The 57,671-nt window shown below is 67.1% G+C and carries 51 protein-coding genes and 1 tRNA gene (2 of these 52 running past the window's edge); 17 read left to right on the top strand and 35 right to left on the bottom strand.

The features are described from left to right. Window positions 1–723, top strand: the 3' portion of a protein-coding gene (locus tag AB0L82_RS23795; protein WP_364640046.1) for an oxygenase MpaB family protein. Its footprint begins 135 nt before the window's first position; the window shows 723 of its 858 coding nt (coding positions 136–858); its start codon lies beyond the left edge, outside the window; the stop codon is at window positions 721–723. A gap of 13 nt (window positions 724–736) precedes the next feature. On the opposite strand, the gene AB0L82_RS23800 is transcribed toward AB0L82_RS23795, so the two are convergent. Next, the gene (locus tag AB0L82_RS23800) at window positions 737–1,369 is read right to left on the bottom strand and encodes a TetR/AcrR family transcriptional regulator (RefSeq protein WP_364640050.1); all 633 of its coding nucleotides are present in this window, start codon (window positions 1,367–1,369) and stop codon (window positions 737–739) included. Window positions 1,370–1,515: 146 nt separating this feature from the next. On the opposite strand from AB0L82_RS23800, the gene AB0L82_RS23805 reads away from it, so the two are divergent. Beyond that, on the top strand, window positions 1,516–2,400 hold the full coding sequence (locus tag AB0L82_RS23805) for an oxygenase MpaB family protein (protein ID WP_364640053.1): 885 nt from the start codon (window positions 1,516–1,518) through the stop codon (window positions 2,398–2,400). A 22-nt stretch (window positions 2,401–2,422) separates the two neighbouring features. Here the strand turns inward: AB0L82_RS23805 and AB0L82_RS23810 are convergent, their stop codons facing one another. The 7 genes from AB0L82_RS23810 to AB0L82_RS23840 all read right to left on the bottom strand — a co-directional run bounded on the left by AB0L82_RS23810 (window position 2,423) and on the right by AB0L82_RS23840 (window position 11,226). Continuing rightward, window positions 2,423–3,373, bottom strand: a complete 951-nt coding sequence (locus AB0L82_RS23810; protein WP_364640057.1) for a proline dehydrogenase family protein — start codon at window positions 3,371–3,373, stop codon at window positions 2,423–2,425. Next, window positions 3,373–5,007, bottom strand: a complete 1,635-nt coding sequence (gene pruA, locus AB0L82_RS23815) for an L-glutamate gamma-semialdehyde dehydrogenase (RefSeq protein ID WP_364640060.1) — start codon at window positions 5,005–5,007, stop codon at window positions 3,373–3,375. The genes AB0L82_RS23810 and pruA overlap by 1 nt, the downstream gene beginning before the upstream one ends. Window positions 5,008–5,067: 60 nt before the next feature. After that, a complete protein-coding gene (locus AB0L82_RS23820; RefSeq protein WP_364640063.1) occupies window positions 5,068–6,732 on the bottom strand; it encodes a GMC oxidoreductase in 1,665 nt (554 codons plus the stop codon). A gap of 150 nt (window positions 6,733–6,882) precedes the next feature. Further along, window positions 6,883–6,956 (bottom strand) — tRNA-Asp (locus AB0L82_RS23825). Window positions 6,957–7,026: 70 nt separating this feature from the next. Next, window positions 7,027–8,115, bottom strand: a complete 1,089-nt coding sequence (dapC, locus tag AB0L82_RS23830; RefSeq protein WP_364640512.1) for a succinyldiaminopimelate transaminase — start codon at window positions 8,113–8,115, stop codon at window positions 7,027–7,029. 21 nt (window positions 8,116–8,136) lie between these two features. Beyond that, window positions 8,137–8,460: a ferredoxin gene (gene fdxA, locus AB0L82_RS23835; RefSeq protein ID WP_067572375.1), complete on the bottom strand. Its 324-nt coding sequence runs from the start codon at window positions 8,458–8,460 to the stop codon at window positions 8,137–8,139. Between the two features lie 159 nt (window positions 8,461–8,619). Then, window positions 8,620–11,226, bottom strand: a complete 2,607-nt coding sequence (locus AB0L82_RS23840; protein WP_364640067.1) for a bifunctional FO biosynthesis protein CofGH — start codon at window positions 11,224–11,226, stop codon at window positions 8,620–8,622. 243 nt (window positions 11,227–11,469) lie between these two features. Between AB0L82_RS23840 and AB0L82_RS23845 the strand changes: the two genes are divergently transcribed. Genes AB0L82_RS23845 through AB0L82_RS23855 form a run of 3 tightly spaced genes read left to right on the top strand, consistent with a single transcriptional unit; the run spans window position 11,470 to window position 15,224 of the window. Then, a complete protein-coding gene (locus AB0L82_RS23845; RefSeq protein ID WP_364640071.1) occupies window positions 11,470–12,963 on the top strand; it encodes a hypothetical protein in 1,494 nt (497 codons plus the stop codon). Between the two features lie 51 nt (window positions 12,964–13,014). Beyond that, window positions 13,015–13,542, top strand: a complete 528-nt coding sequence (locus tag AB0L82_RS23850) for a PH domain-containing protein (protein ID WP_364640074.1) — start codon at window positions 13,015–13,017, stop codon at window positions 13,540–13,542. After that, on the top strand, window positions 13,539–15,224 hold the full coding sequence (locus AB0L82_RS23855; protein ID WP_364640077.1) for a PH domain-containing protein: 1,686 nt from the start codon (window positions 13,539–13,541) through the stop codon (window positions 15,222–15,224). The genes AB0L82_RS23850 and AB0L82_RS23855 overlap by 4 nt, the downstream gene beginning before the upstream one ends. A 30-nt stretch (window positions 15,225–15,254) precedes the next feature. On the opposite strand, the gene AB0L82_RS23860 is transcribed toward AB0L82_RS23855, so the two are convergent. Next, complete coding sequence (locus AB0L82_RS23860) at window positions 15,255–15,722, bottom strand: carboxymuconolactone decarboxylase family protein (RefSeq protein ID WP_364640080.1); 468 nt, start codon at window positions 15,720–15,722, stop codon at window positions 15,255–15,257. A gap of 197 nt (window positions 15,723–15,919) precedes the next feature. Here AB0L82_RS23860 and AB0L82_RS23865 point away from each other — a divergent pair, with 197 nt between their 5' ends. Continuing rightward, entirely contained in the window at window positions 15,920–17,875 is a 1,956-nt protein-coding gene (locus AB0L82_RS23865) for a GMC family oxidoreductase (protein ID WP_364640083.1), read from the top strand. 19 nt (window positions 17,876–17,894) lie between these two features. Here the strand turns inward: AB0L82_RS23865 and AB0L82_RS23870 are convergent, their stop codons facing one another. From AB0L82_RS23870 to typA, 10 genes are all read right to left on the bottom strand, one after another. Next, window positions 17,895–18,269, bottom strand: a complete 375-nt coding sequence (locus tag AB0L82_RS23870) for a DUF742 domain-containing protein (protein ID WP_364640086.1) — start codon at window positions 18,267–18,269, stop codon at window positions 17,895–17,897. After that, window positions 18,266–18,700, bottom strand: a complete 435-nt coding sequence (locus tag AB0L82_RS23875; RefSeq protein WP_364640089.1) for a roadblock/LC7 domain-containing protein — start codon at window positions 18,698–18,700, stop codon at window positions 18,266–18,268. The genes AB0L82_RS23870 and AB0L82_RS23875 overlap by 4 nt, the downstream gene beginning before the upstream one ends. Further along, on the bottom strand, window positions 18,697–20,046 hold the full coding sequence (locus AB0L82_RS23880; RefSeq protein WP_364640092.1) for an ATP-binding protein: 1,350 nt from the start codon (window positions 20,044–20,046) through the stop codon (window positions 18,697–18,699). The genes AB0L82_RS23875 and AB0L82_RS23880 overlap by 4 nt, the downstream gene beginning before the upstream one ends. Next, on the bottom strand, window positions 20,047–21,213 hold the full coding sequence (locus AB0L82_RS23885) for a nitrate- and nitrite sensing domain-containing protein (protein WP_364640095.1): 1,167 nt from the start codon (window positions 21,211–21,213) through the stop codon (window positions 20,047–20,049). Window positions 21,214–21,383: 170 nt separating this feature from the next. After that, a complete protein-coding gene (locus tag AB0L82_RS23890) occupies window positions 21,384–22,064 on the bottom strand; it encodes a hypothetical protein (RefSeq protein ID WP_364640098.1) in 681 nt (226 codons plus the stop codon). Window positions 22,065–22,266: 202 nt separating this feature from the next. Continuing rightward, window positions 22,267–22,779 (bottom strand): hypothetical protein, encoded by a 513-nt coding sequence (locus tag AB0L82_RS23895; protein WP_364640101.1) that lies wholly within the window; start codon window positions 22,777–22,779, stop codon window positions 22,267–22,269. Further along, a complete protein-coding gene (locus AB0L82_RS23900; protein WP_194852736.1) occupies window positions 22,776–22,934 on the bottom strand; it encodes a hypothetical protein in 159 nt (52 codons plus the stop codon). The genes AB0L82_RS23895 and AB0L82_RS23900 overlap by 4 nt, the downstream gene beginning before the upstream one ends. A 3-nt stretch (window positions 22,935–22,937) precedes the next feature. Continuing rightward, the gene (gene mshB, locus AB0L82_RS23905) at window positions 22,938–23,867 is read right to left on the bottom strand and encodes an N-acetyl-1-D-myo-inositol-2-amino-2-deoxy-alpha-D-glucopyranoside deacetylase (RefSeq protein WP_364640105.1); all 930 of its coding nucleotides are present in this window, start codon (window positions 23,865–23,867) and stop codon (window positions 22,938–22,940) included. After that, window positions 23,864–25,588, bottom strand: coding sequence for an ABC transporter family substrate-binding protein (locus AB0L82_RS23910; protein WP_364640515.1), 1,725 nt, complete (start codon window positions 25,586–25,588; stop codon window positions 23,864–23,866). The genes mshB and AB0L82_RS23910 overlap by 4 nt, the downstream gene beginning before the upstream one ends. A 262-nt stretch (window positions 25,589–25,850) precedes the next feature. Next, entirely contained in the window at window positions 25,851–27,797 is a 1,947-nt protein-coding gene (gene typA / locus AB0L82_RS23915; RefSeq protein WP_364640108.1) for a translational GTPase TypA, read from the bottom strand. A gap of 100 nt (window positions 27,798–27,897) precedes the next feature. Here typA and AB0L82_RS23920 point away from each other — a divergent pair, with 100 nt between their 5' ends. After that, a complete protein-coding gene (locus AB0L82_RS23920; protein ID WP_084522846.1) occupies window positions 27,898–28,077 on the top strand; it encodes a hypothetical protein in 180 nt (59 codons plus the stop codon). A 20-nt stretch (window positions 28,078–28,097) separates the two neighbouring features. Next, the gene (locus AB0L82_RS23925; RefSeq protein WP_364640112.1) at window positions 28,098–28,391 is read left to right on the top strand and encodes a 4a-hydroxytetrahydrobiopterin dehydratase; all 294 of its coding nucleotides are present in this window, start codon (window positions 28,098–28,100) and stop codon (window positions 28,389–28,391) included. On the opposite strand, the gene AB0L82_RS23930 is transcribed toward AB0L82_RS23925, so the two are convergent. Next, window positions 28,333–29,553 (bottom strand): mannosyltransferase, encoded by a 1,221-nt coding sequence (locus tag AB0L82_RS23930; RefSeq protein ID WP_364640115.1) that lies wholly within the window; start codon window positions 29,551–29,553, stop codon window positions 28,333–28,335. The two genes, AB0L82_RS23925 and AB0L82_RS23930, sit on opposite strands and share 59 nt — an antisense overlap. 317 nt (window positions 29,554–29,870) lie before the next feature. Between AB0L82_RS23930 and AB0L82_RS23935 the strand changes: the two genes are divergently transcribed. Both AB0L82_RS23935 and AB0L82_RS23940 read left to right on the top strand, forming a co-directional pair. Further along, a complete protein-coding gene (locus AB0L82_RS23935) occupies window positions 29,871–30,659 on the top strand; it encodes a hypothetical protein (protein WP_364640118.1) in 789 nt (262 codons plus the stop codon). A gap of 112 nt (window positions 30,660–30,771) precedes the next feature. Next, entirely contained in the window at window positions 30,772–31,137 is a 366-nt protein-coding gene (locus AB0L82_RS23940; RefSeq protein ID WP_364640121.1) for a hypothetical protein, read from the top strand. A gap of 7 nt (window positions 31,138–31,144) precedes the next feature. On the opposite strand, the gene AB0L82_RS23945 is transcribed toward AB0L82_RS23940, so the two are convergent. The 4 genes from AB0L82_RS23945 to AB0L82_RS23960 form a co-directional block, all read right to left on the bottom strand. After that, the gene (locus AB0L82_RS23945) at window positions 31,145–31,897 is read right to left on the bottom strand and encodes a DUF1906 domain-containing protein (protein WP_364640124.1); all 753 of its coding nucleotides are present in this window, start codon (window positions 31,895–31,897) and stop codon (window positions 31,145–31,147) included. A gap of 261 nt (window positions 31,898–32,158) precedes the next feature. After that, a complete protein-coding gene (locus tag AB0L82_RS23950; RefSeq protein ID WP_364640127.1) occupies window positions 32,159–33,370 on the bottom strand; it encodes a hypothetical protein in 1,212 nt (403 codons plus the stop codon). 165 nt (window positions 33,371–33,535) lie between these two features. Then, window positions 33,536–34,147 carry a CHAP domain-containing protein gene (locus AB0L82_RS23955; RefSeq protein ID WP_364640131.1) on the bottom strand — a complete coding sequence of 204 codons (612 nt, stop codon included), beginning with the start codon at window positions 34,145–34,147 and terminating at the stop codon, window positions 33,536–33,538. Between the two features lie 116 nt (window positions 34,148–34,263). Further along, entirely contained in the window at window positions 34,264–37,782 is a 3,519-nt protein-coding gene (locus tag AB0L82_RS23960) for a BTAD domain-containing putative transcriptional regulator (RefSeq protein ID WP_364640134.1), read from the bottom strand. Between the two features lie 148 nt (window positions 37,783–37,930). Between AB0L82_RS23960 and AB0L82_RS23965 the strand changes: the two genes are divergently transcribed. Beyond that, window positions 37,931–38,410 (top strand): hypothetical protein, encoded by a 480-nt coding sequence (locus AB0L82_RS23965; protein ID WP_364640137.1) that lies wholly within the window; start codon window positions 37,931–37,933, stop codon window positions 38,408–38,410. A 28-nt stretch (window positions 38,411–38,438) separates the two neighbouring features. Here AB0L82_RS23965 and AB0L82_RS23970 read toward each other — a convergent pair whose 3' ends face one another. From AB0L82_RS23970 to AB0L82_RS23985, 4 genes are all read right to left on the bottom strand, one after another. Continuing rightward, the gene (locus AB0L82_RS23970; protein ID WP_364640140.1) at window positions 38,439–38,960 is read right to left on the bottom strand and encodes a hypothetical protein; all 522 of its coding nucleotides are present in this window, start codon (window positions 38,958–38,960) and stop codon (window positions 38,439–38,441) included. Window positions 38,961–39,114: 154 nt separating this feature from the next. Then, on the bottom strand, window positions 39,115–39,789 hold the full coding sequence (locus AB0L82_RS23975; protein WP_364640142.1) for a GNAT family protein: 675 nt from the start codon (window positions 39,787–39,789) through the stop codon (window positions 39,115–39,117). Window positions 39,790–40,143: 354 nt separating this feature from the next. After that, the gene (locus tag AB0L82_RS23980) at window positions 40,144–41,613 is read right to left on the bottom strand and encodes an NAD(P)/FAD-dependent oxidoreductase (RefSeq protein ID WP_364640145.1); all 1,470 of its coding nucleotides are present in this window, start codon (window positions 41,611–41,613) and stop codon (window positions 40,144–40,146) included. 109 nt (window positions 41,614–41,722) lie between these two features. Continuing rightward, window positions 41,723–43,255 carry an FAD-dependent monooxygenase gene (locus tag AB0L82_RS23985; RefSeq protein WP_364640148.1) on the bottom strand — a complete coding sequence of 511 codons (1,533 nt, stop codon included), beginning with the start codon at window positions 43,253–43,255 and terminating at the stop codon, window positions 41,723–41,725. Between the two features lie 306 nt (window positions 43,256–43,561). Here AB0L82_RS23985 and AB0L82_RS23990 point away from each other — a divergent pair, with 306 nt between their 5' ends. Beyond that, complete coding sequence (locus AB0L82_RS23990) at window positions 43,562–44,146, top strand: TetR family transcriptional regulator (RefSeq protein ID WP_364640151.1); 585 nt, start codon at window positions 43,562–43,564, stop codon at window positions 44,144–44,146. Between the two features lie 45 nt (window positions 44,147–44,191). Here AB0L82_RS23990 and ychF read toward each other — a convergent pair whose 3' ends face one another. The 3 genes from ychF to AB0L82_RS24005 all read right to left on the bottom strand — a co-directional run bounded on the left by ychF (window position 44,192) and on the right by AB0L82_RS24005 (window position 47,300). Then, window positions 44,192–45,271, bottom strand: a complete 1,080-nt coding sequence (ychF, locus tag AB0L82_RS23995; protein WP_364640154.1) for a redox-regulated ATPase YchF — start codon at window positions 45,269–45,271, stop codon at window positions 44,192–44,194. A 65-nt stretch (window positions 45,272–45,336) separates the two neighbouring features. Next, complete coding sequence (locus AB0L82_RS24000; protein WP_364640158.1) at window positions 45,337–46,602, bottom strand: GDSL-type esterase/lipase family protein; 1,266 nt, start codon at window positions 46,600–46,602, stop codon at window positions 45,337–45,339. A 68-nt stretch (window positions 46,603–46,670) separates the two neighbouring features. Continuing rightward, window positions 46,671–47,300 (bottom strand): TIGR03086 family metal-binding protein, encoded by a 630-nt coding sequence (locus tag AB0L82_RS24005; protein WP_364640161.1) that lies wholly within the window; start codon window positions 47,298–47,300, stop codon window positions 46,671–46,673. A gap of 101 nt (window positions 47,301–47,401) precedes the next feature. Here AB0L82_RS24005 and AB0L82_RS24010 point away from each other — a divergent pair, with 101 nt between their 5' ends. After that, window positions 47,402–48,358, top strand: a complete 957-nt coding sequence (locus tag AB0L82_RS24010) for a WYL domain-containing protein (protein ID WP_364640164.1) — start codon at window positions 47,402–47,404, stop codon at window positions 48,356–48,358. A 6-nt stretch (window positions 48,359–48,364) separates the two neighbouring features. Here AB0L82_RS24010 and AB0L82_RS24015 read toward each other — a convergent pair whose 3' ends face one another. Genes AB0L82_RS24015 through AB0L82_RS24025 form a run of 3 tightly spaced genes read right to left on the bottom strand, consistent with a single transcriptional unit; the run spans window position 48,365 to window position 51,422 of the window. After that, window positions 48,365–49,201: a carbohydrate ABC transporter permease gene (locus AB0L82_RS24015; protein ID WP_364640167.1), complete on the bottom strand. Its 837-nt coding sequence runs from the start codon at window positions 49,199–49,201 to the stop codon at window positions 48,365–48,367. Beyond that, a complete protein-coding gene (locus tag AB0L82_RS24020) occupies window positions 49,198–50,091 on the bottom strand; it encodes a sugar ABC transporter permease (protein WP_364640170.1) in 894 nt (297 codons plus the stop codon). The genes AB0L82_RS24015 and AB0L82_RS24020 overlap by 4 nt, the downstream gene beginning before the upstream one ends. Next, window positions 50,088–51,422: a sugar ABC transporter substrate-binding protein gene (locus tag AB0L82_RS24025; protein ID WP_364640173.1), complete on the bottom strand. Its 1,335-nt coding sequence runs from the start codon at window positions 51,420–51,422 to the stop codon at window positions 50,088–50,090. Before AB0L82_RS24025 ends, AB0L82_RS24020 begins: the two co-directional genes overlap by 4 nt. Before the next feature lie 448 nt (window positions 51,423–51,870). Between AB0L82_RS24025 and AB0L82_RS24030 the strand changes: the two genes are divergently transcribed. From AB0L82_RS24030 to AB0L82_RS24045, 4 genes are all read left to right on the top strand, one after another. After that, window positions 51,871–54,195, top strand: a complete 2,325-nt coding sequence (locus AB0L82_RS24030) for a carbon starvation CstA family protein (protein ID WP_364640176.1) — start codon at window positions 51,871–51,873, stop codon at window positions 54,193–54,195. 85 nt (window positions 54,196–54,280) lie between these two features. Beyond that, window positions 54,281–54,451 (top strand): YbdD/YjiX family protein, encoded by a 171-nt coding sequence (locus tag AB0L82_RS24035; protein WP_364640518.1) that lies wholly within the window; start codon window positions 54,281–54,283, stop codon window positions 54,449–54,451. 78 nt (window positions 54,452–54,529) lie between these two features. Further along, window positions 54,530–56,056: an Ada metal-binding domain-containing protein gene (locus AB0L82_RS24040; RefSeq protein ID WP_364640179.1), complete on the top strand. Its 1,527-nt coding sequence runs from the start codon at window positions 54,530–54,532 to the stop codon at window positions 56,054–56,056. Next, window positions 56,053–56,571, top strand: a complete 519-nt coding sequence (locus AB0L82_RS24045) for a methylated-DNA--[protein]-cysteine S-methyltransferase (RefSeq protein WP_364640182.1) — start codon at window positions 56,053–56,055, stop codon at window positions 56,569–56,571. Before AB0L82_RS24040 ends, AB0L82_RS24045 begins: the two co-directional genes overlap by 4 nt. A 323-nt stretch (window positions 56,572–56,894) precedes the next feature. On the opposite strand, the gene AB0L82_RS24050 is transcribed toward AB0L82_RS24045, so the two are convergent. Then, window positions 56,895–57,671 carry the 3' end of an SMC family ATPase gene (locus tag AB0L82_RS24050; protein ID WP_364640185.1) on the bottom strand. The gene runs 2,619 nt beyond the window's last position, so the window shows 777 of its 3,396 coding nt (coding positions 2,620–3,396); its start codon lies off the right edge, out of view; the stop codon is at window positions 56,895–56,897.

Genomic DNA, 57,671 nt, shown 5'->3' on the forward strand with positions numbered 1-57,671 from the left:
CCGGTGGGGTACGGGGTGGTGGAATCCCCGGTGGAGAGCGGCAATGTGATGGTGCATCCCATCAAGCGGCTGCGGACCACCATCACCTATCTCGCGGTCGCGCTGCTGGGGACCGACGCGGATCGGGAGGCCTATCGCGCGGCGGTCGACACCTCGCATCGGCAGGTGCGATCCCGGCCCGGAAATCCGGTGAAGTACAACGCCTTCGATCCGAAATTGCAGCTGTGGGTGGCGGCCTGCCTCTATTGGGGCGCACGCGATCTCTACGAGCGAATGCACGGGCCGATGAGCGCGGCCGACGCCGACGCGTTCTACCGGTATTCGGCGCGGCTGGGCACCACGCTGCAAATGCGCGAGGAGCTGTGGCCCGCGAATCGCGATGCGTTCGAACAGTATTGGAATGAGAACCTCGCGGCGACCACCATCGATCCGAGAATTCGCGCCTATTTCGAGGATCTCATCGATTTGAAGATGATGCCGCTGCCGGTGCGATCGGCCTTCGGCGGAATTCATCGATTCTTCGTGACAGGCTTACTGCCGCAGCATCTTCGGGACGAAATGGGGATGACCTGGTCGCCGCGGCAGGATCGATTGCTGGCCCGGATCATGCGCACGGTCGGCACGGCGGAGGAATTACTGCCCACGCCGGTGCGGATCTTCCCGATCAACGTCTATCTGCTGGATATGCGACTGCGCCGCAGGCTCGGTCTGCCACTGGTGTGAAAACCGCTGCGGCTCACTGAATCCGGAAGCCCGGCAGGACGTGATCGATGGCGAACTGCCGAAGCGCGGCCTCATCGTCGAGCGGGATCACCGTCTGCGGGGTCAGCGCCAGCGACAGCGCGTTGCGGGCGACCATCTCCGCCAGCGGTAGCGGATCGTATTCCGGCAGTTTGTCTTCGGATTGCAGCCGGGTGATGAACTCGGCCAGATAGTCCCGTCCCAATTCGATGACGGGCGCACCCTGCACCGTGAGGAACGGCAGCACCACTTCGGGTTCGGTCTTGAGCAGCCGGCCCAGCAGCTGATTGCCGCGCAATCCCTCGATGAACGCGATGAACAGCGCGACGATCTGATCCTGCGCGCTGGCGTCGCGTTCGATCTCCGCGTGCACGGCCGCATCGGCATCGGCGATGAACTGCCGGGCCAGGCGCAGCCCGACCGCCTCGATCAGATCGGATTTGCCGGCGAAACGCCGATAGAGTGTGGCCAGCGAGAGCCCGCCGCGCCGGGCGACCTCGACCATGCTGGTGCGTTTGATCCCGAAGTCGAGGAAGGCGACCAGTGCGGCGTCGAGCACCTTGGCCTGATTACTGTCCTCGGGAGCGGATCCGCGCACGAGCGGCAGGAGTTTGGCCAGCTTGGCCATGGTCCGGCCCCTTTCGAGTCGCGAAGATACGATGAGGCACCAATCATCGCACATTGACAGTGACCCACCTCGATGAGAAGGTGATGGCAAGAGTTTCTCACACTCTCCTCAGCGACGAGGAACGATGACGAGGAGTCGAGTCAACGATGACCGCCCCGCTGCGCCAGCCCTTCCACGACCCGGCCGATGGCTACGGATTCGCACCCGGCACCGAACCACTCACTCCCGAAACCGTTCGCGAGCACATCGACGGGCTGGCCGCCTTCCTCGGCGGGGCCGCCAATGTGATCATGCAGCTCTCGCTCAAACCCGTCGGCTACGGCGTGATGGAGAGCGATGTGCGCAGCGGCAGCGTCATGGTGCGGCCCATCAAACGACTGCGCACCACCCTTACCTATATCGCCGTCGCCCTGCTCGGCGAGGACGATGATCGCGTCGCCTATCGCGAGGCGGTGAACAAGTCCCATCGCACCGTGCACACCAAGCCCACCAGCCCGGTGAAGTACAACGCCTTCGATCCCAAACTCCAGCTGTGGGTGGCGGCCTGCCTGTACTGGGGCATGGACGATCTCTACCACCGCATGCGCGGGCCGATGAGTCCCGAAGTGGCCGAATCCTTCTACCGGTACAGCGCGCGCCTGGGCACCACCCTGCAGATGCGCGCGGAGATGTGGCCGCCGACCCGCGACGCCTTCTACGCGTACTGGGAGGAGAACCTGGCCACCAAGCACATCGACGAGCCGACCCGCGCCTACTTCAACGCGCTCACCGACCTGAAGATGCTCCCCTACCCCCTGCAATTCCTGCTCGGCGGCCTGCATCGTTTCATCGTCACCGCGCTACTCCCGCAACACCTTCGGGATGAGATGGGCATGACCTGGTCGGCCCGCGACGAACGCTTCTTCGGTGGTTTCCTGCGCCTGATCTCCGCGGTCTGGACCCGCATGCCCACGGTGCTCCGCCTCTTCCCCTACAACTTCTACCTCGCCGATATGCGCCTGCGCCGCCGCTTCGGCCGCCCCCTGGTCTGACGGCGGCACAGGCACCTCGAACTCAGCGTCGTTCGGTCAGGGCGCGGAGGAAGAAGCCGAGGTTGGCGGGGCGTTCGGCGAGGCGGCGCATGAGGTAGCCGTACCACTGGGTGCCGTACGGGATGTACACCCGCAGGGCGTGGCCCTCGTCGACCAGGCGGCGCTGTTCGGCATCGCGTATGCCGTAGAGCATCTGGAATTCGAAATCCCCTGGGCTGCGCCGATGTTCGGCCGACAGCCGCAGCGCCGCCTCGACCATGGCCGGATCGTGCGTGGCGATCATGGGATGCCAGGCGTCCCGCATGAGCACGTCGAGGCAGCGCAGATAGGAGGCGTCGACCGCACCGCGCTTCTGGTAGGCCACGGTCTCGGGTTCCTGATATGCGCCCTTGCACAGGCGAACTCGCGTTCCCGAGGCCGCCGCGTCCCGGCAATTGTCCTCGGCGGTGCGCAGATAGGTCTGCATGGCCACCGCGAGCCAGGGGAATTCGGCGCGCGCCTGCTCGACCGCGGCGAGCGTATCGAAGGTGGTGGTGTGATCCTCGGCGTCCACGGTCACCCACACCCGCGATTCGACGGCCTTGGCGCATAGTTTGTGCAGGTTCTCGGCGGCGATGGCCGGACCGTCCGCGCCCAGCGATTGCCCGAGCGCGGAGAGCTTCACCGACACCTCCACCGGCGGGACCTCGGTATCGGGCGCGCGATCCAGTTCGGCGAGATCGTCGATGAGCGAGAAGTATTCGGCCACGGCGGCATTGGCCATGGCCGGATCGGTGGTGTACTCGCCGAGGAAATCGACGCTGACCATGCGCCCGCTGTCCAGCAGCGCGCGCACCACGGGGGCGAGTTCGGCGCGGGTCTCCCCCGCCACGAAGCGCCGCACCACCGCGGCGGTGATCGGGGTGCGGGTCACCGCCTTCTTCAGTCGCGGTGAATCGGCCGCGGCCAGGATCGCCGGTCGGAGCGGGTTCATTACGCCTCCTCCATATGCGGGTAGCGGTAATCCGTTGGGGCGACGAAGGTTTCCTTCAATGTCCGCGGCGCGACCCAGCGCAGCAGGTTGAGATAGGACCCGGCCTTATCGTCGGTGCCCGAGGCGCGCGCTCCGCCGAAGGGCTGCTGCCCGACCACCGCGCCCGTCGGCTTGTCATTGATGTAGAAGTTCCCCGCCGCGAATCGCAGTGCGGTGGTGGCCTGTTCGACAGCCTGGCGGTCGCGGGCGAAGATCGCGCCGGTGAGTCCGTAGGGCGAGGTGGCGTCGACGGTGGTGAGCATATCGGCGAAGGCGTCCGGGCGGCTGTCGTCGTAGACGTGCACGGACAGGATCGGCCCGAAGTACTCGGTGGCGAACGATTCGTCACCCGGATCATCACTGAGCAGCACGGTCGGGCGAATGAAGAAGCCCTCGGAGTCGTCACACCCGCCGCCGGTGATGCCCAGCCCCTTGTCCCGGGCGCGGGCGATGGCGGCGGCGTTCTTGTCATAGGAGCGCCGATCGATCACGGCCCCACCGAAATTCGACAGATCCGCGACATCGCCGTAGGTGAGCTCGTCGACCTGCGCCAGGAACTCGTCCCCCATCTCCCGCCACACCGATTTCGCGATATAGGCGCGCGAGGCCGCCGAGCACTTCTGCCCCTGATACTCGTACGCGCCGCGAATCATGGCGATGCGCAGCGCATCCGGATCGGCGGAGGAATGCGCGACGATGAAATCCTTGCCGCCGGTCTCGCCCACGATGCGCGGATACCCGTGATACCGGCCGATATTCGCGCCGACCTGCTGCCACAGGTATTGGAAGGTTCCGGTCGAGCCGGTGAAGTGGATTCCGGCGAGCCGCGGATCGGCGAGCGCCACTTCGGACAATCGCACGCCGTTGCCGGTGACCATATTGATCACTCCCGGCGGCAGGCCCGCCGCCTCCAGCAGTTTCATCGTGTAGTACGCCGAAAGCGTCTGCGTCGGTGCGGGTTTCCACACCACGGTATTGCCCATCAGCGCCGGTGCGGTGGGCAGGTTCCCGGCGATGGCGGTGAAGTTGAAGGGCGTGACGGCGTATACGAACCCCTCCAGGGGCCGGTAGTCCAGCCGATTCCACACCCCCGCCGAGGATTGCGGCTGTTCGGCCAGAATCTGCCGGGCGAACGCCACATTGAAGCGCCAGAAGTCGACGAGTTCGCAGGGCGCGTCGATTTCGGCCTGCTGCACCGTTTTCGACTGGCCCAGCATGGTGGCGGCGGCGATGGTTTCCCGCCAGGGCCCGGCGAGCAGATCGGCCGCCCGCAGCAGCACGGCCGCGCGTTCCTCGAACGGCAGTGCCCGCCAGGCGGGTGCGGCGGCGTGCGCGGCTTCGACGGCCGCGCTCGCCTCCGCGTGGGTGGTATCGGTGAATGTGCCGAGCACCTGCCGATGCCGGTGCGGCATCACGATGTCGGCACGTTCACCGGTGCCGGGTTGGTGTTTGCCGCCGATCACCAGCGGCACATCGAGGGATCCTGCGGAGATTTCGGCGAGCCTGCCCGTCAGCAGTGCGCGTTCACGAGAGCCGGGTGCGTAGGTGTGCACCGGTTCGTTCGCGGGAGCAGGGACAACCGTGACAGCGTCCATATCCCAGGCTAACGCGAACAAGACCACCGCCGTGGGCGAGACGCTCCGAAAATTCTCCGGTTAGCTCAGGTCGTTGGCGATGATGTTCTCGATATTGCGTTCCGCGAGAGCAGTAATCGTCACGAACGGGTTCACCGTCGTCATACCCGGGATGAGTGATCCGTCGATGACGTAGAGCCCCTTGTACGAGGTCAGGCGACCGTAGTTGTCGGTGCTCTGGTTGAGCACACAACCGCCCAGCGGATGGTAGGTGAGGTCGTCGCCCCAGGTCTTGGTCGCCCCGAACAGGTCGGTGCGATAGATCGTGACTTCCTTCTTGTTGATCTTGTCGAAAATGCGCTTGGCCGCATCGATACTCGGCTGATTCCAGGCGGTCTGCCAGTTCAGATCCACCCCACCGGTTCCGGAGTTGTAGGTGAACTTGCCGCGATTGGGGTTCTTGGTGATCGCGAGATACAGACTCGCGAAGGTCTCCAGCCCCGCCGGGAACGGCGACACCTCGGCGAACGCCGGGCCACCGCTATCGGCCCAGTTGTCGATGCCGAGGGTCGGAATACAGGATTGCAGGCTGCCGGTGGCGTCCCACGCCTGGTTCTGCCGGGCCACCATGACATTGCCGTTGGTGCCCCAGCCGGTGCCGACCGAATCGGGCAGGTTGGGCAGTTTGCCGGTGGCCTTCATGCTGACCAGCAGTTTGCTGGTGCCGACGCTGCCCGCCGCGAAGAAGACCTTCTGCGCCACAACGGCTTTGGTGGCCACCGTATTGCCGCTGGTGTCGATCTGCTTCATCTCGACCTTGTAGCCGCCATCGGTCGGCGATACCGCGGTGACGATGTGCATGGGCGTGATGCCGACCTTGCCGGTGCCGACGGCCGCGGCGAGATAGGTCTTGTCGAGAGACTTCTTGCCGTAGTTGTTGCCGTAGATGACCTCGCCGTCGAGCGCGGAGCGGGTGGCGGTCTTGGCCTGCTCCTGCTTCATGTAGTTGAAGTCGTAGACGTTGGGCACGAAGGTCCACGAAAACCCGGACCGCTCAGCCTGTTTGCGGCCGACGCGGGCGAACTGATAGCAGTCCGCGCTGTCGAACCAGGACTGGTCGATATTGTTCACCCCGAGGCCGGTATTGGCGCGCGGGTAGTAGGTGCTGTACATCTCGCCCGCGTCCACCGAGGGCAGGATGCTGGCGAAGTTCTCCTGTTTGGGCGTCACCGCCATACCGCCGTTGACCAGCGAGCCGCCGCCGACGCCGCGGCCCTGGTACACGCGAATCCCGCTGAAGTGCTCGGAATCCAGTACGCCGGTGTACCTGTTGATGGACTTGTTGTAGGGCGCGCCCATGAAGTGGTTGACCGGTTGATCGGTCTCGGTCCGCAGCCAGAAGGACCGCCCGTCCGGCTTGAGCATGTTGCAGAAGATCTTGCCGTCGGAGCCCGGCTGCGACCACGACATACCCATCTCCACGATGGCCACGTCGACCCCGGCCTGCGCCAGTCGCAGCGCCGCGACCGCGCCGCCGTATCCGGAGCCGATGACGAGCACCGGCACCTTGTCGCCGTCGGCGAGTTGCTTGGTCGGCAACGCTCGAGCGGGGACCTGTCGGGCCAGCACCGCCGCCCCGAAAATGACACCTGTTGCAGCTAGGAAACCGCGACGGGTGACGTTACTCCCGTAGATACTCTTACCGGGGGTTTCATAAATGGATCCACGCACTGAAAGACTCCTCATCGAGACTCGATGAGAACCTGTTATAGAGATTGTGAAGTGGCCGTGTGTCAGTTTTCGGCAAATCAGGAAAAAGTCCGGCAACCAGAAGGCAAGACGCACAACGAAAAAAGGAAGGGCGTGAGCAACTGCTCACGCCCTTCCTTGGAAGTGCGACCCTGACGGGACTCGAACCCGCGACCTCCGCCGTGACAGGGCGGCGCGCTAACCAACTGCGCCACAGGGCCTTAACTGTCGCTCGGCCCGCAGGCCTTGCAACGCGGTAGACGTTAGCACGACCCGGGGTCCGGGACTAAATCAGCTGGTCAGGCGATCAGCCGCAGCGGCGATACGTTCATCCGTGGCGGTCAGCGCGATACGCACATGCTGTGCGCCGCGCGGGCCGTAGAACTCGCCCGGAGCCGCCAGGATGCCGCGCTCGGCCAGCCAGTCCAGCGTGGTGCGGCACGACTCGCCACGGGTCGACCACAGGTACAGGCCGGCCTCGGAATCGTCGATGCGGAACCCGGCCGCCGCCAACGCCTTTCGCAGCACCTCGCGACGGGCACGGTAGCGCTCGCGTTGCTCGGCCTCATGCGTGTCATCACCGAGGGCGGCGGTCATGGCCGCCTGGATCGGGAACGGCAGCATCATGCCGGAATGCTTGCGCACTTCCAGCAACTCCGCGACCAGGGCCGGATCACCGGTGACGAAACCGGCGCGGTAACTCGCCAGATTCGACGTCTTGGACAGCGAGTGAATGGCCAGCAGGCCGGTGTGATCCCCGTCGCACACCTCGGGATCGAGTACCGAGACGGCCCGGCCCTCCCAGGGCAGGCCCAGGTAGCACTCGTCCGAGGCGATGATCGCGCCGCGCTCGCGGGCGAATTCGACCACCTTGCGCAGATGTTCGACGCCGAGCACCCTACCGGTCGGATTCGACGGCGAGTTCAGGAAGATGAGCGCGGGCTTCTCCGGACCCAGCTGGGTCAGGCTGTCCGCGCGCAGGATTCGGGTACCCGCCAGCAACCCGCCGACCTCATAGGTCGGATAGGCCACCTCGGGTATCACCACGAGATCGTCCGCGCCCAGCCCGAGCGTGCGCGGCAAGCCGGCGATCAGCTCCTTGGTGCCGATCACCGGCAGCACCGCGTCCGGCTCGATGCCGGTGATCCCGAATCGCCGTTTCAGCGCTGCCACAACGCTTTCGCGCAATTCGGGGGTGCCGTGCGTGGTCGGATAGCCCGGTACCGCCGCCACCGACGCGAGCGCCGCCTGGATCAGCGGGTCCACCGGATCGACCGGGGTGCCCACGGAAAGATCCACGAGCCCGCCCGGATGCGAAGCGGCTTTCGCCTTCACGGAAGTGATGGTGTCCCAAGGGAAATCGGGTAGTAGTGCACTCACCCGGCCACGCGCGGTCAAGACCTACTCCGCGGCCATCGGCGGTAGCGCGGCGATGAACGGCGGGTCGTAATCGACCTTGCCGACCTTGGTGGCGCCGCCGGGCGAACCGAGATCGTCGAAGAATTCGACGTTCGCGTTCACGTAGCCGCTCCACTGGTCCGGGGTGTCGTCCTCGTAGAAGATGGCCTCCACCGGACATACCGGTTCACATGCACCACAGTCCACGCACTCGTCCGGTTGGATGTACAGCATGCGGCCACCCTCGTAGATGCAATCCACGGGGCATTCCTCGATGCACGCCTTGTCCTTCACGTCAACGCACGGTTCAGCGATGATGTACGGCACTGCCGCTCTCCTAGTCTGTCCTCACATGCGGGATAGTCCGCCCCGCGAAACAGTATCCCGGCGCGTTCACAATACTCCTGGTCAGGCAAGCCTAATTTTGCCTGGGCCGCGTTCATGGATTGGGTCGGGGCCGCGAACGCCGATGGGAGCGGCTCCCACTCAGCCTAGTGCCAGCGGAGCCACCAGCGAACTGTGCTGTGGCACACCATAGGTGGTGGTGCGCTGCCGGACCGGACGGCCGATCCCGGTGGCGATCTCGGTCAGTTCCGCGACCGTTTTCGCCGATCCGTGTTCCGAACCCGCCATGCGGGAGATGGTCTCCTCCATGAGGGTGCCGCCGAGGTCGTTGGCGCCGCCGTTCAGCATCAACTGGGTACCCTTGATGCCGAGTTTGACCCAGCTGGTCTGGATATTCTCGATGCGGCCGTGCAGCATGATGCGGGCCAGGGCGTGGGCGGCGCGGTTGTCGCGCACCGTCGGGCCCGGGCGGGAGGCGCCCGCCAGGTAGAGCGGGGCGCTCTGGTGCACGAACGGCAGCAGCACGAATTCGGTGAAACCGCCTGTCTCGTCCTGGATTCCGCTCAGTACGCGCAGATGGCCGACCCAGTGCTTGGGGTTGTCGACGTGGCCGTACATCATGGTCGAGCTGGAGCGGATGCCGAGTTTGTGCGCGGTGGTGATGACATCGATCCAGGCCGAGGTGGGCAGTTTGCCCTTGGTCAGGACCCAGCGCACCTCATCGTCCAGGATCTCCGCGGCGGTGCCCGGAATCGAGTCCAGGCCAGCCTCTTTCAGCGCCGCGAGCCAGTCGTGAATGCTCTGACCGCCACGGGAAGCCCCATTGACGATCTCCATCGGGCTGAAGGCGTGCACATGCATGCCCGGGACGCGTTCCTTGATGGCGCGCACCAGATCGGCGTAACCGGTGACCGGCAGCTCCGGATCGATACCGCCCTGCATACAGATCTCGGTCGCGCCCTCGACATGCGCCTCCCAGGCGCGGTCGGCGACCTCGGACGCACTCAGCGTGAAGGCGTCGGCGTCACCCTTGCGCTGCGCGAAGGCGCAGAAGCGGCAGCCGGTGTAGCAGATATTGGTGAAGTTGATATTCCGGTTGACGATGTAGGTGACGTCATCGCCGACCGTATCGCGGCGCAACTGATCCGCCAGCGCCGTAATCGCTTCCAGCGCAGGGCCGTCCGCGGTGGCCAGAGCCAGATACTGATCGTCGGAGAGCCCCGCCGGATCGCGCTCGGCGGCGTGCAGGGCGGCCAGCACCTCGGAATCAAAGCGCTCGGGTGCGGCGACCGCGAGCTCCTTCACCTGTTCGCGAATGGTCTCCCAGTCGCCGAACGCGCCCAGGCCGTCACTGGCGAGTGCGGAATCGCTGCGGGACTCGGTGTTCCGGCCCTCGGAGTCAATGGCGGTATTGAGGTCGATGCGGCCGACCGACTCCCAATCGTGGTCCGGTTCCTGCCAGGGCAGGCCGGTGGGGTTCACGGTGCGGGCCAGACCGGTCAGCGGATCGGAGAGCGCGTCGATATGCCGGGACACCCGCGGATCGATCCAGGGGTGGCCCGCCAGCACATATTTCGGATGCGCGGTGAGCCGTTCGGTGAGCACGAATCCGGCATCGGCGGTGACCTGCGCCAGCGTGTCCAGGTTCGGCCAGGGCCGCTCCGGATTCACATGGTCGGGGGTGAGCGGGGAGACGCCGCCCCAATCGTCGATGCCCGCGTCGAGGAGCGCGCGGCATTCCTCGAGCGATACCAGATTGGGCGGGGCCTGAATCCGCATCTTCGGGCCGAGCAGCAGGCGCGCCACCGCGATGGTGGCGCGGAACTCCTCCAGATCGGCGTCGGGGGTATTGCGCATGGCGGTGTCGTGCTTGGCCAGGAAGTTCTGCACGATCACCTCCTGGACATGTCCGAAAGCCTTGTGCGACTTGCGGATCGCCAGAATGGATTCGGCGCGCTCGGTGAGGTTCTCGCCGATGCCGACCAGAATGCCGGTGGTGAACGGTATGGACAGTCGTCCCGCGTCGGTCAGCGTGCGCAGCCGCACCGCCGGATCCTTGTCCGGGCTGCCGTAGTGCGCCTGACCCGGTTCGGTGAACAGCCGGGTGGAGGTCGTTTCCAGCATCATGCCCATGGACGGGGCCACCGGCTTGAGCCGGGACATCTCGGCCCAGCTCATCACACCCGGGTTCAGGTGCGGCAGCAGGCCGGTCTCCTCCAGTACCCGGATCGACATGGCGCGCACGTAATCCAGGGTGGAGTCGTAGCCGCGCTCGTCCAGCCACTGGCGAGCCTCGGGCCAGCGCTCCTCGGGGCGGTCGCCGAGCGTGAAAAGGGCTTCCTTACAACCGAGTTCAGCACCCTTGCGGGCGATGTCCAGAATCTCGTCGGGTTCGAGGTACATACCCTTGCCCGCGGCGCGCAATTTGCCCGGCACGGTGACGAAGGTGCAGTAGTGGCATTTGTCGCGGCACAGGTGCGTGATCGGGATGAACACCTTGCGCGAATAGGTGATGGGCAATGTGTCCCCGGCATAACCGGTTTCGCGCAGTCCGGCATCGCGCACGCGCGCGGCGGATTTGGCGAGATCCTCCAGGTCACCGCCCCGCGCCTGGAGCAGCACCACCGCCTCGTCGAGGTTGAGCGTCGCGCCGTCGCGCGCCCGCCGCAACGCCCGGCGCATGCCCGAGGGGCTGGGCGGAACCGGGGGAAGACTCGGGTTCGGTAGATCCGTCACGTCTTCGATCATGCGCCATCCATCCGACTGGTCCGACTCGGGTGCCATAAGAACGGGCAACCGGGCGCAGCGGCAGGCTATTCCATCGCCGACGCGCGAATATTCTCGCGCATGAGAGCGGCGATCGCGCGATGTGACGTGCCCGATGGGACAAAACCTTGCGGGTGCCGGATGGCGTGCCTAAGGTGATCCGCCACGATTACTCGTATCGCCTGATTCGAATATTCGCATTCACCTTGCTGAGATGGGGAACCCGTGTTCGAGAGATTCAGCCGCGCCACCCTCCTGGGAGCGGCGGGCGCGACGCTCATGCTGACCGTCGCGACCAGCCCGGCCTCCGCCGCCTACAACCTGCCGCCCGCGAATCCGTATCTCGGACCGGTCGGCACCGCGACCATGCACGGCGATGCCGAATCCTCCGACGCCACCCCGCTCCCCGGACCCGGCACCGGGAACGTCCGCGCCGACTTCCACGAGGAGGCCGCCGCCTGCCCGACCATCCTGCAAGGAGCCGACGGCTTCCCGCAGGCCCTGTGCACCAAGATCACCGACCGCGCCCCCGAAGTGCTGCTGCTCGACCCCACCAACGGAAACACCCTCGCCACACTGAATCTCACCAAGGGCAGCCTGCTCGGCGGCGTCTACGCCTACCTCGACGAACAGGACCGCATGGTCACCGTCGACGGCAGCGGTGAACTGCTGCGCATCGGACACGAACGCGACGGCAACGGCTGGAAACTGTCCATCACCTCGAGAACACCCATCGCGCAGGCGGTTACCGCGCACTGCGGCGGCGGGGACTGCGATCATGTCGCCGCGGTCATGCCCGACTTCGACGGCCGGGTCTGGTTCGCCACCGATAACGGGGCCGCCGGATTCGCCGACCCCGCCACCGGAACCGCCAAGGCCGTGGAACTCGCCCCCGGGGAAATGGTCGCCAACAGCATCTCCAGCGCACCGCAGGGCGTCACCGTCGCCACCGATCACGCGCTGTACCTGCTGCGCGCGGACTCCTCGGGCAATCCCTATGTGGTGTGGCGGCGCGCCTACGATCGCGGACCCGCGCGCAAACCCGGACAGTTGAGCTGGGGCACCGGCGCGACCCCCACCTTCTTCGGCGCGGGCAGCGGCACCGAATACATCGCCATCACCGACAACGCCGCGACCAAGGAGAATCTGCTCGTCTTCGATACGGCCACCGGTAATACGGTGTGCTCGGTGCCCGCCATCGACGGCACCGAGAACTCCCCCATCGGCGCGGGCAACAGCCTGTTCGTGGCCGGCACCTACGGCTACCCCTATCCACAACTGCCCGCCAACGCCGGACCCAGCCAGCCCGCCGGCGCACCGTTCACCGGCGGTATGACCCGCATCGACGTCACCGGGTCCGGGTGCACCGTGGTGTGGACCAATACCGTTCCCTCCGCGGCGGTTCCGCGCCTGTCGGTCGCCGACGGCAAGATCTACACCATCGCCCGGCACTCCCTGCTCGGTTCGGGCAGCGGCGGTTCGGGCAGCTCGTCCGGCAGCCTGGGCTCGGGCAGCGCGGGCCTGCCCAGCGGCAGCGGCGGCGTCACCGACAACTACAAATACACCGTCATCGACGCCGCCACCGGCCATGTCGAGACCGCACAGACCATCGGCGCCACCACCATTCACGACACCCTGCAAATGGTCGGCACCATCGCCCCCGGCCGCGTGCAATACCAGGGCACCCTGAGCGGACTCTTCCGCATCACCCCGAACTAACCCCGCCGAGATGGCCGGAGATCGGGCGTAATTCGTGCAAGCATGGCAGGCATGTCCGAGCGTCCCGCCTCCGGCGACCTCCAGCCCGCCCCCGGCGGGATCATGGTGGATCCCGCCTGGCATCCGAGTCCGCGCGCGAAATTGCTGTGGGCGATCGGCGCCGCACTGTCGTGGGCGTTCCCCTTCCTGGCCCTGATCATCTGGATGATCGTGGATCCGCACCGGCGCACCTGGCAGCTGTGGATACTCGTAATCGCCGTGCTGGCAGCGATATTCAGCATCGGCGTGGTACCGATGTGGCGGTACGCGGTGCACCGGTGGGAGATCACCGCCGAGGCCGTCTACACCCGGACGGGCTGGTTCACCCAGGAGAGCCGGGTCGCGCCGATCAGCCGCATCCAGACCGTCGACACCTATCGCGGACCGCTGGAACGACTGCTCGGCTTGGCCACGGTGACGGTGACCACCGCATCCTCGGCCGGGGCCGTGCACATCAGCGCACTCGCCCTCGACGATGCCCGGCGCACCGTCACACAGTTGACCGAAATCGCCGCCCGGCATCGCGGAGACGCCACGTGACCGACCCGTTCAACCCCGATCCCGCAGCGCCACAATCGATTCCCGCACCGCCCGCTCCCCCGCCGCCGAGCGCCTCCTGGCAGCGGCTGGATCGGCGCATGCTGCTGGTGCATCCGATCACCGAGCTGATCCGCTTCATCCCGGTGCTGCTGGCCACCCTCATCGCGGGGGCGCGCAGTGACAGCCCGATGTGGAGCCTCGGGGTGGTTGGCATCATCGTTGTCCTGGCCATCACGCGCTGGTTCACCACCACCTATCGGATCACGCCGGACAATGTCGAACTGCGCACCGGATTGATTCAACGCAAGCGACTGTCGGTGCCGCGCACTCGAGTTCGCTCGGTGGACGTGGAAGCCGATCTGCTGCACCGGGCGCTCGGGCTGGCGGTACTGTCCATCGGCACCGGACAGCAGGCCGAGCGCGGAGACCGGTTCAAACTCGATTCGCTCGACGCCGGGCTGGTGCCCGCACTGCGCACCACCCTGCTCGAACACACCCGCGAGCAGGGGCACAATGGCGCGGAATCCGCCGAGCCACAGCGGGATACGGCCGCGACCGGCGGCGTGACGCTGAACAAGCCGGTCGTCGACCTGCCCGCACCGCCCGCGCACGCACCGGTGGAAATCACGCACTGGCAGGCGAATTGGGTGCGCTACGCACCGCTGTCGCTGACCGGGTTCGCCATCATCGCGCCGATCGTCGGCCTGCTCTTCCAATACGGCTTCGCCCGCGTCATCTTCGACTCCAGCGCCGTACAGGGCGTGGAAGACGGTGGCGCACAGGCCATCGCGCTGGCGGTGACCGCGCTGTTCCTGTTCCTGGTGGCCTTCGTCAGCCTGGCGGCCTGCGCCCGCTACCTGACCACCTACTACGGACTGAAGGTCATCGACGACGGCAGCACACTGCATATCCGGCACGGATTGTTCACCACCCGCCAGACCACCCTGGATCTGGCCCGGCTACGCGGTGCGACCGTGAACGAACCGCTGCTGCTGCGCATGGCGGGCGCGGCCGAACTCGAAACCATCATGACGGGCACCAAGTCCCGGCAGAAAATCGTTCCCCAGGCTCCCCGCGCGGCCGTGGATCACACCCTGGCGCATCTGCTCGACAGCACGGCCGTTCTCGACGCGATCGCGCCCGGCGCGGGTCCGGTCCCCGGGGCGAACGGTGCGGTCCGTGGCGAAGCCGAACTCCCGATTCCACCCATCGTCACCGCGGAGCTGCGCTCGCACGGCCCGGCCGCCACCCGCCGCCGCTACACCCGGGCCCTGAGCCTGCCCGGTGTGGCCGCGGTCGTCCTGATCGCGATATCCCTTGCGGGCGGGTCGATTCCGGCATGGATCTGGGTGCTACCGGTGCTGGCGGCCGCCGTGGCCACCGCACTGGCGTGGGATCGCGCGCGGGGTCTGGGCCATACGGTGATTCCCGCGACCGGCGACAACCCCACCTGGCTCATCACGCGCAGCGGCTCGCTCGATCGCGATCGGGATTGTCTGGAGGGCCCCGGCATCATCGGCTGGACGGTGCGGCAATCGTGGTTCCAGCGCCGGGTCGGCCTGGCCACCATCACCGCCGCCACCGCGGCGGGCAAGAAGCGCTATCACGTCATGGACATTCCGCTGGACCAGGTGTGGCCGCTGATCGAGGCCGTCACCCCGGGTCAACTCGGAACCCGCTGAGCCGCATCGCGACTCAGCGGACCGAGCGAGTCACCACTGGCCGGGCTGGTACTCGCCGCCGGTCATGCCCGCGATGACGTTCAAGCGGTTCCAGGCGTTGATGGTGGCGATCAGCGAGATCAGCGCGCCGATCTGGTCATCGTCGTAGTTCTTGCGGACCTGCGCCCAGGTGTCCTCGCTGATGCCCTGGTGGGCGTCGGCCAGGCGGGTGCCCTCCTCGGTCAGCGCCAGCGCGGCGCGCTCGGCCTCGTCGAAGACGGTGGATTCGCGCCACGCGGCGACCATGGCCAGGCGGACGGGGGTCTCACCCGCGTGCGCCGCGTCCTTGGTGTGCATATCCAGGCACATACCGCAGCTGTTGATCTGCGAGGCGCGGATCTTGACCAGTTCCTGGGTGGCCTTGGGCAGGGTGGACTCGTCGACGACGCGGGCCGCGGTCACCAGGCGCTTGTTGAACTTGGCGGCGACTTCATTCTGGTACAGGGCGAAGCGGGTCATTGCGCTGCTCTTTCCACTGGGTTCTTGTTGACTACACAGAAATGACGACGCGGCCCGCACGGGTGTGACATCGATTCCAGATGTAATTTTTCATTCACCTCGAGAAACTTAGATTTCCGCAGATCGAGACGCTGAAAAGTGAGCCGATATTCGCCCGATATGGTAGAAAACACCCAGGTTTTACGAGGGGAGTTGTCATGGAACCAACGGCCGCACAGCGGGCCGCGCTGGGCCAGATCTGCAATACGTTCCTGCCCGGCGACGGGCTCACCCTGCCCGCCGCGACGGAGCTGGGAACGGTCGACACCATCTTCCGGATTCTGGGCCGCAATCCGCGCGAGGCGGAGAAGAAGCAACTGGCGACGCTGCTCGGGCTGTGGGATTCCCGGCTCACCGGCCTGCTCACCGGCAATGGGCCGCGCAAGTTCTCCACACTGTCGCAGGAGCAGCGCGAGCAGGCGCTGCTGAAGCTCGGCGATTCCGGACTGGCACCGGTGCGGGCCATCTTCCAGGCGCTCAAGCAGGCATCGCTGCTGGCCTACAACGTCACCCCGGGACCGACCGGCACGAATCCGCTGTGGAAGGAGATCGGCTATCCGGCTCCGGCGGGACCGTTGCAGAACGCCCCGAAACCGGCGTTGCAACCGCAGCGATACACCGAATCCACCACGCTCACCTGCGATGTCGTGATCATCGGCTCCGGTGCGGGCGGCGGCGCGGCGGCCGCGGTACTCGCCGAGGCCGGACTCGATGTGGTGGTGCTGGAACGCGGAAACTATTACGACGACCGGGATTTCGGCGCGGGCGAACTGGAGGCGCTGACCAGTCTGTACGCGCCCGGCCCCGCCGGATCGGCCGAGGGCCAGATCACCCTGGTCGCCGGAACCTGTCTGGGCGGCGGCACCGTCGTCAACTGGAGCACCTCGCTGCCCACCCCCGATACCGTGCGGCAGGAGTGGGCCGAACTCGGCGCACCGCAATTCGCCGAGGCCGAATACGGTGACGCGCTCGCTGCGGTGTCCAGCCGGATCGGCGTCACGACGGCCAAATCGCAACTGTCACCGCGAGACAGCGTCCTCGAACGCGGCGCACAGGCGCTCGGCTGGGATATCGATGCCCTGCCCCGCAATGTCTCCGACGCCTGCGATGCCGGAATCGAATGCGGCCGTTGCGGTTACGGCTGCCGCGTGGGCGCGAAACAGTCGGTCACCAAGACCTGGCTCGCCGACGCGGCCGGGCACGGCGCACGCCTGGTGGTCGATGCCGATGTACGGCGCATCGAGGTGAAAAACGTTCGTGCCGAAGCGGTTTCGGCGGTCACCTCGAATGGTGCGGAGATCACGGTGTCGGCCCGCGCCGTGGTCGTGGCGGCCGGAGCCATCCAGACGCCCGCCCTGCTGCAGCGGTCCGGATTGAAGAACAAGAACATCGGCCGTCATCTGCGCCTGCATCCGGCCGCGGCGGTCTTCGGCGTCTTCGATGACGAGATCCGGGGCTGGGAAGGCGGTTTGCAGACTCGTATCAGCCGCCACCACGCCGATCTGGACGGTAAGGGTTACGGCGTCATCTACGAGACCGGACCCCTGCACCCGGGTCTGGCCACCGGATTCATGAACTGGCGCGGGGCCGCCGAGCACCGCGCCACCATGCTGGACTTCGCCCGCTCGAACGCCGTCGGCGTCATCACCCGCGACCGCGATTCGGGCACCGTGGAAATCGACAAGACCGGCGAGGCGATCGTCAAATACAAGCTCTCGGATTACGACGCCGGACACCTGCACACCGGAATCACCGGTGCCGCACAGATTCTGGAGGCCGCCGGGGCACGCCGCATCTTCTCCGGGCATCAGGCCGGGGTGTCCTACGAACCCGGCGTGCGCGGCTCGCACGCCGAATTCGAGGCGGCCTGCGAGCGCGCGGGCTACGGCCCCGGACAGTGCGCGCTGGGCGCGTTGCACATCATGGGTTCGGCGCGCATGGGCGGCTCCCCCGAACTCTCGGCCACCAATCCGGACGGGGCCACCTGGGATGTGGCCAATATCGTCGTCGCGGACGGTTCCAGCTTCCCCACCGCACCGGGCGTCAACCCGATGGTCTCCATCGAGGCCATCGCCTATATGAACGCCAAACGCCTTGCCGCACAGCTGACTTAGCTCACAGCGTCGAGTCAGCTCACAGCGACCGGATGCCCTCCAGTACCGCGGTCAGCAGCCCCATATCGGCGGTGCTGCCCGTGGGGGGCGGCGGCGTGCGATACACCAGCCTGCCCTCATCGATCAGATCCCCGATCAGTACCTTGACCACCGCGAGCGGCAGCTGCAGATGCGCCGCCACCTCGGCCACCGAAATCGGGGTGCGGCACATCCGCACGATGGCCGCGTACTCCGGTTCGGTGCGCCGCACGGACGCACCGCGCTGCACATCGACCAACTGCGTCGTCATGGACAGCTCCGGCCGCTGGATGCCGCCGCGGCCGCCGGTCACCGCGAAGAGGCGGACCAGCGGCCCGGAATCCTCCTCGTACCAGTGTTCGCGCGGCTCGTTCATGGCCGTTGCGCGCCGCCCGCGGGATCAGCGTGTGGTGGACGGCGAACCGGATCGACCGACAGATGGGTGCCGACGCGCTGCACGGTCTGATTCATCTCATAGGCCACCAGACCCATATCGGCGGTCTCGGAGGCCAGCAGGGCCAGGCAGGCGTTCTCCCCGGCCGCGGTGATGAACAGCACCGCCTCATCGAGTTCGACCACCGTCTGGCAGACCCCGCCCGCCCTGAAGTGGTGCCCGGCCGACCGCGCCAGACTGTGCAGCGCCGAGGCCATCGCGCCGAAACGCTCCGCCTCCGAATGCTTTTGTCCCTTCGAATAACCGAGCGGCAGGCCGTCGGTGGAGAGCAGCACCGCCACCCGCGCATCGGTCAGCCCGCTGACCATTTCGTCGAGCAGCCAGCCCAGATCGATTCGCTGGAAGGTGGTCATTGTGGTCCTCTCTCGGATTCCGGAGGGTGCTTGCGGCCCTGGCGGGTGCCTTTGGAGATCGCGCTCATGAGATTGCGGGCCTCATCGGCCGTGCGCTGCCGCGGCAGTGCGGACACCACCGGTTCGGCGGCCGTATCCGCACCGGTCCGGCGACTGCGGCGAGGCAGATCCGGGCGAGCGGAATCGGACCGCGGGAGATCGGTATAGGTTCCCGGGCGGTCCGCGTTCGCGTCCGGGTGTTCGGTGTAGACACTGGAGAGCGCGTTCGGCCCCGGTTCCCGGGCGGGCAGACTGGGCCGTGGGAATTCCGGATTCCGTTCGGCGCGAACGGCATTCGACCAGACCGGGGCCAATGATTCGAAGGAATCCGGACCACCGGCGGGCGGCACGGTGGGCGGCGAAGGCACGGCGAACCGGGAGGTCTGCGCGGCGGGCAGACCGCGATGCGGAAACGGCCGCTCATGCCGCGGTGGCCCGGAAGTCTCCAGCACCGCCGACGGAATCAGCACCACGGCGCGCACGCCGCCGTACTCGGATTCCAGCAGTTTCACCGACACAGCATGCCGGGCAGCCAATTTAGCGACCACGAACAGGCCGAGCCGGGTATTGCCGGACAGTGTCGCCACACTGAAGTCCGGCGGATTCGCCAGTAGCGCATTGCGTTCGGCCAACTGGGCCTCGGTCATGCCGAGACCGTGATCGATGACCTCGACCGCGACGCCCCGGCCCACCACCACCGCGGACACCGTGACATCGGACTCCGGCGGCGAACAGGCCGTGGCATTGTCGGTCAGCTCGGCCAGCAGGTGGATGATATCGGCCACCGCGCGACTGGCCACCCACACCTCGGGCAGGCGGCCGGTCCGAATCCTGGTGTAGTCCAGGCTTTCCGCCACCGCACCTCGCACCAGATCGATGAGCGCCACCGGATTACGCCAGCGCCGCCCCGGCTGCTCACCACCCAGAATGATCAGATTCTCGGCATTGCGCCGGGCGCGGGTGGCGAGATGATCGAGCTGGAACAGCAATTCGAGCTGATCGGAGTTCTTCTCCTCGCGCTCGGCGCGATCGAGCAGGCCGAGCTGCCGGTGCACCACCACCTGACTGCGATGCGCGATATTCAGGAAGACCGAGTTGATACCGGCCCGGGTGCGCGCCTCGGCGATCGCCGCCGATACCGCCGCCACGTGGGCGCGGTTGAAGGCATCGGCCACCTGACCCAGCTCATCGGTGCCGAAGTCCAGGCGCGACACCTCGGCCGAGACATCGACATCCTCGCCCGCGCCCAGCCGCTGAATCAGGCCCGGCATCCGCTGATCGGCCAATTCCAGTGTGTCACTGCGCAATCACTTCATCCGGCCGATGAAGCGATTGGCCAGCACGAACGCCGCGCCGAAGGCCAGCAGCGCGATCAGCCCCACCATCGCACCGCCGATGAGCGAATCGCGGGTGGTCGCGGCGCCCTGCCTGCTCGCGATCACGTGCTGATCGCGACTCTGATTCTCCCAGAGCCGCTGCAGGGCCATATTGACCTGCGCCGAAGCCCGCTGCCAATCGTCCAGGCTCACCGGCAACGCGGCGGTCGCCCGGGCGGTGTCGCGCGGCTTCCCGGTCGCGGTCTTCCCGGTCTCGGCCGCATTCCCGGTCGCCGTCGCATCGGTGTCGCCGACCGGACCGCGCAGCAGCAGCGCATCCTGCATGGCGGTGACCTGCTGCCACGCCGAGCCATCGGTGATCGCGTTCAGTTCGGCGAGCCGCTTGCCCTTGAGCACCGTGCCCGCGTACGCCACCTGGGCGCGGAATTCGCCCGCGCGGCGGCTGAATTCGAGCAGTTGCGCACCGGAGAAGATCCCGGTGGTCACCGCCACCGCGCCGATGGTGTCGGCCTGCGACAGCGCTTCGGCGGCACGCAGCGGCTCCACACCGTGCCCGAGTTCGACACCGAGTTTGGCGTTCGGCGCGACCCGGGCCGCCAGCATCGACGCCGAGATAATGGTGCGGATCACCTCGGTGAAGAATCCGAAAACCTGCTCGGGGGTGGCCTGTAGCGAATCCACACCGTTGCGCAGCGTGGGCACCATGCTGAAAAGCTTGTTGTAGCCGTCGATATCGGCCGCCGCGCCATCGGGATTGAGTTTGCGTGCGGCGTCGCCCTTGGTCTTGACCACGGCCAGCGCCTGATCCGAACGCGTACGCGCGGGCGTCAATTGGGCGATCGCGTCGGCGTCACCGGCCAGCCGCAGCATCGACAGCCGCCGCTCCTCCTCGAAGGAGGAGACCATCAGGATCGCGGGGGTCGTGGTGTCGCCGCTGAGTTGGGCCCAGTCCTCGTCATCCTGCGCGGATTTGACCAGGTAACTGGCCGCGCCCGCGCCGATGGCCAGCAGCGTGATGCTGGAGATGAGCACGATCGCGAGCAGCCGGACCCGGATGCTCACCCAGCCCTGAACCCCGCGCTCTATCGAATCGGTCTGCCTGCCAATCGATTTGCGCAGGTTCTGCCAGCTGCCCACCGAAAATCTTCCCGCTCCCGAACGCCGCCGCGCCCCCGATCATGCCGAGCTGCCCAAAATGAGCTGTTCGTCACGCTTTCTCTCGATCGAGAGAGTAACGGAAAGTTCCCGAATCGACTACAGATGCAATTCATTTCGAATGCTAAGGATTTTGCGATTATGCGTTCTCATCAACCCAGCACACCGAAATTGGCTCGAATCACATTGTCCGCGTCCCGATCCCGCTTGAGCACCCGCAACCGCTCCAGCGTGCGCGCGTCGAAGGCCGCCGCCACGGATTCGCCGGGCGCCAGGAAGGTGTACGGCTTCGCACCACTGATATGCGCACCCAATGCCTCGACCAGCGCATTCTGCTTGGCGGAGACCGCATCTCGCAGCTGCGGCACACCCAGGCCCAGCAGGTACACCACGTACTGCTCGGGCAGCGGACCGCGCGCACCCGCACCCGGCAACCCCAGCGCACCACCCAGCTGCCGGACCTGAATATTCAACAGCGGCGCAACCGATTCGCCCAGCAGCACTTTCACGGTCGCGTCATCGAGATCGGTGAGCAATTCCGCGCGCGATACCGACGGGCTCGGCGCGGTCGGCTCGGCGGTGATATCGCCGAGATTCGCCACCGACAGCACCGCGCGGGTATCGGCCACCGCACCGCCGAGCGCATCGATCGCCGCGACCAGTGCGCGCCCCCGCTCCGGATCACCGAGGTAGGCGATATCGATGGCCACCATCTCCGGCGCCTGCGGGAACTGGAACCGCTGGAACCATACGGACAACTCGTCCGGCGCGTGAGAGGTCAACTGCCGGAACAGATCCCACACCTCCTGCAACCGCGCACCGGGCCAGGCCACCCGGCCGCTGTGTCACCGCGGTATTCCACGGCGCGGCCGCCTGCTCGAAATCGGCGTCACCGGGGGTGAGCACCCGGCCGCGAATCGTGCCGCGGAGTTCTTCGAAGCCTCGAAAGCCATTGCGCGCTCCTCATTTTCTCGATGGTCACCAAGAAGACGAGACGGCCGGGCACAGTGTGACCCGAGCCCCGAATCGACCGGACTAGCGCACGGCCTCGATCTCATGGGCGTAGCGGGAGGTCGCCTTCCAGTACAGGTACAGCCCCGGCGGCACCAGTCCGCACAGCAGCAGCGCCATGGTCGGCCAATCACTGATGAGCAGGGCGTCGCCACCCGGCCCGCTGCTCGCGCACACCAGGAAACCCAGCGTCCACACCGTCAGCGGAATGATCATCACCGGAATCCGCCGGCTCACCACCGACATGCCCATCACCAGCAGCACATTCACCACCCCGGCGAGCAGTGCGGTGATCGGCAGCGGAATCGCACCGGCGGTGGTGCTGGTCGAGGCCAGCGGCGCGGCGGCGGCCAAAACCGGCTCACTCATCGGAGCGTTGGCGTGGCCGATGTAGATGGGCAGGTACAGCACCTCGAGCACCAGCGTGATCAGCGCGTCAACGGTGAGGAACAGCCCGATGGCGGCACCCACCCAGGGCCGCCCCGGCACACTGCCCAGGCCGACGCGCTCACCGTGCTTGGCGACGGCGGACGTCACGGCACCGGCGGGAAGCCGAGCAGGGTCAGCAGGTGACTCTGCATATCGACGAATCCGTACAGCACCGACAGATACAGCTCGTGCTGCGCCTGGAAATTGGGGCGCTGACTTTCGACGAACGCCGCGATCGCATTCTGCAGATCCCAGTTGTACATGGCTCAGTGTCTCATCTCGATCGACGGTGAAACCTGTGCGCCGGGCAATCCGGCGAACAGATCGTGCTCACGCCCGTCCGCCCCGACCGGACCGCGCTGCCCGCGCACCAGAATGTAATGCTCCTCCGGCAGCACCGGCTGGGCGATATTGTTCGACAGCGCGAATTCGCGGCCGGACGGCGCGACCGTCACCTGGGTCGCGTGCGCGCGCAGTGCCGCCCGCTTGGCGGCCAGCGCATCCGCCACATCCACCGTGGTGGTGACGGATTCGTGTGGCACACAGGCCAATTCGCCGGTGTGCGGCAGTCGCCAGCCGGGCGGAATCGCACCCGGCAGCTGATCGACCGTGCGCCGCTTGAGCGCCTCGGTATGCATGGCCAGGGTGGCGCTGTCGGTGACGGTCCAGTACGCCTTCGGCGTCTCCCAGCCCCATTCGGCGGCGGAATCGACTGCGGCCATGGTGATCTCATGCGCCCGAATATGATCCGGATGGCCGTACCCGCCGCGCGGGTCATAGCCGACAACCACCTGCGGACGCAGTTCGAGAATGATCTGCACCAGCGCGTCGACCGCCTCCTGACCGGATTTCACGAAGGCGCGCGGATTGCGCGCCGCCGGAGTACCGGCCATACCGGAATCGCGCCAGCGGCCCGCACCACCCAGGAAACGCGGCGGACCCGCATCCAATTCGGCCAGGGCCCTAGACAATTCGAGAATCCGGTAGCCGCCCAGCTGATCGGCCTGATCCGCCACCAGCCGCGCCCACCGCTCCCCGATGACCTCACCCTCCTCACCGAGGGTGCAGGTCACCACCGTCACCGGAATACCGCGCCGCCGATAGTGCGCGATGGTGCCGCCGGTGGTGATGGACTCGTCATCGGGATGCGCGTGCACCAGCAGCAGCCCGCCCTGTCCGGGCCCGAATTCGGTCACGGCAGCCGCCGCCAATTCGCGGCATCGGCGAAGATACCGGTCTGGATCGCGCCGCTCAGCGAGACGCCGTCCACCCGGGGTCCGGCCGCCGCCACCTGCGTGTCCTGCACGATCGGCAGCACCGTCGCCAGATTCCACAGCGCGGGCTCGGAATCACCGATCACCTTGCCGACATCGATCCCGCGCAGCGCCACATCGATACCCGGCTGCAACACCGGATCGCACACCCCGGACAGATTCGACGGGGCCTTCTTCGCGGCATCGGAGACGGTGCTGTCGGTGCCCGTGCCCGAGGCGTCCGGAATCGGCGGCGGCGGGCAGCCGAACCGCGAGGCCAGCGCGGTCGCCGGATCCGCGCCCGCATGCTCCCAGCCCACAATCGCGTCCACCCCGGAATCGGTGGTGTCCTTGCCGTACAGCTGGGCGGCGGCGATGCTGCGCACCATCACATCGATTCCGGCACTGCGCAATTGGTCGGCGGCGGTATTGGCGACGGCCAGCGTGGCGTCATCGCCCTCGACCGCGCCGATCCGGACAGTCAGCGTCTTACCGTTCTTGGCGATCGGACGCGGTTGCGGCGCAGGCGAAGTCGGCGACTGCGTCACCGCGGGCTCGGCCGCCCGGCCGTATCCGGCCTCATTGAGCAGACCGAACACTTCTTCCGAGCTGAGCCGCGGCGGTTGCGTCGCAACGTAACCCGGATCCGAGGGCGCGAGCACCTGTGCGCGCACCGGCTCCACCCAGCTGCCGGTCTGTGCGCCGACGGTGGCCAGCAATACCGGATCCAGCAGTCCCAGAACGGCTTTGCGCACCCGCACATCGGCCAGATCACCGCTGCGGCCATTGAGCACCAGCTGCATCTCCCGGGACTGCGCCTGAATCGCGGTGCGCACCGACGGAATCGCCGCCAACTGCGCCTGCAACGCGACACCGCCGTGCACCAGCGCCATCTGCGCGTCACCGACCCGCAGCGATTCGGCCACCTGCGCCGGAGTTCCACCGCGCCGCAGGAGAATCTGATCCGGCACCGCGGGCTTACCCCAGTACCGGTCATTGCGCTCGAGCAGAATCTCCTCGCGGCCGCGATCGGCCTGCTTGATCCGGAACTGCCCGCCGGAAATCCGAATGGTGTCCACCAGGCCCTGTTCGAACCCGGAATCCTTCACCAGATGCTGCGGCAGCAGATCGGTGAACAATTGCCGCCAGGCCGGATACTCCTCGCGCAGTGTGACGGTGACCGTCTTACCGCCCGCGGACGAACTGACATCCGAAATGAGCCGGTACCCGGCGGGATCCACCACACCGGGCTGCGTGATCATCTGCTGCCACAGGTATTTGAAATCCTCGGCCGCGATCGGAGCGCCATCGGACCAGGACGCCTCGTTCTTGATCTGATAGGTGATGGTGAACGGCTCCTGCGCCGTCACATCCGCCGACACCATCAGCGCCGGATCCAGCACCCAATCCGAACCGCCGGGCACCACGGTATTGGGCACCGACCGGAACGGACTCGGCAGCACCATCGACGACACCGCGGACGTCGCGGGCGAAAGCTGCGACCGCAGATGCGGATTGAACCCGATGCCGATATCGTCCACCGCCACCACCACGGAATTCTTACCGGGCTTGGCGGGCTGCGTCTTCGGACTGTCGGTGGACTCGATCGGCGGTGGCGGATTCGCGGTGCATCCGGTCGCGACCGTCAGCAGGGTCGCGACCATCAAAAGCACCGCACGCAACGATGCGCGCACACCGGCCCCCGTTCTCACGTTCGGCACTCTACCTAATCCGTTTCTGCCCACCAGGGACACCGCGTAGGCACAATTCGCGCGGCCCCGTGAGGCCGAAACTCCCCCCGCCCCAAGGTCGCGACCCGCCCGGGTTCTGGACTGAGTGGAGCGGGGGAGCGAAGCGGAGGAGCGGAGGGAGGGAAGGTTCCGGGCTTGGAGGGCCGCGACCCGCCGGAGCGGAGCGGAGGCCGAATTACTGAGCCGCGCGGTCGCGGGCCTTCTTGCGAGACAATTCGCGGCCACGCTCGGTGGCGCCCAGGATCAGCTTGCGCACGCGCACGACCTCGGGGGTGACCTCGACGCATTCGTCGTCGGTGCAGAACTCCATGGCCGCTTCCAGATCCAGGTGCAGCGGCTTGGCCAGGGTCTCGAAGACGTCGGCCGTGGCGGACCGCATATTGGTCAGCTTCTTCTCACGGGTGACGTTGATATCGAGATCCTCCGCGCGCGGGTTGATGCCCACGACGTGACCCTCGTAGGTGTCCGCGCCCGGCTCCACGAAGAACTGACCGCGATCGGACAGCTGGATCATGGCGAACGGGGTGACCGAACCGGCACGGTCCGACACCAGCGAACCGGTGTGGCGGGCGCGGATCTCGCCGGCCCACGGCGCGTAACCGTCGAAGATGGCGTTGGCGATACCGGTGCCGCGGGTCTCGGTGAGGAAGTCGGTGCGGAAACCGATCAGACCGCGCGAGGGGACGATGAACTCCATGCGCACCCACCCGGCGGAGTGGTTGCTCATCTGGACCATCTTGCCCTTGCGGGCGGCCAGCAGCTGGGTGACCGCACCCAGGTACTCGTCCGGGCAGTCCACGGTCAGCTCTTCGAAGGGCTCGTGGATCTTGCCGTCGACGGTCTGGGTGACCACCTGCGGCTTGCCGACGGTCAGCTCGAAGCCCTCGCGGCGCATCTGCTCGACCAGGATGGCGAGCGCGAGCTCACCACGACCCTGCACCTCCCAGGCGTCCGGACGGCCGATGTCCAGGACCTTCAGCGACACATTGCCGATGAGCTCCTTGTCCAGGCGGTCCTTGACCATGCGGGCGGTCAGCTTGTGCCCGGACACGCGACCCACCAGCGGCGAGGTGTTGGTGCCGATGGTCACCGAGATGGCCGGCTGATCGACGGTGATACGCGGCAGCGCGACCGGGTTGTCCACATCGGCGAGGGTGTCGCCGATCATGATCTCCGGGATGCCCGCGACGGCGACGATGTCACCGGCGATGGCCTCCTCGCCCGGCTTGCGCTCCACACCGACGGTCTGCAGCAGTTCGGTGATGCGGACGGTCTTATTGCCCTCGGGGGTCATCCACGCCACGTTCTGACCCTTGCGCAGGGTGCCGTTGTGGATGCGGACCAGGCCGATACGGCCGAGGAACGGCGAGGCGTCGAGGTTGGTGACGTGCGCCTGCAGCGGGGCGGTCTTATCGCCCTTGGGGGCGGGCACGTACTTCATCAGGACCTCGAACAGCTCGTCGAGGTTCTCCGCGTCCGGCGCGCTGCCGTTCTCGGGACGGTTGGTGGACGCCTTGCCCTCACGGCCCGAGGCGTACAGCACGGGCAGGTCCAGGGCCAGCTCGGCGGCCTCGGAGGCTTCGTCGTCCAGATCGGAGGCGAGGTCCAGCAGCAGATCGTGGCTCTCCTCGACGACCTCTTCGATGCGGGCGTCCGGGCGGTCGGTCTTGTTGACCACCAGGATGACCGGCAGCGAGGCGGCGAGCGCCTTGCGCAGCACGAAGCGGGTCTGCGGCAGCGGGCCCTCGGACGCGTCGACCAGCAGCACGACACCGTCGACCATGGACAGGCCGCGCTCGACCTCACCACCGAAGTCGGCGTGGCCGGGGGTGTCGATCACGTTGATCACGGTCAGCGAGCCGTCGGCGTTGTGCCGGTGCACCGCGGTGTTCTTCGCGAGAATGGTGATGCCCTTCTCGCGCTCCAGATCCCCGGAGTCCATCACCCGGTCGACCAGCTCGGCGCGTTCGGCGAATGCGCCGGACTGCCGCAGCATGGCGTCGACCAGTGTTGTCTTGCCGTGGTCGACGTGCGCCACGATGGCGACGTTACGGAACTCGACAGACGACACAGTAAATTCCTCCTGGTGCAAAGGGTTGGCCCGACCCGGCGGGTCATGCATGGGGAAAGTAGAGATTCCACCGGGCATGCGGCGAGCTACACACTACCGTTGGTTGGAACTCACACGTTTAGCGCTCCCGAGTTAGGTTAAGCTAACCAACATGGGCAAGGTCAAGGCGAAGGACGTTTCGAGTCTGAAGCCGAAGAAAAAGTGCTGCCGCAAGAAAACGCGGTGTCTGAAATGCCCTGTCGTCATCATGCGCATGAAGAAGCTGGAAGCCTCGGGCTGCTGCGGCAAGAAAGAGCTGAAGAAGGGCCTCAAGGCCGCACGCGCGGCGTGAATGCGGGGTACACCGTAAGCATGACCCCAGCCCAGCTCTCCGAAGAAGACCTCGCCAAGGCCCTGCACGAACTCCCCGGCTGGACCCGCACCGGGCACAGCATCTCCCGCACCGTCGAAGCCGCCTCATTCCTCGCGGGCATCGAACTGGTGCGCCGCGTCGCGGTCGCCGCCGAAGCCGCCAACCATCACCCGGATATCGACATCCGTTGGCGCAGAGTCACTTTCACCCTCTCCACGCATGACGCCAATGGGCTCACGGCACTGGATGTCGCGCTGGCTCATGAGATCGATCGACTGGACGGGCAGAGCTAGACCGGCCCGCCCACGCCACCCAGGCGTAGAACACCAGCACGCCGATCACATCCACCGCGCCCAGCCAGGACAGCATGCCCGGCCGCGACACCGTCCAGATCGACGACTGGAAGAACCCGAGCACCCAGGGCACCCCGATCGCCGTGGTGAGCAGCCAGTATCCGGCCACCCACCGAGCGCCCGCGACCTCGCGCATGGGGCCGTACACCAGCCACAGAATGACCGGAATCAACCAGATCCAGTGGTGCGACCAGGAAATCGGCGACACCATCAAACCGAACAGCTGCACGATGACGAGCGTGCCCAGCAGATCGTCCTTCGCCAGCGCACGCCAGGCCAGCACCGCGAGCACCGCCGTGATCAGCACCGCCCCCAGCCACACCGGTCCGGACACCACGTCATGGCCGAGGAAACGGCTCAGCGCGCCGCGCAGCGACTGATTCGTGGACGAGGCCACCGGGCCGATCCGGGACGCGTCGCCCAGCAGTTCGGTGAAGTACTTGCGCGTCTCATCCGGGGTGATGGAAAAGGTCAGGCCGATGGTGCCGAAGAACACAATCGCCGACCACGCCGCGTCCAGCCAGCGCCGTCGCGCCGCGAAGTACAGACCGGTCACGGCAGGTGTCAGCTTCACCCCGGCGGCCGCGCCGACCAGCGTGCCGGACACCCACCATTTCGTGCTGCGCACCGCGAGCATGGCGATCAGCACCAGGAACACATTGACCTGGCCGTAGTCGAAGGTGGTGCGCACGGGTTCGAGCCACATGCCGACGGCCGTCCAGGCGACCGCCGTCGTGCGCCAATACTGTTGCCGCAGTGCGTCTTTCCCGAGCATCAACTCCAGCGCGATCCACACCACGCCGAACAGCGCCGCGACCGTGGCGAGCAGCCAGCCGATGGCGACCACCGAGAACGGCAGGAAATGCAGCGGATAGAACACCAGCGCCGCGAACGGTGGATAGGTGAACGGCAGCGGAAAATCGGGTGTTTTGCTGGCGTCCGTGTATTCATAGAGATTTCCACTGCCCAGATTCGCCGAACCGTCCACATAGACGTGCAGGTCGACGAAATTCATGCCGTTCGGCAGCAGCAGCACCCAGGCCAGGCGCGCCAGCACGGAGAGGCCGAGGGCCACGGCAGCCAGGCGGAAATGTCGATTCACGGCTCGGGACTTTCAGCTCGGGCAGCGGATGACGCCGGGATACACCTCGAACAGGCCGAATACCGGCGGGCTTGCGGGCCTCGACAAGAGTAGTCGCACCGCGCGTGGCGCCCCGCGTCGCGCTCCCCCTGCTGTAACATTCGCATCACTGACCCCATCAGTAACAGCACTTCGGGTCGGCCGTTCGATAGCTTTACCTGATATAGGACGCCAAGATCACTCCGTGGCTGTACAACCGGGCAGCCCGGTCCCTAGAGTGGCGCGGAGCGATGCTCCATCGCCGCTAGTTGCACCCGAAGGTAAGGACGGCTACACCAGTGCTTCGCACCCGAGGATCGCGGTTCGCAACCACCGCAGTGGCCCTGGCCGCCTGTGCCACCGTGGCCGTGCCCACCACCGCGTTCGCCAAACCGGCACCGGCACCGCAGCAGGTGACCGCGACCATTCCGATGGTCCCCGAAGGCGTTTCGGTCGATGCGCTCGCTTCGCTGATCCCGGCCATCATCGGTGCGGCCGCCGGGCCCGCCGATATCGCGGCTCCCGGCCCGCAGACGGCCATCCTCGATCAGGCCAAGCAGATCCTGGCGACGCTGAATCTGCCGCAGTCCATCAAGGACACGCTGAACAAGATCATCACCTTCCTGGACGGCAGTGGTGGTGGCGGTCCGGACATCCCCAAGGACGGCCCGGTCATCGCCCAGTTCCTGTGGCCGACCATCGGTAAGGGCTGCATCGGCTCCGGTGCGGACTCGGTGGGCACCGCGCTCGCCGTCGCCGGCCCGGCCCAGCTGCCCCCGCCCGGACCGGCCGCGAGCCAGACCGGATTCGTGTTCACCGCGCTGGGCACCAAGCGCCCCACCGAAATTCAGACCCCGCCGATGACGGTGCAGTGGCTGAACCTGGACACCCGCCAGTCCGGTGTGGCCAACCTGACCGATGAGGCCAAGATCAACCCGGACGGCCCGGCCACGCTGTCGGCCATCGTCAACACCGGTGGCGGTCGTGTGGTCGCCGTGGTCTCCGGTTCGCTGACCACCCAGGCCGATGCCGAATCGCAGCCCATCACCTGCTCGTTCCTGCCGACCATCGGATTCTTCACGGTCTGACCGGAATTCACGGTTAGCCGAGAATTTCTCCCCTGTTCCACCCGCGCGACAAGCCGGGAGGGACAGGGGCGAATTCTTTCTGCGGCCCGAGTCACTGTGGTAGACCGGGGATATGGCCGCTGCGAACTCCACCCCTCGGGGCATCAAGTCGCGCCGATCGATCCTGTCGATTCGCTCGGAGGGATCGATCCTGTCGATCGGCTCCGCCTATTCGATCCTGTCCATCGGCAGCGTCGGATCGGTGCTGTCGATCGGCTCCGCCGGATCCTTCGGCTCACTGCTCTCGTCCGCGTCGTTCGGCAGTATCGGATCGGCCTTCTCCGGCCTGTCCCGCTGGTCGATCTTCTCGTGGAACGGTGACCGCCAAGCCTTCTCACAGGGCCCGGACGCCGACAATGTCGACCACCAGCACACCCTGCGCGTGGTCCCGGACGAACCGGACCTGCTCGAAGACCCGACCCGCCACTGCCAGACCTAGCCCGGAGTTACCACCACTGCCCGTAGGCCGGGGCGAGGACGGAATTCACGTCGACGCTGATGCCGCCCACCGAGCGCTTGTCGATCTCGAACTGGTGCAGGTGGGCGTCCGGGTGCACGTACCCCTTCGGGGTGCCCCAATTGTGTTGCCAGAAGTAGGAACCCAGACCCGCGTCGCGGATGTTGTCGATGGTCGGCGAATTGGCGTAGACGCCGACGCGCGGGCGGCCCAGCACGGTTTCCCAGCCGCGCAGGTACGGATCGATCATGGACTCGAAGTCGGCGTCGCTGGGGTTGTCGTCGATCGAGGCGTAGATGGGCGCGTTATCGGGTCCGCCCGCGGCCTTGTGCAGCACCAGGCCCCGCGTGGCGTGCTGGACTCCGGCTTCGAAGCCGCCACGCCAGTCGGCGGTCGGCCCCTTGCCGAACTGGTAGCAGGACACCACGGATAGTCCGGCACTGCGGAGCGCGTCGACTTCCCTTGCCAGCAGCGGTTTTCCGGCCATCCATTCCGCGCCGGGACGGCGGTCCGAGACATAGCGGATGACGCCCATATGCCCGTCATCGCTGATCGCCTCGACATCGGGAACGCCACCCGCGTAATCGAGCAGGGTGCCGAGTTGTTGCCGCGCCGAGGCGGTCGGGGCGGGCAGGGTGAATCCGGCGGTGACACCGGCGGCCACGGCCGCACTGCCGAGCAGGAATCCGCGACGGCCCACCGCGCGGTCGGAGAGAGCATTGCGGGCACGGGACAGACGCATCGCGGGACTCCTTCGCACACTCGCTGACCGAACATGCCGATCGCGTGCGCACCGAGAGAGCTTGCCCGTGACCGGTAGAACTCTTGCGGCGTGCCCGGCGCACCTTCCCCGATGACCCGAGGGTCATCCGTGCGCCGGGAGCCTTTGACGTGCCCTCATTTCACCATATTCACATTGGAATCGCCAGACTCACACGGCACATGAGCATCATTAGTCCCATACGTGCGCAATCGGGCACATCGGATATGGAAAGAAATCCGGTCAGACCCGCGTGCCGTCGAGCCGCGCGCCCACATCGATGGTGCGGCGGGAGGCATCGGCGACCTCGGCGCGAACCACCGACGCCACCTGCGCGACAACCTGTTTGCGAATACCCGCCAATTTGCCGAGCGTGGCGGCGCGCAGGCCCTGCGCCTTGAGCTCGAGTTCGATGTCCTCGGCCGCGGGCGGCGCGGCATCGATGATGATCAGCAGCGGATCGGCGGCGCGGGCGGTCAACGCCACCGGCACCTGCACCTCGGCGCTGTACCGATTCGATTGCAGCACATCGACGGTGATGTCCAGGCTCACCGGAATGGTCAGATCGAAGGTCACCAGATCCGATTTGTCGGGGGTATCCGCCTCGGGCATCGGATGATGTTCCACCTTCGGCAATTCCGCGATCACCGGCTCCGGCGGCGACGGTGCGGGCAGATGCGTGGATTCCACGATGCGCGGCAGTCGCACCGTGCCGTGCACCGCGACCTGCGCCTTATTACCCGGTCCGGTGCGAATCGGGCCGACCTCGATGGGCTTGCCCGCCATGGCTTCCACCACCTCGCGCACCCGATCGACGGTGACGATGCGCTCGAAGAAGCGGTGCCCGAATTCGCCGTAGCCGATCCACGCGTGCGCGGGCGATCCGCGATAGGGCGAGCGGCTGCCGTTGAGAATGGCCTCCACGTCGAAGGTGCGCCCGCGCTGGGCGTCCGGATCGGCGAGGATGCCGTTGATGCGATTGGCGACCTCGTTCTGCACCAGTTTGGCGATCGGGTCGACGAGTAGATCGAAGGCGGCGCCGATGGCCTGCGCGCGCATGACGAAACTGACGTCGCGGCCGGTCACGGGCGGAATATCGATGACGATGAGCAGCGGATCGGCGGTACGGGCGTGCAGTTTCAGATCGATGTCGACGACCGCCTCCAGGCGTAATCGCTGACCGCCGAGAGTGACGTCGACCCGGAAATTCACCGGCAGCGCCACATCGAAGTGCACATGCGGGCCGCGCCGGACGATGGTGGGTTTGCCGACGCTGCCCTTGGCGACGAAGCGGGCCAGGCCCGCCGGGCCGATGCCGAATGGTCCGATGGTCATACCGCGCCCGGCCATTCCGGAGACCGCCGCCTCGATGCGGGATTCCGTGACCGCCGCCGCCACGAAACGTTCGCCGAATTCGGCGTAATCGATCCAGGTCGGCTCGTCGGACGGAGTCATCCAGCTACTTTCGTCGGGCGGGGATCCCTGTCCTGCCGATGAGGGGGCAGCAGGACAGGGACCAATCGGCGACGCTGCCGGGCGCCGCCGAGACCATCGTAGGCGGAAGAGTCTCGGAGTCCCACCCTCGCGCGCCTGCTTTTCCAAAATGTGGAACTGGACTGTTCACAATCGGCCGTATCCGACGACCCCGGAAACCTCGGCCGGACGGATGCGATGAATGCTGATCTTGCCGAATTCATTGCCGCCGATCGTGGTGATGGAGTCGGCGTCGGCGTCGATGACGATATTGGTGTGCTGGCTGAACACACTGCCCGCCGCGTACATCACCACATCGCCGATATGCGCGCGATATCCCGGCTCCTCGAAGCGCTGCTGCTGCCGGTAGTACGCCTCCAGGGTGGAAACGCCCGGAATACGCCAGGACCCCGAATTCGGATTGTCCAGCGGCCGGCCGGATTCGCGCATCACCCAGCTGACGAAATCCGCGCACCACGCCTCGCGCACACCCTCGGCATAGGTCTCCCCGCCCGGCTGCCGCCCGAATTCCCGCTTCGTGACATCCAGAATGCGCAGCTGCGTCTCATCGAGCCCGGTGCGATCCACGGCCGGGAAACTCCGCAACCGGTCCCCCGCGATGGCGTAATCCGATGAATGGTCCTGCCACCACCGCACTCCCGCCGCCCCGCCCACGGCCAGCAGCACCAGCACGGCCGCCACCACCGCGGGCCAGCGCCGCTTGCGCCGGCGCACCGGCCGTTCCAATTGCACGGTCATATGATCCCTCCCCAGAATCCGGCCGAAGATCAGCCGCTACCCAGTCTGACGCCCCGCGTCGGCCCCGGGTTCCCATGCACACAACACCTACACAATTCCCGCCCAACCCCGCGACATCAGTCCGAGGGGCCGGGGACGCGGCATATCTGTCCCCGGGTGCCCTCGCGCACCGGGTCGGTGCGCGGCGGAACGCGGTGCTGGCCACCGCGTTCGGCGAGCAGGGCCAGGTCCACCTCGAGCCGCGCGCGCAGACGCTCGGCCGAATCCCGGTGCGCGGCGGCGATTTCCGGTGCGCCCAGGAATTCGGCGAGGTCGGCGAGGTTGTCGTCCATGGGCCCCAGAACGGTCGCGCCGGTTTCCAATCCGGCGATCGTGCCCGCGTAGGGCAACAGCTGGTCGTACAGTTCGCGTGCCCAGGCGTCATCGCGCAGGGCGAGGGCCAGGCGGGCGCGCACCGAGCTGAAGGTGGTCCAGAACTGCGGGGCCAGTGGACCGGCGTCCCGCAATACCCGGCGGGCAAGATTCTCCTGTCCCGAGTCGACCAGCGCCAGCGCGTAGCCGTAGACGAACAGTTCGGGCTTGGCCGCGGCGCGCTCACGCATCTCATCGACGAATCCGGACATGTCATTGCGTTGCCAGGCCAGTGAGATCGCGATGCCGATGTGCAGGGCGTTGGGTTCGCGGGCGGGTTCGGCGACGCCCGGCTCGGTCAGGATGTCGTCGGCGGAGCGGGGTTCCATGGCGAGCATCAATTCCACCGCGTCGGTATTGCCGCGCAACAGTTCCAGCACCATATCGAAGGGTGCGATGGCGTCGAGCAGATGCCGCAGCTGGCCATCGGTCGCGTATTCGCCCGCGCTGCGCGCGTGTTCGGCGGCGGCCACCAGATCGGCGTCGGCCAGTGCGACGCGGAACAGCAGATAGTGTGCGAGCGCGCTGAATTCGGTGAGCCGGGCGTCGGTGGCGATCCGAAGCATGCGTCCCGCATGACGTTTCAGTTCTTCGGCGCGCAGGAAGCCGCCATTGGCGAAGGCGGCGAAGGCCTGTGCGTTCAGTACCGCGCAGAGCAGATCCGGATCGGGCAGCGGTGCGGCCAGGGCGCTGGCCGCTCGGGCGGCGGCGGCCGCGGCGTCCCGATCATCGAGCGCGCGATCGAAAACCGTGGTGATGTGCACTCGAATACGCGTGGTGACCGGAAGTTCCGCATCCTCCAGCGCCAGTCGCAGCGGTTCGCGAATGCGCGGATCCGGGGTGTGCCAATCGTCGACGGACCAGATCAGCGGGGTCGGCCAGCAGGTGGCGGCGCGCGCCAACAGCTCTGCGCCGCCGAGGGTTTCGGCGAGTTCGAGCGCCTGCTCGCGCGCGGCGCGGGCCTCCACGTGCTGACCGTCGTAGGCCAGCGCGGTGACCAGTTCGCAGCGGGCCTCCAGCACGGCGACGCGGTCCTCCCGGGTCGCCTCCGGCAGGGCGTGCCCGGCCAATTCATGCAGTGCCAGCACCGATCGCCAGCGGCTCACCGCATCGGCGCGCATGCGCCGCTCGACGCAGCGCCGTGCCGCCGCGCGCACGAATTCGAGTGCCCGAACGGCGGTTTCGGCATTCGCGCCGAGGGCGGCGTGATGGGCGAGGGCGTCGATATCGGTGCCGGGCAGCGCGGTGTCTCCCGCCGTCGCCGGGGTGCGGGCGGTGAACTCGGGCAGCGGCGCTATCGCACCCAGCGATACCGCGGCGGAGTGCGCGAGCGCGTCCATGGGCGCGGGGGTCCCCGTTGCGGCGCCGCCCGGCAGTCTGGTGCACAGCAATTCGAATGCGGCCCAGTGCATTCGGGAGCGGCGCAGCACCGGGATGTCGTAGTAGACGGTTTCCCGGACCAGTGCGTGATCGAAGGCGATGCGGCCGCTGCGCTCGGTGCGCAGCAGGCGAGCGGCCTCGGCGGTGGCGATCAGATCGATGAGGGTGTCCGGGGTGTGCGCCGTGGAGGCGGCGAGGGTGGTGATGTCATTGTGCTCACCCCAGACCGACATATGTCGGAGCAGTTCGGCGACCTGATCGGGCAGCTGGGCGATGCGGCGGCCGAGCAGATCCCGCACGCTGTCCGGCAAGGCGTCGGTGCTGCCCTGTCCCGCAACGAGTTTGGCGAGTTCGCGGACGAAGAGCGGATTGCCGCCGGTGCGGCGGCGCAGCAGTTCCACGGTGCGATCGTCGAGGGTGGTGAGTCCGGCCGCGGCCGCGGCGCTGCGGGTGCCCGCCAGATCCAGGCCGTCGAGTTCGATGCGTTCGGCGGTGAAAAGCGCCAGGGCGGCGGCGGTATCGCGCACCCCCGGTCCGGCTTCGGTGCCGCGCAGGGTGGCGACGATCAGGATGGGGCGATCGCGCAGCCAGTTCACCACCTGCCGCAGCACCTGCAGGGTGGCGGCGTCCGCACCGTGCACATCCTCCAGCACGATGGCGACGGGTCCGCCCGCCGAGCGTTCCCGGCAGGATCGCACCACCCGCCGGGCGAGGGTGAAAGCGTCTGCGGCGGTGTAGGTTTCCGGATCGGCGGCGTCGAGTCCGGTGAGTACTTCGGCCCAGGCCCAGGCGGGCGGCGCGCCCTCCACCTCCGGGCAGCGCCCGAATACGGTGGTCCAGGACTGTTCGGCCAGCCGGGCGACGAGGGTGGCGGCGAGAGTGGTCTTGCCCGCACCGGCCTCGCCGGAGAGCCAGACCAGGCGCACCTGTCCGGTGGCGGCGGTGGCGGCGGCGTCCAGCAGTCCGGTGCGCTGTTCGCGGTAACCGCTGTCCAGCAGGGGATCCGGCGGGTGCGCCGGTTCCGGTTCGGGCGGGCGGATGATCACCGGCGGTGTGATGGGTTCGCTGTCCACCGAATGCGTGAGGATGGCGGTTTCCAGGTCCCGCAGTCCGGGTCCGGGATCCACGCCGAATTCCAGGGTGAGGAATTCACGGCACTGCCGCACGGTGGCGAGCGCGTCCAGGGACTGTCCCAGTCGGTACTGCGCCAGTGCCAGCAGCCGCGCGCATTCCTCGCGTCCGGGATGTTCGGCGAAGACCGGTCGCAGCGCCAGCACCACCTCGGCGGGCCGATTCATCTCCAGCGCGGCCTGGGCGCGCAGTTCGGCCGCGGTGAGCCGCAGCGCGCCGAGCCGGGCGGTTTCCTGTACCGCCCAGGACATTCCGGCGAACGATTCGAAGGCGCTACCGTGCCAGCAGGCCAGTGCGGCGTCCAGCACCCGCACCTGTTCCAGCGGATCGGGGCGCAGCGCCGGATCGCGCATGGCCGATTCGTGCCCGTGCAGCAGCTGCTCGAAATGCCAGGAGTCGACCTGCTCTGGTTCGAGATTCAGCGCGTACCCGTGTGATTCGGAGACGATGACGCGGGACTGCGCCCGGCGCGGCCGGTCGGGTTCGAAGACCCGGCGCAGATTGTGAATGTAGACCTGCAGCGCGGCAACGGCTTTGGCGGGCGGGTCACCGCTCCAGAGGTCGTCGATGAGCCGGTCGGTCGGGACCACCCGGCCGCCCGCGGCCACCAGCCGCCCCAGCACCGCGCACTGCATCGGCGCTCCGGGCGGTACCCGCTGACCTTCGATACTGATGTGCAGCGGACCCAGCACACCGATCCGCGTGACCGCCATCGCGCCGAAACACCCCCGATACCCACTTCACTAACAAACCAAACAGGATCATCAATATGGCAGAAATTCTGCGACAGTACCCAGTCTTGTTATCCCTCTTAACCCAATACGAAGTGAACCGCAAGAGGTGTACCGCACACTGCTCAGAGTGTTAGACCCCTCCCGGCCCCCGCCCGCCGATCTCGCAGTGCTGCACGCACTTACGCATCCGGCGTGCCTGCATGACGGCGCCTTCGACGTAGTGGCCGCGAACAGCGCCTTCCGCCAACTGTTTCCGGGTACCGGCCCCGGCGCCAATCTTTTGACCGCCATCATGCTGGAGCCTATGGCACGGTACCGACTCGGCGACTGGGAAGCCGAGGCGCAGATCATGATCTCGGCCTTCCGCGGCAGCGGACCCGAACTGGTCGCACCAGAACGCCGGGACGAGATCCTGAACCTGTGCCGGCGCGCGCCCGAATGGGATCGCCTGTGGCACAACGAGGCCGACCCGGACCCGCAGATCGAGCGGACCATGCTCATGCGCGAATCCGCCACCCGCGAGGAGCGGCGCATGTACGTGCAGACCTTCCAGTTCCAGGCACCGCGCCGGCCCTGGTGGTTGCTGACGGTGGTGCCCGCCGAATAGGGCTCACGCCCGCGCCGGGCTCACCCCCTCACGCCTGCGCCGCGGGCTCCTCGAACCAGCCGTCCTCGGGCTCGGCGAAGCCGTGGTACATGAGCGGTATGCGGCGATCCACGCCGAAATGCCGGTACACCGCGAGCATGGCGGTGCGCACCGCCTGATCGTGGAAGTCGTCGACCCGGCGCGCGCCCAGGGCGTGTTCGGGCAGCAGCGCGAGCCGGGTGAGTTCGGCCGGATCGTCGAGGTCCAGTCCGATCGGCGCCGGATCGGCGATGAAGTGATCGTGCAGGACCGCGCGCACCCGGGCCGGATCGTGAATCCCGGGCCGGAAGGCCAGGAAGCGGGTGCGGACCGCCGGGGTGCCATGCACCTGCAGCCAGTCCACCAGCGTGGCGTTGGGGCGGGGTATGCGGCCGGTCAGCGGCGTCTGCTCCAGCAGGTGCAGCATGGCCGCGCCGGGGACGCGTGGTTCGGGAACCAGGAAGAGCGTGAGCGCGGGAGCGCCGGACACCTTGTCGGCGAGATACACCTTGGTGGCCATGGGGTCGGGCATGCGCTTCTCCTTCGAGAAAGAGGGGCCGCATAACGCGACCCCGCGCCCGGTTGCTGACTATTCATCCGAGATCCTGCCGGCCGCCGAGTCACCCGACTCGGACTGATCTCCTCGGCGACCGACCAGTGCGACACTCGGAATTATAGTCGCGGAACTAAGCGTCGATCAGCCTGTTACGGGCAGGCTGGGCGCTGAGCTGTCTTTCTATGGTGGCCCGGACAGTCGGCCACTCCTCATCCAGGATCGAGTAGAAGGCGGTGCTGCGCACCTCCCCGTCCAGCCCGCGCGAATGCGCGCGCCGGACCCCGTCGCTGGTGGCGCCGAGTCGCTCGATCGCCAAGCGGGAGCGGGTATTCCGCACATCGGCCCGCATGCTGATGCGGCGCACCCGCCAGGTCTCGAAGGCGTGCTGCAACAGCAGCAGCTTGGATTCCAGGTTGATACCCGCCCCGCGAGCGTCCGGGGCGAGCCAGGTATTGCCGATCTCGGCGGCGTCGGGCACCGCCATCAAGGGGTCGCCGGGCGGTAGCCCGTGCACCAGCGGCCACACCATCGGCCCCTGCCAGTAGTCGAATCTGGTGAACCGGGTCGACCCCAGCACCCGTCCACTGGCGACCGCGATGATCGCGAACGCCAGCGAGGTCCCGGCGGCATGCCCGGCCAATGCCTGCGCCACATAATCCAGCGCTTCGTCCACACCGTGTGGGACAGGTGTGAACCCATATGCGTCTCGATTCCCCTGAGCTGCCTCCGCTACACCCGAAGCATGCTGCGGCGCAAGGGGTTCCAGCCGTACCAGACGGCCAGTAAGAGTAAGGGGTACAGGCACGTTCCCTCGATCTTTCGGATACGGTCGGGGCTCGCTTCGGACAGTGCCCAACCGGCCGAGTGCTCCGGAATCGACGAATCAGCCTTGGCGCGCCAGTAGCAGCATCGAACAGTGCGATGAACGATAGCGGAACAAGGGCTCACAACAAGGAAGGCAGCGCGCAAATTTACTTCCCCGATAAGCGTGTCGCGCCCGACGTGTTTCCGAACCCCCCGAAACCCCCAGATCGCCCGGTCACAGGCGCGCTTTCGGGCGGGGTCCGGGTTCGGATATCCGCGGCCTCGGCGCGTCCCAATGCTGGGAACGACGGGCCTCCCGAGCCGGGGACTCGGGAGGCGGTCGGAGAGTGGAGCCTCAGTTCGCGATGGCGTCGCGCAGGTGGAAATCGTTGTCGTCGGGGACGGCCAGCATCTGCTCCATGGTGGCGCGATCGAAGGGGAGCAGGTCGATGCTGCCGCCCTCGGTGAAATACCAGGAATTGCAGCCGGTGTTCCAGACTGTCGGGGTCAGGGCTTCGGCTACTTCTTGTTCGAAGCGGATGGTGGCGGCTTCGGTTACCTCTACGGTGTCGAATTCGCCTGTGCGCCAACGGTGTATCCAGGCGGTGATGTAGCGGGCCGTCACCTCGGCGGCGTGGTGCAGGGGGATGGAGCCGGTGGGCGAGTTGGGGCCGAGCACCGTGAAGAGGTTGGGGAAGCCGGGGATGGCGGTCATGCGATAGGCGCGGGGGCCTTTCGCCCAGGCATCATCGATCGAGATGCCTTCGCGGCCAACCAGATTCATGGGTCGCATGTAGTTGTGGGCCTTGAAGCCGGTGGCGAAGACGATCATGTCGACTTCGTGGTGACGGCCGTCGGCGGTGCGGATTCCGGTGGGTGTCACGGCTTCGATGCCGTCGGTGACGAGTTCGGCGTTGCGGGCGCGCAGGGCGCGATAGTAGCTGCCGGACAACACCTGTCGCTTGCACAGCGGCTGGTAGTCGGGGGTCAGTTGTTCGCGGAGTTCGGGGTCGCGCACCTGGGCGCGCAGGCTCAGGCGGGCGTACTCCTGGACCGTGCGGCGACGCCAACTCGGGCGGGTGACGACATCGGTGAACATTCGCGCGCCGGTCATGCCGACCTGATAGAGGGCCTTGTTGACCTGCGGCAACCGGTCCAGCACCGCGCCGAGCAGCGGCGGTTGCGGCAGGCGCATCGGCGCCCAGATCACCCACTGCGGGCTGCGCACGAAATGGGTGATCTGCTCGGCCTTCGGCTGGAGAGCCGAAACCACCTGCACGCCGGTCGATCCCGTGCCGATGACCGCGATACGGCGGCCATCGGTGGCCACGGAGTCGTCCCAGCGGGCGGTATGCAGTATCTCGCCGGTGAACTCATCCAGACCCGGTAGCTCGGGCATAGCCGGATGATGCAGCACACCGGTGGCGGCGATGACGAAATCGGCCTCGTGGACGGTCCCGTCACCGGTTTCGACCCGCCAGCCCGATCCGGTGAAGGTCGCCGCCGTGACCTCGGCGTTCACCCGCAGATGCGGGCGCAGCCCGTATTCCTCGAAGACATCGGCGAGATACCGCTGAATCTCCGGGCCGGGCGCGAAGATTCGCGACCAGTCGGCCTTGGGCGCGAACCCGAATTGGTACAGCTGCGACGGCACATCGCAGGTGAGCCCCGGATAGTGGTTCCAATGCCACACCCCACCCACGTCGGATCCCTTCTCCAGGATCACGAAGTCATGGAATCCATTGCGCTGCAAGGTGATGGCACTGGCGATTCCGGAAACCCCGGCGCCGATGATCACAATGCGCGGCTCACGGGACGCACGCACGACTTAACCCAACCTCCTCGTTGGATACCACCAGTATTCGAATACCTACGGTATTGCGAGCCTGTTGGTATGTCAATGTCAGCGCATGCGCACCGTGAACACGCCCCGGTCAGCGCTGCCCGGGCGTTCCGATCCAGGTTTCCAACGCCGCGCGCAGGGCGGGCTCGGCGGCCGCGATCGGCTCATCGATGGCCGCCGCCCAGGCGATATGGGCGTCGGGCCGAATGAGCAGCGCGTCGGCGGGCCGATCATCGAGCTTCGCGGTGCGAATCTCGAGGTGCGGCAGCCATTCCCGGGCGATATCGGCGAGATCCGCGCGATCGGAGAGGATCAGCAGCACCGGCCGGGCCGCGGCCAGCAGTTCGGCGACGGTGTGGATGCCGTCATCGGCGTGCAACTCCAGATCGGGTGCGAAAGCACCGGTCAGCGCATGGTTGTTCGAATTCGGCAGGGGGTACCGAATATCGCTGCCCGCGATGAACGCGCCCATTCGGCGCAGCGGCTGCTCATCGGTGAGCAGTTCCTGGAACACCGCGCGCAACGCCTCCGCCGCCGGATCGTGGCCGCGACGCAGCGCCACCTGCGCCCGGGTGTGCAGCATGGTCCGCGCACCCGCGAAATGCCGCTCCTCGTGATAGGTGTCGAGCAGCTGCTCGGACACGCGCCCGTCGACGACGGCGGCGAGTTTCCACGCCAGGTTGACCGCGTCGAGCATGCCCGCGTTGAGCGCGACACCGGTGGCGGGGAAAAGGTGCGCGGCATCGCCCGCGAGCAGCACCCGCCCCTCCCGGTAGCGTTCGGACTGGCACGCCTTGAACGTGAACCGCGACAGCCGATATGTCTGCGCCACAGGAAGATTCGCACCCAGTACGCGCTGAATGCTCTCCTGAAGTTCGGCGACGGTCAGCGGTACGTCGTCGTCGTATTCCGCGTCCTCGTCCTCGATCGTGTAGACGGACAGCGAATCCGAGTTCGGTGCCGCCGCCATCCCGAACAGCCCGCGCTCGGTGCGCGTGAAACCCGAACGGACGGTGCCGAATCCGGGAACCTCCAGATCGCCGTTGTCGAGCCGGGTCACCGACTCCGGCACGGTGATCTGCGCCAGGCGGTTCACCTCCGGATAAACCGTGCCGGAGAACGGAATTCCCGCCAGTTCCCGCACTCGGCTGCGCGCCCCGTCGCAGCCGATCAGGTAGCGGGCGTCCAGCCGGTAGGTCCCGTCCGGGCCTTCGACGTCGACGCACACGCCCTCGGCGTCCTGCTCCACCCCCAGCACCCGATGTCCGCGCCGGATGTCGACGCCGAGCTCATCGACCCATTCGTTCAGTACCCGCTCCAGCTGCTGCTGGGGCAGCGGCAGCGCGTGCATGGGGTTGCCCTCGAGTTGGGTGAGGTCCACGTGCACCCCGCCGAACGGGAAGCGCGGGGCCGGAATCGGATCGGTGCAGGCGGCCTGGAAACGCTCCAGCACACCGCGGTAGCGCAGCAGTTCCAGGATCTGCCCGCCGATCCCGCCCGCCTTGGGGGTGTCCCGGGGCCGGGGCTGCCGCTCCAGCACCAGCGGCCGGATTCCGGCCAGGCGAAGTTCGGCGGCCAGCATGAGTCCGGTCGGACCCGCACCCACGATGATCACGTCGCTCACTACTCAATCTCCCAATTCGAGCCGATACCTGCTTCGGCGAAAGACTTTTCGGTATGCCCCGGGTTCGCCGCAACCCGGGGCAGTCGGACCGCCGGTCGGGCGCTATCGCGCGCCGGACCGGCCGTGCCGCGGATGGCCGCCCTTGGGGTTTGCGACCGTGCGCGGCGGCAGCGGGCGAGTCACGAAACGCGACCGGTTGTTCCGGGTGGGATAGGTGCCGTGTTGCTTGCGCATTCAAACCGCCTCGAGTGTAGTACTGTGTTCGAAGTGATTTGAAACGTAGTACTACGGATGGAGTGGTGTCAAGTGGTTCGTACAAACCCGGAGCGCCGGCAGGCCCTGCTGGACGCATCGATCGAGGTCCTGGCCCGAGAAGGGGCCCGCGGCCTGACCTTCCGCGCGGTCGACAAAGAGGCCGGGGTGCCCGCGGGCACCGCCTCGAACTATTTCCCCAACCGCGATGAACTCTTCGTCCAGGTCGGCCACCGCTACTACGAGCGCCTGGTCCCGTCCGAGGACACCATGACCAAACTGCACGGCCTGCGCTCCCGCGAAACCGTCACCGAACTCATGACCGAGGTCGTCAACCGCGTCTACCAGTTCCGCACCGGCTACCTGGCCATCCTCGAACTCCGCCTGGAGGCCACCCGCCGCCCCGAACTGCAAACCCTGCTCACCGAACGCGTCCGAGCCGACCTCGACTTCAATATCCGCAACCACCTCGACTACGGCATGCCCGGCGACGAGAAAACCCCCGTAATCCTCTACCTCGCCCTCAACTGGCTCATCCTCGAACGCCTCACCCTCCCCGGCATCTTCGACGAAAAACAAGCCGCCGACCTCGTCCACACCCTCGTCGAACGAGCCATCCTCACCCCCGAAACCAACTGAGCCCCACCCGATTCGGATGGGGCCCAGCGGTTGGTTCGCGAAAACCTATACGTTGAAGCGGAACTCGACGACGTCGCCGTCGGCCATGACGTATTCCTTGCCTTCCATGCGGACCTTGCCCGCGGCCTTGGCGGCGGCCATGGAGCCCGCGGCGACCAAGTCGTCGTAGGCGACGATTTCGGCCTTGATGAAGCCGCGTTCGAAGTCGGTGTGGATGACGCCGGCCGCCTTGGGGGCGGTGTCGCCCTGGTGGATGGTCCAGGCGCGGGATTCCTTGGGGCCTGCGGTCAGGTAGGTCTGCAGGCCGAGGGTGTGGAAGCCGGCGCGGGCCAGGGCGTGCAGGCCGGGCTCGGACTGGCCGATGGATTCCAGGAGTTCCAGGGCCGATTCGTCGTCGAGTTCGATGAGTTCGGATTCGATCTTGGCGTCCAGGAAGACGGCGTCGGCGGGGGCGACAGCGGCCTTGAGCTCGGCCTTCTTGGCCTCATCGGTGAGGACGGCCTCATCGGCGTTGAAGACGTAGAGGAACGGCTTGATGGTGAGCAGCGAAAGTTCCTTCAGCAGCTCGACATCGAGTTCCTTCTGGGCGGCGAACAGGGTGCGGCCCGCGTTCAGGATCTCCTGCGCCTGCTTGGCGGCATCGGCGACCGGCTTGCGGTCCTTCTTGATGCGCGCTTCCTTGTCGAGGCGCACGACCGCCTTCTCCAGGGTCTGCATATCCGCCAGGATCAGCTCGGTCTCGATGACCTCGATATCGGCGAGCGGATCGACCTTACCGTCGACGTGCACCACATCGCTGTCGGCGAAGACGCGCACGACCTGGCAGATGGCGTCGGCCTCACGGATATTGGCGAGGAACTTATTGCCCAGGCCCTCGCCCTCGGAGGCGCCCTTCACGATGCCCGCGATATCGACGAAGGTCACCACGGCGGGGAGTTGGCGCTCGGAGCCGAAGATTTCGGCGAGCTTGGCCAGCCTCGGGTCCGGCAGCGGCACGACACCGGTGTTCGGCTCGATGGTGGCGAACGGGTAGTTCGCTGCCAGGACGTCGTTGCGGGTCAGCGCATTGAAGAGCGTCGACTTTCCGACGTTGGGCAGGCCGACGATTCCGAGGGTGAGACTCACGAGAACGAGAGTTTACCTGCGCAGTTCCGACCGAACGGACCCGGGCGGGCGCGGAGGCCGCGCGATCAGCGCAACGCCCCGGCGACGACCGCCGCCAGGGCGGTGTATCCGGCGTCATTGGGGTGCAGATGGTCACCGCTGTCGAACGCGGGCGCGAGGCGATCATGATCGGCTGGATCGGCCAGCGCGATGGCCGAATCGGCGACGGCGTCGTATTCGCCCGAGGTGAGGATCCAGGTGTTGACCGCTTTCCGCACGCGATCGTGGTCGGCGTAGCGAGCACGATCACCGCCGCCGAACGCGGAGCCGCCCGCGGGCAGGATGGTCGCGCCGATCACCCGCAGGCCCGCGTCCCGCGCCTGCTCGATGAGCGCGCGGTGCGCGGCGATCAATTGTTCGGCCGTGGCCCCCTGCACTGGAGCGCCCAGGGCCATGCTCGCACCGTCGAGCCAGATGTCGTTGATGCCCTCGAGAATGACCACGGTGCCGATGCCGGGCTGGTCGAGCACATCGCGGCGGAAGCGGGACAGCCCGCTGTCCCCCAGCCAGCGCGAATCGGCCGTCAGGCAGTTACCGCCGATGCCGAGATTCAATACCGGACGCGATTCACCCTGTGCGGCAAAACCTTCGGCCAACCGATCCGGATAACCGCGATGCGCATCGTAGGTGGAGCCGACGCCTTCGGTGAACGAATCGCCGAACAAAGCGATGCCCGATCGGCTCGGCCACGCCTCCTCGATCTCCAGGGCGGACAGGTAATACCAGGACGAGGAGTTCACGGTGAAGGCATTGCCGGAGGCGTCCGCGCGGTGGTCGTCCCAGGCGAGGTACGAATTGTTCTGGGCCTGAGCGTGAAAGGTCGCCGGACCGGTGGCATCGGCGAAGTACAGGGTCACCGTCAGCGTTTCCAGCGCCCGCACCGGCATATCGATCGAATCGGTGACCGCGTCCGCGCCCGGCTCGATTCGAAAGCCCGGAGAACCACCGATCGTCAAGTGCCGCAGGCTGTCCTGGTGTATCGCCGCACCGCCCGCGCTGCGCGCGATGGTCGCGCCGGTCACCGCCAGCGCCCGCGTGCCGAAGCTGTTCGACAACCGCAGCCGCAGCACCGATCCCGCGGTGCTGGTCCGAATCATCTGCCGCACAGTCTGATTCCCGAATCCCACCCCGGACCAGTTGGGCGCGAAACTGTCACCCGGCCGCTGGAGCGCGGTCACCCACACCGGCTGCCACACCGGCGCGGGGGCCGGTGTGGCGGCGGTGACGGCGGCGAGCAGCAGCAGTGCGGTGCAGAGCGCCGCGATGACCCGCGTGGCGCTGATCCGGTTCATCGGCCTCCGGCCGGTAGGTCGTCCATGCCCACCAGCCTCGCACCGAATCGCCGAAATCTCCTGGCATATCAGGCGCGCGGGTCGCGGCCCAGGTAACCGAGCAGCTCATCGGTGACGGGAGTGGCGCTCGCGGAATCGGATTCGATAACCGCCGCGTACGCGCCCCACTGCCGCAGCGGCTCCACCAGTCCGCGCGAGGCGGTGAGCAGATGCCCGGACAGCTCCTCGGTCAGCGGCGAGGGCTGACCGGTGGCGATGGCGATATCCCAGGCGTGCACGGCGGCGTCGAGGGCGCACATGACGGCCGCGACCGGGGTCGGGAGTTCACCGTGCGGCAGCGGGGTGGGGACGGTTTCGGCATCGTCCGCGACGGTGGCCCAGGCGGCGGCGGTCTCCTCGACCGCGGCGGCGACCAGTGCGGCCGGGGTGCCGTCGACGGTGCCGGACGGATCGAAGGGGTCGTAGGCCGGGCCGTCGCCGATGCCCAGGAACTTGGCGTAGGCCAGCTGATCACCGGCGGCGTGCTGCACGACCTGGGTGACGGTCCATTCCTTGCAGGGGGTGGCGAGCTGCCACTGATCGGCGCCGACACCGGCGACGGCGCTGGTGAGCGCGGTGTAGGAGGTGGCGAGCACATCGCGCCAGACGGGGGCGAGGATGGCGGCGGGGGTGTTGGCGGTCTGCGAGTCGTTGCTCATTGTTCTTGCCTCTCAGGTCGTTTCGATCCGTTGAGATAAAGGTATGAGCCGATTAGGCTAGATTTCTTCCTAATACTGGGAAGTGATCGAAAGGCGGCAGTGTGACCTCCACCACAACCCGATTGCTGCGCCTGCTCTCGCTGCTGCAAGACCACACCCACACCGGCCGTGAGCTGGCCGAACGCCTCGCCGTCACCGATCGCACGCTGCGCCAGGACATTGCCAGGCTGCGCGAACTCGGCTATCCGGTGCACGCCGAACGCGGTCCGATCGGTGGCTATCGCCTGGGCCAGGGCGCGAATATGCCGCCGCTGCTGCTCGACGACGAGGAGGCCGTGGCCGTCGCGGTATCCATGGGACTCACCGAGAACGGCAGCACCGGCGTCGCCGATATCGACGCCACCGTCACCCGCGCCCTGGCCAAATTGCAGCGCATCATGCCGAAACGCCTGCAGCACAAGGTGAATGCGCTGCGCAGCACCACCGAGGTCGGGCCCGCGGTCACCGGCGGCCGCGAACCCGACGCGCCCGTCCCCGCCGAAATCCTCACCACCATCGCCACCGCGATCCGCGGCACCACCACCCTGCGCGCGGACGATCACGAATTCGAGCCCTACCGCCTGATCAGCTGGCAGCGCCGCTGGTTCCTGGTCGCCTACAGCCTGGAAAACCACACCTGGCGCGCACTTCCCGTGGCCGATCTGCCCGCGGTGGAACGCACCGGCCGCGCCTTCGCCGCTCGCGCCCTGCCCGAGGAGAATCTGGTGGCGTTCGTACTGCGCGAGGTCGCCTCGACCGGCTGGAAAGTGCACGCCCGCGTCACCGTTCTCGAATCCGCCGATACCGTGATCGCCCGCATCAACCCGACGGTCGGCGTGGTCGAACCCATCGATAACGCCTCCTGCCTGCTCCTCACGGGTGCGGACAAATTGGAGACGATCGCCATCTACCTGAGCATGCTCATGATGGATTTCCGCGTCGATGGCCCGCCCGAACTGGTGGCCCACCTGCGCACGCTCGCCCGCCGCTACGCCGCCGCCACCCCGCCGCAATTGTGAGGCGGGTCAGCGACCGCCGAGACCGGACATGGCTATACCGCGAATGAAGGCGCGCTGGGCCACCGCGTAGATGAGCAGCAGCGGGAGCAGGATCAGCGTGGCCGCGGCCATGAGAAGGGGCCAGTTGGTGGTGTATTGGCCCTGGAGCCGGATCAGGCCGAGGGTGACGGTGGCGTATTCATCGCGCTGAATCATGATCAGCGGCCAGAGGAAATCGTTCCAGACGGTGATCCAGGTCAGGACCGCCAGCACCATGACCGCCGGACGGGCGTGCGGAAGCAGGACACGCCAGTAGATCTGCCACGGGGTGCAGCCGTCGAGGGTCGCCGCCTCCTCCAATTCGGTTGGCAGAGTCGCGAAGAACTGGCGCATCAGATATGTGCCGAAGGCGCTGCCGAACAGCCCGGGGACGATCATGGCCCAGGGGGTGTCCATCCAGCCGAAGGCGCGCATGAGCAGGAACTGCGGGATCACGGTCACCGTGAGCGGGACCATGAGGGTGGCGAGGTAGGCGAGGAAGAGCGCCTCACGGCCGGGAAAACGCAAGCGGGCGAAGGCGTATCCGGCGAGCGAGCAGAAGAAGACCTGACCGGCGGTGACGCAGGCGGCGTAGACGGTGGTGTTGAGCAGCATGCGGCCGAGCGGGATGGCGTCGAAAACGTCCGTGTAGTTGGACCATTGGGGATGCGCGGGGAGGGCCGAGGGGTCGATGAGTTCGCCCTCGGACTTCAGTGACGCCGAGACCGCCCACAGAATGGGGGCGAGGGCGCACCAGGCGACGGCGATCAGAGCCGTGTAGATGAGCAGTAGCCGCAGGATTCGGTGAGCGGGCGTTCCCCTCACAGTTCCGCCTCCGCGCGCCGGGACAGGCGCAGTTGAATCAGCGTGAGCGCCAGCAGGATCGCGAAGATCACCCAGGCCAGCGCGGAGGCGTAGCCGACCTCGTAGAAGCGGAAGGCGTTCTGGAACAGCATGATCCCCAAGACGTAGGTGCCGGTTTCGGGACCGCCATTGCCACCGGTGAGCGCGTACGCCTGATCGAACGCCTGCACCGAGTTGATGACGGTGATGACGAAGACGAAGGACAGTGCGCCGCGAATCAGCGGAATGGTGATCGACACGAACCGCCGCAGCGCTCCCGCTCCGTCGATTTCCGCTGCCTCATAGAGGTTTTCGGGCACGCCCTGCATGGCGGCCAGCAGGATGACGGTGGCGAACGGCACGCTCTTCCACACCGTCACCAGGCTGAGCGAGACCAGCGCCCAATCCGGATCGGTCAGCCACGGCACCGGCGAGATGCCGAACCAGCCCAGGAACAGGTTGGCGAGGCCGTCATCGCTGGCGAAGACGAAACGGAAGACGACGGCCATGGCCACTGTCGAGGCCACCAGCGGCAGGAACGCGATGGTGCGAAAGATGCCTATCCCCCGCAGTTTTCGATTCAGCAGTCCCGCCACGGCCAGGCTCACCAGCACGGTGGGTATCAGGGTCAGCAGCGTGAACACGGCGGTATTGCGCAGCGCGATGAAGAACAGCGGATCATCGGCGAACAACCTGCGATAGTTATCCACACCCACGAATCGCGGCGGGCTGAACAGATCCCAGGAGTGGAAACTCAGGTACAGCGAAAATCCCAGCGGGAAGAGCAGAAACACCGCGATGGCGGCCAGATTGGGTGCGATGAACCACGCTCCGGCCCGCGCCCGCCGCCGCGCCAATTTCGACCCGGTCATATCGCCGCCCGCAGGACCGCGTCGATATCGGCCGCGGTCCGCCCGCCCAGTGAATCGGCGGTGGCCGCGCCGCGCAGCACCCGATTGCAGCCGCGTTCGAGCAGCGATTCGACCTTGCCCCACAGCGGTGTGACCGCCATCTGACGAGAGTTCGCCGGGCCGTCGGTGAAGACCTCGAGATTGCGGATACCGCGATGGGCGGCCGCGAAACCCGGTGCGCGCATGGCGGATTTGAGCACCGGGACGAAGAGGCCGGAGGCGGCGATGAGCGCCTGCCCCTCCGGTCCGGTCGCGAATTTCACGAATTCCCACGCCTGTTCGCGGCGTGGGCTGGCGGCGGCGATGGCCAGACCGGTGCTGCCGACATCGGTGATCGCGCCGGGTCCACCGTGCGGGCCGACCGGCAGCACGGTCACATCGAAATCAAGGTCATCGCGCCCGGTGAATTCCGAGTACAGCCAGTGCCCGCCCATGAGCATGGCGGCGCGTCCGCTGCGGAACAGGTCCTGCGCCGAAACCGATTGCCGGTCACCGACACTCGGCGCGACTCGGTGTTTCACGGCCAGATCCGCATAGAACTGGAGCCCTTCGGCGAAACGCGGATCCCCGATATTGGTGCGTTCGGGCCGCACCGGTGGCGAGAACCACTCCGCGCCATTGTTCATACCGAAGCAGGCCGCCGAGAAGTACGGCACCCACGCGTCGACGAAACCCCACTGCTCGACGCGCCCGTCCGCATCACGATGGGTGAGAGTCTGTGCGGCGGAGAGGAATTCAGCGAAAGACCAGGCATTGGACCAGCGGCCGGGCGGCCGAATCCCGGCCTGTTCGAACAGCTTCCGGTTGTAATAGAGGAACACCCCCGACCACTGCTCCGGCAGTGCGTACTGCCCGCCCTTCCAGACGAACGTATCGCGAAGCGGCGCATACCCATCCGCTGCCAGCTCGGCGGCGTACGCCGGATCGCGGTCGAGGAACTCCCGCAGATCGACCAGCACCCCGCGATCGGCCAAGCCCGCGTAGAGCAGTTCCCACGACATCAGCACATCCGGGCATTTCCCGCCCGCGCAGTAGGTGAGCATCTGCTGCAGCGGATCCGGCCCGGACATGATGGTGCGAATCTTGATATCGGGCCGCCGCCGCTGGAATTCCTCGATGATCGCCAGCCGGGATCGCGCCTCCTCCGGCCGCGCCTGGAAGAAGAAGGTCACCGCATCGTCATCGCCGCCACCGCATCCACCGGTCGCGGCCGCCAGGGCCGCGGCCGCCGCGCCGCCGAGCAGCACCCGGCGCGAGAGCGCCCCACCGCGAACCGAACTGCCGCCGGGCATCAGACCCGCACCCCGGCGGGGATTGTCGTGTGCGCCACATCCGGCCCGCCGTTCGCCGCGAATTTCCTACCGTTCGGCGCAGTGGATCCACCGTTCGTCGCAAATCGGTCGTAAGCGCACATCCAAGGCCGAAAGTACGGGCATGAGTAGAACGACCTCCGGGTCACGAGGGTCTCCTCCGGTTGCGGACCCTGTGGCCCAGGTCTCAGATCAGCATGGCAGCATACGGAGAGCAACCTGCGACACGCGGAGAACACGCGGACTCGCGGGAGCCAACGCCGGATTGCGCCACCCCGTCCCCCGGCACCGAGCGGCCGCCGGGTCACCCATACCCATCGGTACGACACCTGTTGAACGGCTGGCGAAAGCCGCATTCCAGGCATGTCGGTTCCGCTACGTTGTGCTCGAAATCAGTTAGCTTCGCTGTACCGCACGGGAGAGTTGTCGCATGGCGACCATCGAATACCTCCGGACGGACCCCGACCTGCCTCCGGTCGGTGTCGTGGACCGGACGCCTCTTACACCCGCCAAGAAGGGCATCTTCCTGGCCATCGCCGTTCTCGGCGCCATCGCCTGGACCATCCTCGCGTTCATGCGCGGGGAGGACGTCAACGCGGTCTGGATCGTGGTGGCGGCCGTCTGCACGTATGTGCTGGCGTACCAGTTCTATTCGCGGCTGATCGAATGGAAGATCACCAAACCGCGCGATGACGTCGCCACCCCGGCCGAGGAGCTGGAGAACGGCCGCGACTACATGCCGATGGACCGTCGCGTCCTGTTCGGCCATCACTTCGCCGCCATCGCCGGTGCCGGACCGCTGGTCGGCCCGGTGCTGGCCGCGCAGATGGGCTACCTGCCCGGCACCATCTGGATCATCGTCGGCGTCGTGTTCGCCGGTGCGGTGCAGGACTATCTGGTGCTGTGGGCCTCGGTGAAGCGGCGCGGCCGCAGCCTCGGGCAGATGGCGCGCGATGAACTCGGCGTGGTCGGCGGCGTCGCCGCCATCGTGGCCGTCCTGGTCATCATGATGATCCTGCTCGCGGTGCTCGGCATCGTGGTGGTGAATGCCCTTGCGGCGACCCCGAATCCGAAGACCGGCGTGCTCGAGGGCGGCAGCCCGTGGGGCGTGTTCTCCATCGCCATGACCATTCCGATCGCGCTGTTCATGGGCGTGTACCTGCGCTTCGTGCGACCGGGCAAGGTCGGCGAGATCTCCCTCGTCGGTTTCGCACTGCTGCTGCTGGCCATCATCTCCGGCAACTGGGTGGCCGGATCCGGTTGGGGCCGTGACTTCTTCACGCTCTCGGGCACCAGCATCGCGTGGATGCTGATCATCTACGGTTTCATCGCCTCGGTGCTGCCGGTGTGGCTGCTGCTCGCCCCGCGCGATTACCTGTCCACGTTCATGAAGATCGGCACCATCGGCCTGCTGGCCGTGGGCGTGCTGGTCACCATGCCGGTGTTGCAGGCCCCCGCCATCTCGCAGTTCGCGAGCAACAGCAACGGTCCGTCGTTCGCGGGCAACCTGTTCCCGTTCCTGTTCATCACCATCGCGTGTGGTGCGCTGTCCGGATTCCACGCCCTGGTGTCCTCGGGCACCACGCCCAAGCTGCTGGCCAAGCAGTCACAGGCGCGCATGATCGGCTACGGCGGCATGCTGATGGAATCGTTCGTGGCGGTCATGGCGATCATCACCGCGAGCATCATCGATCAGCACCTGTACTTCGCCATCAATGCCAGCCCGGCGGTGACCGGCGGCAGTGCGGACAAGGCCGCGACCTATGTGAACAGCCTTGGGCTGCACGGTGATCCGATCACCCCGGCACAGCTGAATCAGGCCGCCGCCGATATCGGCGAGAGCAAGATCGTCTCGCGCACCGGTGGCGCGCCGACGCTGGCCATCGGCATGTCCGAGGTGCTGCACAAGCTCTTCGGCGGCTCCGGGCTCAAGGCGTTCTGGTACCACTTCGCAATCATGTTCGAGGCGCTGTTCATCCTCACCACCATCGACGCGGGCACCCGCGTGGCGCGATTCATGCTCTCGGATTCACTCGGCAATCTGGGTGGCGCGGCCAAGAAGTTCAAGGATCCGTCCTGGCTGCCCGGCGCGTGGCTGTGCTCGGCGCTGGTCGTCGCGGCGTGGGGTTCGGTGCTGCTCATGGGTGTGACCGATCCGCTGGGCGGCATCAACACCCTCTACCCGCTGTTCGGCATCTCGAATCAGCTGCTCGCCGCGGTCGCGCTGACCGTGGTGCTGGCCATCGTGGTGAAGAAGGGCCTGGTGAAATGGGCCTGGATTCCGGCGGTGCCACTGGTCTGGGATCTCATCGTCACCATGACCGCCTCGTTCCAGAAGATCTTCTCCGGTGATCCCAAGATCGGCTACTGGACGCTGCACAACAACACCGTGACCAAGCGCGACGCCTATCTCGCCGCGCGGGATTCGGGGCAGCTGCCCAAGGGCGTGGCGGACGCCGCGGCCCTGCAGACGCAGATCGACAACCTGGACAAGACGATTCGCAATACCTTCATCCAGGGCACGCTGTCGATCGTGTTCGCGGTGTTGGTGCTGATCGTGGCGGCCGTCGGTGTGTGGGTGTGCCTGCGCGCCATTCGCAAGGGCGAGATGGAGACCACCGAATCGGAGGAGACGCCGTCGAAGATCTTCGGGCCGAGCTCCTTCCTGGCCACCAAGGCGGAAAAGGAAGTCCAGCGGGAATGGGACGACCTGGCCGCCACCGGCAAGATCAAACCCACCGCGCACGCGCACTGAGTCACAATTGGTTCCGATGAACGACTCCGCCGCCCCGTCGACCGCAGGACTCCTGCGGTCGGCGGGGCGCACGGTTTTACGTGCCCTGCGCGGCGTGATCTGGTGGTTCAACTCGATCCTGGGTGGCAACGACTACCAGCGCTACGTCCAGCACCTGCGGCTCCGGCACCCCGACGCCGAGGTCCCCAGCGAACGCGATTACTGGCGCGACCGCCACGACGCCGCGGCGCGCAACCCCGCCAACCGCTGCTGCTGAGGGCATGTCTCATTCCCGCTGACGCTCGCGTCTGATTTCCGCTAGCGCTCGGTGGCGGCGGCTGCGATCGTGGTTGTTGTGAGTGCGAATGATCTGGACTTCGAACGGTGCTACCGCGCCGTGGCCACCCGCGACGCCCGCTTCGACGGGCAGTTCGTGACCGCGGTGCGCACCACCGGAATCTATTGCCGCCCTTCATGTCCCGCGATCACCCCGAAACCCGCCAATGTCAGCTTCCTGCCGACGGCGGCGGCCGCGCAGCAGTCGGGCTTCCGGGCCTGCCGCCGCTGCCTGCCGGACGCGGCCCCCGGGTCGCCGCTGTGGAATACCCGGGCCGACCTGGCCGCTCGCGCCATGCGATTGATCGCCGACGGGGTGATCGAACGCGGTGGCGTGCCCGCGCTGGCCGATACCCTCGGCTATTCGCAGCGGCAGTTGACCCGGGTGCTCACCAGTGAGCTCGGAGCCGGACCGCTGGCACTGGCGCGTGCGCACCGCGCGCACACCGCCCGGCTGCTCATCCAGACCACCCGGCTGTCCATGTCGGATATCGCGTTCGCGGCGGGTTTCGCGAGCATCCGGCAGTTCAACGACACCGTGCGCGAGGTGTTCGCGGTCAGCCCGACCACCCTGCGCGAAGAGTCCCGCCGCCGCAACGGCGATACCCTGCCCGCCACCAATGGCATGCTGACACTGCGGCTTCCGTATCGGGAACCGCTGGACAAGCACTGGCTGGAATGGTTCCTGTCCGCACACGCCGTGCCCGGGCTGGAACTGTGGGAGGACGGGCACTACAGCCGCAGCCTGCGAACTCCGCACGGGCACACCACGGTTCGCATGTCCGTCCAGCCCGGACACGTCCGCGCCGCACTGGCGCTACAGGATATGCGGGACCTCGCGCCCACCGTCGCCCGGCTGCGCCACTTCCTCGATTTGGACGCCGACCCAATCGGCATCGACGAGGCGCTGGCGACGGGAATGACCGGCGCGCTGCCGCTTTCGATCGCGCCCGGCGATCGGCCGGAGCGCGTGCTGTCACCCGGCATTCGCGTTCCCGGCTGCCTGGACGGTCCGGAACTGTTGCTGCGCACCATGATCGGGCAGCAGATCTCGGTGGCGGCGGCGAATACGCATACCGCGCGGCTGGTGCAGACGCTCGGCGAATCCATTCCGGGCCCGATTCCGTACCTGTTCCCCACCCCCGCGACCATCGCCGAGCACGGGGCCGAGGTGCTCACCGGGCCGACGCGGCGAATCGAGGCGATCGTGGCGGCGGCGCGCGCGATCGCGGACGGCGAACTGGTACTGCACGCCGGGCGCACCGCTTCCGACCTGCGACGCGATCTGCTGGCCCTGGACGGCGTCGGCCCCTGGACCGCCGACTACGTCACCATGCGACTACTCGCCGACCCGGACGTACTGCTCGCCTCCGATCTGATCGTGCGGCGCGGCGCGGCACTGCTCGATATCGATCTCGCCGACACCGCGCGCCTATCCCCCTGGCGCTCCTACCTGACCATGCACCTCTGGAAGCACGCGCTGACCACCCCCGCATCCACCACCGACGGCGCATCCGGCGCCCGGAAAGCGAGTACAGCCCCGTGAACACCCGAATCAACTCCGGCACAGCGGATTTCGCCACCGTCACCACCGCGGCGGGACCGTTCACCGCGCTCGTCGACGCGGAGGGCGCGGTACTGGCCTCCGGCTGGACGGCCGATGCGGAGAACCTGCGCGGGCTCATCCACACCACCCTCCGCCCCGGAGCCCTGCGCGAGCGCACCGAGCTCGGCCGGGTCACCACCGCCATCGAGCGGTACCACGCGGGCGACCTGACCGTCATCGACTCGATCGCGGTCCGCCAGGTCTCCGGTCCCTTCCTCGTACACGCCTGGGAGGTACTGCGCAAAGTCCCCGCGGGCGAGCCGATCACCTACACCGACTTCGCCGCCGCCTCCGGCCGCCCCGCCGCCACCCGCGCCGCGGCCAACGCCTGCGCCCGCAACGCCGCCGCCCTATTCATCCCCTGCCACCGCGTATTCCGCACCGACGGGACCCTCGGCGGCTTCCGCTGGGGGCTGGAGATCAAGCAGTGGCTCCTCGACCACGAATCCCACTGAATAGCGAACGACACCAGCGCAGGCGCGAACCGGACCGGCGATCAGGGGTGACGGCGGCGGGATCTCCATCGATTCGCCGCCACCGTTACCCCCTGATCGATTGCCCACCGGGCGATTACACGGTCGTATCGCCGCGAGGGCTACACCGGATCAGTCGACCGGCAGGCGGTTCCGCGATCGAATCGCCGCTGACGCGCTACCCGCGGGTCGGCTGACCGGCAGGTTGCCTCCCTCTCCACTGGTCACCGACCCGGATCGGTTGACCGGCAAGAGGTTTCACGCTCCACCGGTCGCCGACCCGGGATTATTTGATCGGCGGGCGGCTACGCGCTGAGGGAGGTTTCCAGATGGGAGCCGGTGCGGCCGCGGATTACGTGCAGTCGGCTGGGGATGCGCTGGCGCATTTCGTCGACGTGGCTGACGACACCGACGACGCGGCCGCCGGAGCGGAGTTCGTCCAGGACGCCCATAACCGCGTCCAGGGTGTCGGCGTCGAGGCTGCCGAAGCCCTCGTCGATGAAGAGGGTGTCCAGGACCAGGCCGCCGGATTCGGCGGCCACCACATCGGCCAAGCCCAGGGCGAGAGCCAGTGAGGCCATGAAGGTTTCGCCGCCGGAGAGGGTTTTGGCGGGGCGGATCGCGCCGGTGTAGTCGTCGCGGATATCCAGGCCGAGACCGCCACGACGGCCACGCGGGCCCGCCACATCGGTGTGGACGAATTCGTAACGGCCGCCGGACATGCGGCGCAGACGGACCGAACCCGCCACCGCCACTTCTTCCAGGCGGGCGGCGAGGACGTAGGAGCGCAACGACATTCGGCGGTTGTTCTCGCCACGGCCCGATACGACTTCGGCCAGGCGGGCGAGTTCTTCGTGGGCGCGCTGGAGCGGGGCGATACGATCGACCGCGGCCCAGAGTTGGGAACACAGTTCTTCGAGCTGCTCCACCCGGCGGGCAGCCACCGTATGCGCGGAGATGGCGCGTTCCAGGGCCGATTGCGCTTCCGTGACAGCGGATTCCAGGACTTCGAGATCGCCGGGGACGATATCGGCGGCGGCGCGGATCTCGGGCTCGGCGAGCACCGCCTCGGCGTGCGCGCG

Origin of the sequence: Nocardia sp. NPDC052001, assembly GCF_040680615.1 — a bacterium.
Taxonomy (GTDB): Bacteria; Actinomycetota; Actinomycetes; order Mycobacteriales; family Mycobacteriaceae; genus Nocardia.

Excerpts from the sequence above, each read along its gene's own strand:
- AB0L82_RS23800 (WP_364640050.1), bottom strand. The coding sequence starts at position 1,369 with ATGGCCAAGCTGGCCAAACTCCTGCCGCTCGTGCGCGGATCCGCTCCC.
- AB0L82_RS23805 (WP_364640053.1), top strand. The coding sequence starts at position 1,516 with ATGACCGCCCCGCTGCGCCAGCCCTTCCACGACCCGGCCGATGGCTAC.
- AB0L82_RS23810 (WP_364640057.1), bottom strand. The coding sequence starts at position 3,373 with ATGAACCCGCTCCGACCGGCGATCCTGGCCGCGGCCGATTCACCGCGA.
- pruA (WP_364640060.1), bottom strand. The coding sequence starts at position 5,007 with ATGGACGCTGTCACGGTTGTCCCTGCTCCCGCGAACGAACCGGTGCAC.
- AB0L82_RS23820 (WP_364640063.1), bottom strand. The coding sequence starts at position 6,732 with ATGAGGAGTCTTTCAGTGCGTGGATCCATTTATGAAACCCCCGGTAAG.
- AB0L82_RS23840 (WP_364640067.1), bottom strand. The coding sequence starts at position 11,226 with ATGATCGAAGACGTGACGGATCTACCGAACCCGAGTCTTCCCCCGGTT.
- AB0L82_RS23850 (WP_364640074.1), top strand. The coding sequence starts at position 13,015 with ATGTCCGAGCGTCCCGCCTCCGGCGACCTCCAGCCCGCCCCCGGCGGG.
- AB0L82_RS23860 (WP_364640080.1), bottom strand. The coding sequence starts at position 15,722 with ATGACCCGCTTCGCCCTGTACCAGAATGAAGTCGCCGCCAAGTTCAAC.
- AB0L82_RS23865 (WP_364640083.1), top strand. The coding sequence starts at position 15,920 with ATGGAACCAACGGCCGCACAGCGGGCCGCGCTGGGCCAGATCTGCAAT.
- AB0L82_RS23870 (WP_364640086.1), bottom strand. The coding sequence starts at position 18,269 with ATGAACGAGCCGCGCGAACACTGGTACGAGGAGGATTCCGGGCCGCTG.
- AB0L82_RS23875 (WP_364640089.1), bottom strand. The coding sequence starts at position 18,700 with ATGACCACCTTCCAGCGAATCGATCTGGGCTGGCTGCTCGACGAAATG.
- AB0L82_RS23900 (WP_194852736.1), bottom strand. The coding sequence starts at position 22,934 with ATGTACAACTGGGATCTGCAGAATGCGATCGCGGCGTTCGTCGAAAGT.
- AB0L82_RS23910 (WP_364640515.1), bottom strand. The coding sequence starts at position 25,588 with ATGGTCGCGACCCTGCTGACGGTCGCGACCGGATGCACCGCGAATCCG.
- typA (WP_364640108.1), bottom strand. The coding sequence starts at position 27,797 with ATGCATGACCCGCCGGGTCGGGCCAACCCTTTGCACCAGGAGGAATTT.
- AB0L82_RS23920 (WP_084522846.1), top strand. The coding sequence starts at position 27,898 with ATGGGCAAGGTCAAGGCGAAGGACGTTTCGAGTCTGAAGCCGAAGAAA.
- AB0L82_RS23925 (WP_364640112.1), top strand. The coding sequence starts at position 28,098 with ATGACCCCAGCCCAGCTCTCCGAAGAAGACCTCGCCAAGGCCCTGCAC.
- AB0L82_RS23940 (WP_364640121.1), top strand. The coding sequence starts at position 30,772 with ATGGCCGCTGCGAACTCCACCCCTCGGGGCATCAAGTCGCGCCGATCG.
- AB0L82_RS23945 (WP_364640124.1), bottom strand. The coding sequence starts at position 31,897 with ATGCGTCTGTCCCGTGCCCGCAATGCTCTCTCCGACCGCGCGGTGGGC.
- AB0L82_RS23950 (WP_364640127.1), bottom strand. The coding sequence starts at position 33,370 with ATGACTCCGTCCGACGAGCCGACCTGGATCGATTACGCCGAATTCGGC.
- AB0L82_RS23955 (WP_364640131.1), bottom strand. The coding sequence starts at position 34,147 with ATGACCGTGCAATTGGAACGGCCGGTGCGCCGGCGCAAGCGGCGCTGG.
- AB0L82_RS23960 (WP_364640134.1), bottom strand. The coding sequence starts at position 37,782 with ATGGCGGTCACGCGGATCGGTGTGCTGGGTCCGCTGCACATCAGTATC.
- AB0L82_RS23970 (WP_364640140.1), bottom strand. The coding sequence starts at position 38,960 with ATGCCCGACCCCATGGCCACCAAGGTGTATCTCGCCGACAAGGTGTCC.
- AB0L82_RS24000 (WP_364640158.1), bottom strand. The coding sequence starts at position 46,602 with ATGAACCGGATCAGCGCCACGCGGGTCATCGCGGCGCTCTGCACCGCA.
- AB0L82_RS24005 (WP_364640161.1), bottom strand. The coding sequence starts at position 47,300 with ATGAGCAACGACTCGCAGACCGCCAACACCCCCGCCGCCATCCTCGCC.
- AB0L82_RS24020 (WP_364640170.1), bottom strand. The coding sequence starts at position 50,091 with ATGACCGGGTCGAAATTGGCGCGGCGGCGGGCGCGGGCCGGAGCGTGG.
- AB0L82_RS24025 (WP_364640173.1), bottom strand. The coding sequence starts at position 51,422 with ATGCCCGGCGGCAGTTCGGTTCGCGGTGGGGCGCTCTCGCGCCGGGTG.
- AB0L82_RS24030 (WP_364640176.1), top strand. The coding sequence starts at position 51,871 with ATGGCGACCATCGAATACCTCCGGACGGACCCCGACCTGCCTCCGGTC.